The organism is Niallia sp. CD-39, from assembly GCF_059874745.1.
Map to the genome: position 1 here is coordinate 158,277 of NZ_JCBCPS010000005.1, position 57,671 is coordinate 215,947.

Genomic DNA, 57,671 nt, shown 5'->3' on the forward strand with positions numbered 1-57,671 from the left:
TGGGTTTCGTGATCTTAAACTTGACGATTTTGATCTCAAATATGGTTTCGTGATCTTAAACTTGGCGATTGTGATCTTAAATCCGAGTTCGTGATCTTAAACTTGGCGATTGTGATCTTAAATCCGAGTTCGTGATCTTAAACTTGGCGATTGTGATCTCGAATATGATTTCGTGATCTTAAACTAGGCGGTTGTGATCTCAAACTGGGTTTCGTGATCTTATACTAGGCGATTGTGATCTCAAATATGGTTTCGTGATCTTAAACTTGGGGATTGTGATCTCAAATCAGGTTTCGTGATCTTAAACTTGGCGATTGTGATCTCAAATTGGGTTTCGTGATCTTAAACTTGACGATTGTGATCTCAAATATGGTTTCGTGATCTTAAACTTGGCGATTGTGATCTCAAATATGGTTTCGTGATCTTAAACTTGGCGATTGTGATCTCAAATCGGGTTTCGTGATCTTAAACTTGGCGATTGTGATCTCAAATCTGTTTTCGTGATCTCAAACTAGGCGATTGTGATCTCAAATCAGGTTTCGTGATCTTAAACTAGGCGATTGTGATCTCAAATCGGGTTTCGTGATCTTAAACTAGTCATTTGTGATCTCAAATCGGGTGTCGTGATCTTAAACTTGGCGATTGTGATCTTAAATCCGAGTTCGTGATCTTAAACTTGGCGATTGTGATCTCAAATTGGGTTTCGTGATCTTAAACTTGACGATTTTGATCTCAAATATGGTTTCGTGATCTTAAACTTGGCGATTGTGATCTCAAATCGGGTTTCGTGATCTTAAACTATTCATTTGTGATCTCAAATCTGATTTCGTGATCTCAAATCTGATTTCGTGATCTCAAACTTGGCGATTGTGATCTCAAATATGATTTCGTGATCTCAAATCGGGTTTCGTGATCTTAAACTTGGCGATTGTGATTTCAAATATGAGTTCGTGATCTCAAACTTGGCGATTGTGATCTCAAATCGGTTTTCGTGATCTTAAACTAGTCATTTGTGATCTCAAATCGGTTTTCGTGATCTTAAACTAGTCATTTGTGATCTCAAATCGGGTTTCGTGATCTTAAACTAGTCATTTGTGATCTCAAATCTGATTTCGTGATCTCAAACTAGGCGATTGTGATCTCAAATCTGATTTCGTGATCTCAAACTATGCGATTGTGATCTCAAATCAGGTTTCGTGATCTTAAACTAGTCATTTGTGATCTCAAATATGGTTTCGTGATCTTAAACTAGTCATTTGTGATCTCAAATATGGTTTCGTGATCTTAAACTAGTCATTTGTGATCTCAAATATGGTTTCGTGATCTTAAACTAGTCATTTGTGATCTCAAATATGGTTTCGTGATCTTAAACTAGTCATTTGTGATCTCAAATCGGTTTTCGTGATCTTAAACTAGTCATTTGTGATCTCAAATCTGATTTCGTGATCTCAAACTAGGCGATTGTGATTTCAAATATGATTGATGATTTTTAAAACGATTTTATGATCACAAATCGTGTTTTTTGATCTCATCCATTTTCTTATATAGCTCTTCTTCTAAATCGAATTGAAAATAATTCGCCAGCTTACATAAATAAGCAAGACAATCAGCGAGTTCCTTCCCAAGGTTTTCACGAACCTCTTCTTTAGCAAGTGCGAATGCAAGTTGTGAGTCCAGTCCTTCTCTCATATGCTCATCGGTACGTTTAAAGACTGTCCTAAACTCTTCAGCCAATCCGCTACCTCAGTCGTCAACAGCATATGTGTATACAAAAGAAATTCACGATGTCCTTTATAATCTTTTTTATCAAATTGATCAAAACCCATTTCCTTTACAAACTGCGCGTACTCTTTTTGTAAATCATTCAATTTATTAATCTCCTTTATCTTCTCTTTATCCTAATCTTTTAATAGATACCAATTTCAGATCTTCGAAAGTACAAGTATACACATCAGGCATACGCAATTGATTCCAAAATGAATGATCAATATCTGGATCAAAGTAATTTAATACGAGAGTCATAATATTACCATGTGTACCCAATACTAGGTGCTTCCCCATATTGATCTTAATCATTTTTATTAATGCTGTAACCCCTCTTTTTTGAGCAATGAGGTTGGATTCTCCGCCTTCAAAACTGAAGTTTTGATCACTCCATACTTTCATCATGGCAGTAGGAAAGTCATCAATAGGCTCAGTAGTTAAGGTTCTCTCCCTTAACCCTTCTACTAATAAAATTTCTTGCTTATGATAGCTCGCAACTCCTGCTACCGTTTGAATTGCTCTCTTATATGGACTAGAAGCAACAAGATCTATATGTATTTCTTTAAATAGCTCTGTAATACTCTCTGCATCTACAAATCCTTTTCGTGATAACGACCTCTCCCTTTCATCGATTGAATAGTCCGAATGAGCATGCCGCACGAAATAGATGATTGTTTCCATATAATGAACCTCCTTAATTAATCTCCAGCAAAACCATCTTACGTTGACTTATCTTTTACCACTGCTATAAAATCAGTTATCGTATTTCTGAACTTTCACTTACATTAAACAGGTTTTCAAAATTTCTAAGTTGTTCTCATAGAATAATCGATTTTTCTCTACTCCTCGACGCTTACACCAACCAATGCTATTAAAAGCATCTGTAAATTGATAAAAAGGTAAGATTTGATGCAAATCGGGAAGTTTTCTAATGCTACTATAGCCATGTTTGTAGGCCTTAAACCATTCATCATTCTTGCTAAGGAAGTCGCGATTTAGCTTTGTAAAATCAATTTCAGTCGAACCGAAGCGTACACTTTCAAAATCGATTACACCAACATCATTAGCACCATTCACAATGATATTCCCTGGGCGAAAATCCATATGAACAAAGCTTGGACCATCAGGAATTGGCAAGTTCTTTTTCATCACTTCAAATCTCTTGATTGCTCGTTCAAATATAGGAGGGTCTAATAGCTCTTTCGCATCTTCCGCAAAGCTATAAAAATGGGTTTCGATGAAAGTAGTCCAATTTGGATATTCATTATCTATATTCACTATTTTGTTAACTGAAGTAGCTTTTACCTCGTGCATCGAAGCATGAAAAACCCCTACTTCATAAGCAACCTCAGTTGAAGCAGCTTCTGATAATGTTCTTCCCTTTAACTCTGACAAAACAAATGCACTAGGCGCCTCTTCATCGCCTTCATACAATGAAATTAAATTTGGTGTTAAAACTTTTCCTTCCAGGATTTTATATGCCTCTAATTCACGAAGGAACTTTACTTTTGAGTACGGAATTTTCACATACACACTTTCTCTATTTGCCAACTTACACTTATAAACTGTTGAACTATGTGAATCGTCAACTTCCTGAATCGTTCGAACATTTAAATCGAGTTTCTCTAAGATCTTCTTTAGCATAAAGGCTAGTTCTCCTTCTCCATAACGTAAAACTCTGTTAGATTCGTCATAAATTCCTTTCGAATCACAAAGCCATTTTTTTCGTAGAGGCGAATTGCTCTCTCATTGAATTTCGCTACAGTCAATCGAAGTGGTAAACAATCCTTTTCCTTGATTGTATTAAGCATAAAAGAAAAGAATTCACTCCCCACTCCTTTTCCAGTGAGTTCAGGTTTCAATCCTAAGCCAATATCTATTCTAGTTTCATCATAAACCCCATTCCCCTCTCCTGCCGGAACTCTTGCAGCCGCTCCTATACAATAAAAACCTATCACATGTTCGTTCTCTACGACTGTAAAATACTCGTTCTCAAGTAATTCTCTTAATGTATCTTCATTCCACACTAGATTATAAAAATCATACGGAGGTGGATAACGCCACATAGCAATATGCTCTGCATCTGTTTCTATCATTTCTCTAACAACCCATTTCACTAAATTGCCCTCCTAATTAATCAGACTATTTAAATTATTATACCATTTACTCGTTTACAACAATTAAAGAGCACAATCATTTGTGCTCTTTAAAGATATATTGCTTCACCTTACCACTCCTTGATTTAAGGAAAGGGAATGATCGTCCAACCAAGTATGAAAAGTACAGTGAAAAAGAAAAGTGTAAAAATTCCAATAGCGATGCCTAGTAAGCCTAATGACCGACTTTGTTTTGAAAACAATGCCACAATTCCACTGATGAGAATAATCAGAATGATCATTGAATATTGATCTTCGAATGGTGTTTGCAGATTTGTTAATATACCAAAATTCAGTAAAAATAAAGTAAAAAGACCGATAATGACAGAGATAAAACCAAAGATTGTCAGTATTTTCTTAGTACGAATCATTTTGACCAGTTCCATAATTTTACCTCACCTACCTTTATCGTTCGAATCAAATCTAAACCTTGTAAAGCTTCAACGTCTTCCTTCGGACCAGTTACAACTACACCATATGTTTTTATCCCGTTTTCTTCAATAAATTGAATTCTTTCATCGAGCTCTAAATTCTTTGAACTTGATACAGCAGTAGCCAGTTCCTCATACTGCGCGATGTAAGTTAGAATATCCATGAACACTTTTTCATGCGGACCAGCATTTCTAAATGGTGACCAATACGTGTTGTCTGGCTGTACAGGATAACCAATCGGCGAAACAACCGTCCCACTTTTACTAAGGTTATGTGCTTCTACACCCGACTCAATCGCTGCCCATACAACATCAACATTTTGTAAAACTTCTTCAGCCTCTTCTACACTTATTACATCAGCAAAAGATAGATACGCTTCTACAACTGTCTCCGAAGGCAAACCATTGACTACCTTCCATTCACGATTTGTATCGATTTCATGACTGTTGTGAGGGTGAATGAGCCATGGATTTGTCTGTGTTGGATTACGAGGTGACACACGCTCGAGCGAAGATGTTGTTTCCTTTTCAGTTAAGTTACCTAAAGTATACTGAAGCTTATACGTATTCGCCTTATAATCCTCTTCACCAATTCGTTTATATTGTTCAAATGCTAATCTCATAGAGAATGGTGAAAATGACATATCAAACTCTAGCTCTTCTAATGATGTGTTCGGCTCTGTTACATACAAGGTTTGGCTCGTAACATCCATCAAAGTTGTCGACTTTGTTCCAAACGCATAATAAAAAAATGTAAAAATAAAGCTTACTGGAATGATGAGTAGTATCATCGTTAATATACTGAGATACAATCTCCATTTCGTAAATGAAACAAATTTCTTCCACGACTTCTCTCCTTGTTCTTGTTGCTTTAACTGTTCCATCTCTTCTTGTGAGTCTTGTAATAGCTTTTTATAATCATCCATCCTTTAATTCCCCCTTTTTAATGAGCACTTTCATTTTTTTTCTTCCTCTAGACAAATGACTTTTAAATGTATTGATCTTTAAATCTAAAATGCTTGCCGCTTGCTCATATGTATAATGTTCGATATCACATAAAATAATGGCGTGTTTTTCAAAAGGCAATAATTGATCTAACAAGCTCAGTAACAATTGATAACGTGACTTTTCAACTAAGATTGTCTCAGGGGTTTGCTCATCATGTTTGGATTCAATGGTTTCTCTTACTTCCGTTCGTTTGTCCTTACGAAGGAAATCAACATAAGTATAATAAGCTACCTTAAATAACCAGGGTTTAATCTCATTTATCTCTCCTGAAAGCAATGACACATGTGCTTTATAAAATGTCTCTTGTGCTAAATCTTCCGCAGTATTCGTATTTCGACACAGAGAATATAAATATCTATAGATGTCTTTTATATATCGGGAATAAACCTCATCAATCTCCATTTCACCCTCCTCCCCTCTAGGACCGTTGAAAGAATACTACTACTTTACGAAAGTTGCCTTTTTCTTTCACTTTATCCTCGAATAAAAAAAGAAAAAGTTGCAGATTTCTTAAAATAGTTGAAAGTTCTTTATTCATCTAATTAAAAAAGCCCCATTCAAATACGAATCGGACTGATTTTAGCATTATTTCTTTTTATACAATTTATTGATTAGGAGGGATCATGCCCGTCACTAATAATATAAAGAAGAAAAAGCCAATTAATAAAAAGAGAAAGGATGAGATCAATACTGGGCCTTTTCTAAGTATGAAATTTTCTTGTTTTAAAATGATTCCAGTTTGTGCACTAACTTGAGATGTACTCACGTTCGAAATAATGCCGCCACCACTAGAGAAAAACAAACTTCCTACGAAGAAAGCAATCCCTGTAAAAAACATGACTTCGATGAATCGAACAGAAAAATAAGCTGAAACAAAATAAGTAATTCCTGACTGTATCACAAAAGTGATTAGCAATATAATATAAAATTTTGCTCTCATGTTTCCCCCCCTATCTTTCTTCAATAATAACATTATATTGTTAATAAAAACAATATTTTACATTATTTCAATTTTTAATTATAATTAATGTGGGAAAATAATGTAGAAGATCGTTCATTTGGAGAGGACATTATTTATGTTAAAGAAATTATCAGTTTTCATTGCAGTTATTTTGCTTATTGGATGTACTCAAAATAACTCGCATTCTTTAGATATAAGAAAATTAGAGAAAGTCGACATGGCTGATGTAGATGCTTCGATGCAAAAGATGATACCAACTACTTATAAAGCACCTTCAGTAGAAGTTGCGATTGAAGCACTTCCTTTTGATTTGACTCTACCAGAAGAGATTCCTTTTGATACAGAAGGGTTTGAGCGACCAATCATCAATGATGTATCTCATGACGGAAAGAATTTATTAGTTGAATTTGTAATGAATGCTTCTACTCAAAAAGATATTGGATTAATGATTACAGTAATGAACGCTACGGAAGATGTTCCCACTATCGAGGAACAGCATGAAATGATCGAGCTAAACGAGCAAACGAAAGGCTACTATATAAACCATAATATCTCATTTAATTTGAATGACCTTTCATATTCGGTTTTATATTTAAACAATGATCTTTCACCAGAAGAGCATAAAGAGCAGATTATACAAATTACGAATCAAATGATAAAGTAATAAATTTTTGCACTAAATCAAAACGACAAGAGGAAGTAAACTTTCCTCTTGTCGTTTTTGTTATAAATACTTCCGATGAATGGACTTACCATCATATGTGAAGACCATTTGTTTGCCTTCGACTTCACTTTCAAGATGGACGCTTCTTCCCCATAGCTGATGAATGTAAGGAAGGACTTTTTCTAAATACTTCAAGTCTAATTCAATTCCTTCAAACCAATGTTTTAAATAGAGCTCTCCATTCTTTAAGTAATCACCGTCTATTACAGTTAAGTATGGGAATCCGCCATTTACTCGCATACTAACCAGCTGATCTCTTACATTCTCCCACTCTTTATCAACTACTTTATAATCCTTCCCTTGCTTCTGGAAAAGGTACATATCTTCTCTCATAACTAAATCCTTTGTTAAATAGTTGCGTAAAAAGGAAATATCCGATTCAATTTCTCGAACTTCAAACATCTTTTCTCGCCCAGCTCCAGGTTTATTTCCACGTTCAATCATTTCTTTAGTTGGATTATTGTATCGTTCTTCTATATCTTCGAATATTTTCAATCCAAGATAATATGGATTAATGCCTGTTCGAGACGGCTGTATAACACCCGCATTTAACTTTGCAAACTCAATCGCGTCTCCACTTGAAAGATCCATCTCGCGAATAATCCGCTGATGCCAAAACGAAGCCCAGCCTTCGTTCATAATTTTCGTTTCAAGCTGTGGCCAGAAGTATAGCATTTCTTCACGCATCATCGTGAGAATATCCCTTTGCCAATCAGTTAATTCGCGACTATAGCTTTCAATGAATAATAATAGGTCCTTCTCTGGCTTTGGAGGAAATTTCTTTTGTTTTTTATCTTTCGTATTCTTCTTTGTCGATTCGTCTAAGCTCCAAAGATCGTCGTATGGCGAAGTAGCCACGACATCTGAGCTTTCCTCATCATCGATGTCCCAGGCTAATTTAGGTCTCATTAAAGAAGGATCAATATGCTCCTCAATTGCGAGCACTGCATCTAAAAACACTTCAACATCCTTTTTCCCATATTCGATTTCGTATTGGCGGATTCGTTCTGCTGTTGCCGCCATGCTCTCTACCATGTCACGTTTTGTATTTTGAAAGCGTACGTTATTTTTGAAAAAATCACAATGTGCTAAAACATGGGCAACAATTAATTTGTTCTGAATGAGAGAATTTGAATCGAGCAAAAATGCATAACAAGGGTCTGAATTGATGACAAGCTCATATATTTTCGAAAGTCCAAGGTCATAATGCAACTTCATTTTATGAAACTGTTTACCAAAGCTCCAATGCGAAAACCTCGTTGGCATGCCGTATGCGCCAAATGTATAGATGATATCAGCGGGGCAGATTTCATAACGCATTGGATAAAAGTCTAGACCAAAGCCTTTTGCTATCTCAGTAATTTCTTCAATGGCATATTCCAATGCCTTTTCTCCTTCTCGCATCTAGTGCCGCCTCCTTTTACTCCTTACCATACTCTATGAGGCGATTGAAAAAATGATGATGAGAAGGTGAAGTCATCTCTCATAAAAAAAAATAAGCCTCTTGAGGCTTATTTCAGACTGTTGACAAACGCATGCATACGTCGTTGTTTGCCATCAAATTCCCCTCATGAACCGAATGTTCTATTCGGGTCTTCACTTGATTGCACACCTAGTCTGACAAGCGTTTTCAAGACAGTCTGGGGGTTCACTTATTCTAAAAAATGCAGAAAAAGTCAGAAATCGACTTTGTCTACATTTTTTTATTTGGACTTTTTCATACTAAGAGCAACCCCAGACTGTTAATTATTCTGTTGCTCTACTGTTAGATTCAAGAACTTGTCATCGACTGCATGATGTGTTATTTTCACAAGCACTTGGACTTCCTTCCCATTTTCCTTAACGACGAAGATAAAGGTATCCATCACTTCTTCTTCTGAAATCTTTCGTCTACCAGCGTACTTATAATCGGTTACATCATCATCTGGATAATCCTCTTTGACTACAACTGTTGCAATACGGCCAAACTTCTCATAGTTAGGTTCCGCTGTCAACCCAATAGGTATTTTAACTTGAGTGATTAGTGTAAACGCAAACATTAAAAGCAATAATTTTCTCATATTCTCCTCCGAAAAATAATTTTCCTTATTATGCTCAATTCAACATATTTGTATTCATGAACGTTTACTCAATTCTGTCAATAACATCGGACCTACTAATTTGTTCTTCTCCCATTCAGTCTTAAAGGTTGAGATTGGAGGGTTAGTCTCGTCAGTAAGCGGGCATATCTCAATTGTAAAAGCAGGCTTTTTGTATGTGACGATAAACCAATCTGTTAGTCCTCCACCTACCGCTTCTTTTACGGGAGCCCTCAATGGATATCCTGTGACATTCGCCAGCTTTTCTGCTAACCTGCGATCTCTTTCAAGGTTTTCGCCGTTATGGTATTCCCAATAAATTTCTTGTCCTGAGGAATGATAAGCAACGACTGATAAAGGCTTAATTTTCTTAATAAATTGAACCAATGATCTTGATTCAATTGCTTGTAATGGCTTTGTGCCTTTATAAAATTGATAAGATGGAGCTTTTGGTGAAGGCAGAGCGTTCCATCCAGCAGGATACTGTCGGTTTAAGTCAATGCCTGCTGCATTAGATTTCCATCTCGAAAACTGTGTAGAACCTTCATTCAATTGCTGGTAATTTTCCAAATGTTGTTCCTTCATTTGTTGAATCATTACTCCGTCAGGGTTTAGCATTGGAACAAACCAAATTGCATAATGATCAAACAGCTTCGAGGAATACGATCCAATTGCAGCTCCACTTTTATAGGCGTATGCATATTCCTCAAGCATTTTCATGACTAACGACGATGTTAACCATTCTCTTCCATGATGACTTCCCACGATCAAAATGGTTTTATCCCCACTTCCTAATTTGAATGCATATAATTCTTTACCTAAGTGAGATTTTCCAATTGTAAATACTTGAACTTCCTCTTGATATTGCTGTTGAATAGCATGTAAATCTTCTAGTAATTGAAAGTAATCGTATTCTTCATATGGATGAACAAGATCTGCCTTCACTTCATATGTTGCTAAAAAAGAAAAGAATACAAAAAACAATGAAATTTTCTTCATGAGTCATCACCATTCTTAACTGTCCCTTTTCATCATCTTTTTATACAGGTAAAAGATGAAAGCGTTGATATCATTCGTCCTCCAACATTTTCACAGAAAAAAAAGAAACAAACTCCACAAACTAATTTCAACTCCTGAAAGAGGAGGAAACAAAGTGAACAAAGTTGATTATGATCGTGCATTGTATTACACTCACCGTTCTGAGTGGGATAACCTGCTCATTTTAATGGTTCGTACAAAAGATCACTTCTTATCAAAGAAAATCGAGCATTTCCTGCATGCTTATAACTTTGAAAATGATTATAAAGTGGTCGAGCAAGAACTTTATTCGTTGTTACGCTACGTTGATTATGCCAATGAGATATCAGCAGAAAAAGCACTTGATGAAAAGGTTTATATGTAAAAAACAAGAGAATTCCACCAAAAAACACGAGCGTAACCGCTCGTGTTTTTCCATTATACAAAGGATTTTATATTGTTCATAAACGATTGTTGCAATGACGTTAACTTTGAAGTTGAATTTTCTCTTGTAGTTCCCTTCACACTAAAATAAAACTTTATTTTAGGTTCCGTTCCAGAAGGACGAACACATACCCATGAGCCATCAGCTAAAATATACTTTAGAACATTCGATTGTGGAAGGAGAATTGTTTCTTTGTCACCGTTTGAAAACATGCGTGTACTTGTTGCGTAGTCTTCTTCAATCATTACATCAATTTCTGCAATCGACTGAATTCGTTCAGTTCTTAAATGAAGTAAGATCGATTGAATCTTTTCTTCACCAGACTTACCTTTTAATGTTATTGACGATAACCCTTCTTGATAGTAGCCATATGCTTCAAATAATTCGTCTAATACATGCAGGAGTGTTTTGTTCTGCTTTTTATAATAGGCCGCTGCTTCTACAGCGATGATCGCAGCTTGAATCGCATCCTTGTCTCTTGCAAAATCTCCAATTAAATAGCCGTAGCTTTCCTCATATCCGAACAAAAAGGAGGAACTGCCTGCAATTTCGCTTTCCTTAATCCTTTCTGCTATAAATTTAAATCCTGTTAATACATTTTCCGTTTTAACCCCATAATGCTCTGCAACCTTCAAGCCTAAATCAGAAGTTACGATCGTTTTATAGGCTAATCCATTTTTAGGAAGCATGTTTTTCTTCTGTTTCTGAGAAAAAAGATATTCCATTAATAAAGCCCCAGTTTGATTCCCTGTTAACAGTACGTATTCTCCATCACCATTTAATACAGCTAACCCAATCCGATCAGCGTCTGGATCTGTCGCTATTAAAATGTCTGCATTAACTTCTTTTCCTTTTTGAATCGCAAGCTCAAATGCAGATTCTTCCTCTGGATTTGGACTTTGTATAGTTGAAAATTGCGGATCCGGCATCACCTGTTCTTTTACGACATATACATGCTCATATTTCAACGCTGATAACGCATGACGAACTGGTTCATTAGCCGCCCCATGTAAAGGTGTAAACACAACCTTCAAATCTGATCTTTCACCGAGAGCTATATTCTCACTAATAGTCAACAACTGTTTTTGGTAAGCAGAGTCTACCTTCTCACCAATCATGACAATTAGGCCATGGCTTTTTAACACTTCTTCATCTTCAACATGGATATCTAATTCATTTTCAACTGCTTGAACGTAATGTATTAACTCATCTGCTTCTTTAGGAGGCATCTGTGCACCATCAGGACCATATACCTTAAATCCATTATATTCAGGCGGATTATGACTAGCTGTGATGACAATCCCAGCGTAAGCATGTAAATATCTCACTGAGAAGGATAGCTGTGGAGTCGGTCGAAGCTCCTCATACACATATGTTAATATCCCATGTGTCGCTAACGTCTTTGCTGATTCCATCGCAAAGGTCTGCGAATGATGTCTGGAGTCATATGCGATGACCACGCCCCTTGACATCGCTTCCTTTCCTTCTTCCTTTATGTATTCTGCTAATCCAAATGCAGCCTTTCTAATCGTATAAATATTCATTCTATTGGATCCAATTCCCATCACTCCACGCATCCCACCTGTTCCAAATTCAAGGTCTTTATAAAATGCATCTTCTAGTAATGCTTCATCGTCTTTTATTTTTACAACTTCATTTTGATAATCCTCAAGGTTGAATGAAAATCCTAACCATTTTTCGGCACGTTCTCTCCAATTGTTCAATTTTGTCCACTCCCTTAGCTTTTCATTATTTTATTCTTTCTTAGGTGGAGGATGTCCTTGTCAAAACCTCTTATTTTATCGATTTCTCAATAAAATTTGAATAATAAATGAGGAAATTGTGAAGTTTTATACAAATTCACTTTCTTCATTTACATCTCTTTAAACGAGCAGTATAATCGTAACGATATATAGGTGAGGTGAACGGATTGAATGAGTGAAAAAAACAGTAGAAATCTTGAGACAAAATTGTTTTATGCGTGGTGCGTATCAATTATAGCTCTATTCGGCAGCCTTTACTTCTCAGAGATTAAAGGATATATTCCATGTGATTTATGCTGGTATCAACGAATCTTTATGTACCCATTAGCCATCCTTTTAGGATTAGCAGTTATAAAAAAAGATGTACAAATCAGCTTTTATGCAATGATCCTATCCGCGATTGGTGGAAGCATTTCTCTTTATCATTATAGCATTCAAAAAATTGACATTTTACAAGAAAATGCCTACTCTTGCGGAGTTATTCCTTGCACGAGTGACTACATTAATTGGCTCGGATTTATTACCATCCCATTTTTAGCACTTGTTGCATTTTTAATGATATTCATTTTAAGCTTTATCATTTGGAAAACACTAAGAAGGGAATTTAAACAATGAAAAAAATCCTTATTTTTTTAGCTATCATCATCGCATTATTCGTCGCTCTTGCCGTATTAAACAACCAGCAGAAGAAAGCTCCTGAAGATAATGTTTATGGAAAAACAACACTGGAGCCAGAGACCATAAAACAATTAGATGATCCAAATTATCAGAACATTATCCTGCCAGATACATTGGAAGAACGCCTTGAAGCTGGTGATGCAACAACCGTTTATTTCTTTAGCCCGTTATGTGAATATTGCAATCAAGCAACACCGATTCTTTCTCCGTTAGCAAAAGAAATGGATGTTGACCTTCTTCAGTATAACCTGCTAGAGTTTAACGCTGGCTTTAATCAATATCGAATTACAGAAACACCAACGATCATTCATTTTGAAAATGGACAAGAAGTGGAAAGACTGACAGGACTACGCTCAAAAGAGCACTATGCAGAATGGTTTAAAACAAATATACAATAAAGAAAAAGGGATCTTGAGTTGATATCAAGATCCTCTTTTCTTTATAAATGCGTAGGATTCCTTACCTTAAGTTATACATCTACATAACATATTTAGTAAATGTGGAATAAATTTCACTATCTCTTTTATGTGTCAATGCAATCGTCTGTTCAGAAAACTGATCATATAGGAATGGGAACAGTAAATCCATTTTTTCTAACGTAAAAACATTCTTCGTAAAGATGTCTCGATATTTTTCTGAACGCTCTTCCGTATCTAATATGGCAATAATCGTTTGTAAGCTTGCTATCACTTCATATGCTTCTCTTAACGTGCCGAAATATTCAAAATGATCTGGTGATATATGCAATATTTTTAAGTTTTTAAAAGATGCAATTTCCTTTTCCGAAAAATATCTTGGAAAGATGTCATGATAAATCTGCTCGATTAAGGCGACAATTTCTTCTTCTTGCTGCCTTGTAGAAGCATAAACAATTCTCATTTTAAAAACCACCCTCTATGTAAATACACATTCTTATTCCATTTATATTAAAATTAGAAAGCAATAAGCATCTCATACAAAAATGTGAGATTTTTCATAAATCATTTTTACCCACTAAGGATAACATAGGAAAGATGCAATGATTCATGGTAATTATACCCACGCATTTCCCTCTATTTTACACCAAATATAACTAGCGTAATGTATTTATGACAAAAAAGTTGAAATAAACACATTCGATTTTCCTATTCACCTTCTCTAGATTTAAAGTAAAATAGGCATATGTTATATATTAAGGAGCAGATGATGATAAAAACTAAAAGAATTGGTGATTGGTATGAATTCACTATCACAGCAGATTTGGCAAATAACACACTCGAGACTTTATTAAAAAACCATTTTCATTTTCCGAAAAAACCTTTGCATAAACTAAGAATGGACAAAGGTGTCAAAGTGAATGGTGAAGATCCTAACTGGTTAACACCCCTTCAAGAAGGAGATCGTATTATGATTCATTTATTCCAATCAGATACGTTAACTATTGAACCATCCTTTGAAGAGGTCGACATTTTATTTGAAGATGAACATCTGATTGTTTGGAATAAGCCTGAAGGCATGCTTACACATCCAAACGATGATACAACCACTAATACGCTATTAAACGTTGCAGTTGGACATATGATTTTATCTGGAGAGAATAGAGAAATTAGACATATACATCGGCTTGATCAGGATACTTCAGGGGTCATTCTTTTTTCTAAACATGCGATAGCTGGTGCCATCTTAGATCAAATGTTAGAAAAAAGAGAAATTAAACGGACTTACACTGCTGTTGTTCATGGATTAATGAATCAAAAGAGTGGCATAATCGATGAACCAATCGGTCGCGATCGTCACCATGCAACTAGGCGCAGAGTGTCAGAAAATGGACAAAAAGCAATCACACGTTTTCAAAGGCTTGGATTAAACCAACGGAAGAAACTGAGCTTGGTTCAGTGCCAACTTGATACTGGACGTACACACCAGATTAGAGTCCATTTGAGTCATTTAGGTAATCCAATTGCTGGAGATCCTTTATATGGAATCATTGATTCGTTTCCTAGGCTTGCCTTGCATGCAGCCAAGTTAGAATTCGTCCATCCGTTTACATTTGAAAAGATCGTAATCGAATCCCCTCTTCCAGATGAAATGAATATTTAAATTAAATAAGCGTAGACAAAGTCAATCTTCAACTTTGTCTACGCTTTATTCATTCTAGTAAGAAGTCCTCTTTCTTATCTCCTATAAAGTACAGCTCGTGTAAAGGGCGCGTCATTGCTACATAAAGTAAGGTTATATCTATTAGTGATTGAAGCTCATATTTTTCTTCTAATGAAAAAAGAATGACCACATCAAACTCCAACCCTTTTGCAAGGTACGATGGAACAATCACTACTTTATTCTTCGGTAAATCCTCCTGCTCCTCTAGTAAATGAACTTCTTCTTTATTCTTAAAACAGGAGACAAGCTTTTGACAGTCACTCCTCGTTTTTCCTATTAATGCTATTGTTTCTCTACCCTCCTCACGAATCGACTGAATTACTTTTTCAATTTGGTGAGCAATGTTTTTCCCTCTTCTAATAAAGGTTGGGTTCTTTCCATGGCGAACGACTGGGATTACTTTTGGAAAAGATTGCGGATATTTATGCAATAGTATGTTTGCCTGCTCCATTATTTCGACAGTCGTCCGATAACTCTTCTGAAGCTCTGCATAAGCAGCTCTAGGGAAGATTCGCTCTTTGATTAGTTCCCAAGAAGGAATCGAGCGATATGAATGAATTCCTTGCGCAAGGTCTCCTACTAATGTAAACATATCTGTATCAGCAGCATTTTTTAGCGCTAACAGCTCCATAAAGGAATAATCTTGTGCCTCATCAATCACAATATTTTTCATTCTAAGCTCTTTATCAATCCCATAAATGTGAACCTTCAAGTAAAGCAACAAAGCTAAATCTTCTCTTTCATACTTCTTTTTCTTGATTCGTTCATTCGTATAACGACAGATTAACTCAGCTTCTTCTTTTGTCAGTTCACCATTAGCCAGTTCCTGAAAAAATGACGGTTCAAATAATTCCTCATAATACTGAAATATGTTTTTTCGTGGAAATTGACCCATGTAAGTGCGTACAGCAGTTTTAATCGATAAATCTAAATCCTTCAACTTTTTCTCTTTCATATCCAACGCTTTGGACACGTACTTTCTTCTTAATTCAGGATCACCTCTATGATAAAGTGCTCGATCTAGTTTTGCCTCATAAAAATCTTCCACTCGTTTCCGAATCGTGGATTTCTTTTGTTTCACGGTATTTTGAAGGACATTTTTCAACTTTTCAACTCTACGGTAGAGAGGCAAATATTGATAGTCTGTTTGGAATAAATTCCAAAATTTCTTTTTTGAAAACAATCTGAATCGATCAACAAAAAAATCCTCTGTAGGTCGAAAGGATTGCGAAATATGATGTATATAATTTGTTAAAATCTTATGAATAACCGGGGAACTTTTCAAATAAGTTACGCGTTTTAACTCAGCTAATTCATCCTTTGATTCAATAAATGCAATCAGTTTATCGTCTGGAAGAATATTCAACTTCTTCCCTAAACATTGTTCAGCATACAATTGAAAGGTTGTTTGTTTTACTTTTTCTACACCAAGATCCGGAAGAGCGTCAGATATATAGTTAATAAAAAGCTTACTTGGAGCAATAATCATCAATTGATTTGGCTCGAAATGCTCTTTAAATTGATAAATGAAATAGCTAATGCGATGCAATGCTATCGTGGTTTTTCCACTCCCTGCTCCACCTTGAACAATGATTGGACGATTTAAGTCCGCTCGAATGATTCTGTTTTGTTCTTCTTGAATCGTAGTAATGATTTCGCTTAAACGATTGCTTGAACTTTTAGCCAGTGATTCTTGAAGCAATTCATCTGTCGTTGTTAAATCAATATCCCTTATCTCCTGTAGCTGCCCCTCTTCAATCATTAATTGTCGTTTTAATAATAGATTTCCGAAAAACTCTTCTTGATGAGCAACATAATGGACCTCACCAAGTCGACCTTCGTAATACAGATTTGCAATGGGTGAACGCCAATCGACAATGATTTGCTCCTGGGTTTCCCTTGAATAGAGAGATGTCTTTCCTAAATAAATCTTTTCAGTTTCTTTCTGATCATACCTTTGAAAATCCAATCTAGCAAAATAAGGTTGTTTTTTTGCATTTTTCAAACTCGATAATTCTTCTTTAGACATTTCAAAAAAACGCGCATTCGTTAATAATGAAACATAGCTCAAGCTCGACTCAAGCCAGTCTACATCACCGAAAGCTTCTTTCATGTTCTCTTGGAAATGTTCTCTGTTTGTTTCTGCCGTTTTTATGACGACATCCATATACCTTTGTGTAAAATCTAGTCGTTGGGTTTCTTGTGAAAAATCGGAGTTTTGATTAGTTGCCATTGTCTTACCTCCTATATCAATTCAGCCGCAAAGAAGGAAAACGGTAACAATGTCGCGTGAGAAGAATTTTATATTATCAGAAAGATATGGAATAATCAATCTATACTAGTCTTCTTAATTCAATATTTCTAAATAAACGTTTGTGATTCTACCTAAAAATGCAGTATAGTTAATATCTAATAAAACAACGTTCTATTAAGGATGTGAAAAATTGCGTATTAATAAATTTGTAAGTGAATCTGGCAAGGCTTCTAGACGTGGTGCTGATAAATTAATTACTGATGGTAGAGTTACGATCAACGGAAAACGCGCTACAATCGGTAGTCAAGTTGAACCTGGAGATCTTGTTCTAGTAGATGGAAACCCCATTCATGTTGCAAGAAATAATGTCTATATTGCGTTAAATAAACCTGTTGGTATTACAAGTACAACAGAAAAAGGTGTAAGAGGAAATATTGTTGATTTGGTGAACCACCCACTAAGAGTTTTTAATATTGGGCGATTAGATAAAGAGTCAGAGGGATTAATTCTTCTAACGAATGATGGCGACATTGTAAACGAAATTCTTCGTGCAGAAAACCATCATGAAAAGGAATACATCGTTTCAGTCGATCGACCAGTCACTCCTGAATTTTTAAAGAAGATGTCAGAGGGAGTGAAAATTTTAGGTACAGTAACACTTCCTTGTAAAGTCGTACAATTATCAAAGTTTGACTTTCAAATCATTTTAACTCAAGGGCTTAACCGCCAAATTCGACGCATGTGTGCTGAATTAGGGTACGAAGTATATAGATTGCAAAGAACACGAATTATGAATATTCATTTAGGATCACTACCTCCAGGACAGTGGCGAGATTTATCCAAAAAAGAACGAAACCAATTATTTAGAGAATTAAACTATGAACCTAAAGAATGGTACTAAAAACATAATTAATAATTATTTCTCTTTAAAAACAGCCAGAGAGCCTCTTACAAAATTAAGAGGCTCTCTGGCATATCATATAATCAATTAAGGTAGTTCAGGTGTATCAACCTTTGGAAGTTCTCCACTCATACTCTCTAAGAAAGCTACGAGTTGGCTAATTTCTTTATCAGTTAAATTTAATTCTTTTAGAAGAGGGCTTTTATTCGGATGACTTCCGCCACCGTCATTATAGTATACAATGACATCTTCAAGTGTTTTGAGGCTTCCATCATGCATAAACGGTGCTGTATAGGCAACGCCCCTTAGTCCTGGTGTTCTAAATGCACCTTTATCCTGTTCATTTTGAGTGACTTCAAATCTTCCAAGATCCCCTTCCATTCCTAAGTTATGATAAGAGAAGTCGGACATCATTGGCCCTGCATGACATGTTATGCAAGCTGCTTTTCCTACATAAAGTTTCATACCTTCTTTTGCATCAACTGAAATTGCATCTTCTTCGCCTTTTAAGTAACGATCAAAGGCTGTATCATTTATAACAATGGTTCTTTCGAATGTTGCTAATGCCTTTGCAATCGTATTTGCATTTATTTCTTCATTAAATACATCATTAAACATTTTCACGTAAGTTGGTACTCCATTTAACTCAATGACTAACTCGTCTAAATCTTGATTCATTTCAACCTCTGATTGAATCGGTCCAAGCGCCTGATCCTCTAAACTGTTTGAACGTCCATCCCAAAATAACTCTGGGTAATAAGCTGAGTTGATGACTGTTGGACTGTTTCGTGGTCCTTGAAACCCTTCAAAGCCTACGAATGTAGACATTCCGTCACCAAATCCAGCTCCTGGAGCATGGCATGACATACAGCTTTGTTTATTGTCACCAGACAATCTTGGATCAAAGTATAACATCTTTCCCAACTCTACTTTTTCATCCGTCATTGGATTATCTTCCGGTACAGGTACATCGCCTAGCGGTTCAAACATTGCTTTTGCTGCCTCTAACTCTTCATCTACTACTGGTGTTTCTTCTTCTGGTTCATTTGCATCTTTTGTAGTATCTTCATTACTACTACAAGCAGCCATTAAAAAAGCAGCAAATAAAATCATAAGGATAAACTTCATTTTCTTCATATGAACCCCTCCATTAAGAAATCTTGTGATCTGTATCACTAACCTCACTTTGATTATATATCGATAATTATTATTATTAAGAAATCATTTTCGAAAAGATTGTGACATTTTTCACATAATAATTTATGTATGATTTTTACTTATTTAAACGTAAAAATGCGCAAAATCACCTTTCACATTTATCCTTAAAGAGTTAGAATAGAAAAGTTGGTTTTACTAAAGGGCGATTTTCTAATAAACCACAACCACTTAGACATACTATAAAAAAGATTGCCACAAAGAAAATCGTTCAGAATTATATAAGTACGGAGGGCATCATGTTCAAACTGTCAGAAAATCAAACAACTGTGAAAACTGAAGTAATCGCAGGGATTACAACATTCTTAACAATGGTTTATATTGTCGTAGTAAACCCAGTCATATTAGCCGATGCTGGAGTTCCTTTTGAGCAAGTCTTTTTAGCAACAATCATCGCATCAGTCGTCGGAACATTGTGGATGGCTTTATTTGCAAATTATCCGATTGCTATTGCTCCAGGAATGGGATTAAATGCATATTTCGCTTATTCGGTCGTAGGTTCTCATGGAAATATTGATTATACCGTTGCTTTTGCAGCAGTGTTTATCGCTGGTATTATTTTTGTAATTCTTTCATTAACATCATTCCGTAAAAAGCTAATAGAGGCAATTCCGGAAAATTTAAAACATGGTATTACTGCAGGAATTGGATTATTTATTGCTTTCATTGGATTGCGTTTAACAGGTCTTGTGACAAGTCACCCAAGTAATTTAGTAACATTAGGAGATCTTCATTCTCCACAAGTGCTTTTAGCTATTTTTGGATTAGCCGTAACTCTCATTTTAATGGCATTAAAATTAAATGGCGCGTTATTTTATGGAATGATTCTCACTGGAATTATTGCATTTGCCACTGGACATTTAGAGTTTAAGCAAGGTTTTGTAGCAATGCCTTCACTACCAGATGGGCTTATGATTACAAATCCTTTAACAGCACTAAGTAGCGTAATTGAGCACAGCCTTTATGCCGTTGTTTTCTCATTTCTATTAGTTACGATCTTTGATACAACTGGAACAATGATTGGGGTTGCTCAGCAGGCTGGTCTTATGAAAGGAAATAAAATGCCCCGTGCACGTCAGGCACTACTAAGTGACTCGATTGCCACAACAGCAGGTTCAATTTTTGGTACAAGTCCAACAACCGCTTACATCGAATCGACCTCAGGTGTCGCAGCAGGTGGACGGACAGGCTTAACTACGTTAACCGTTGGAATTCTCTTCATCTTGGCTGCCTTTTTTGGACCACTTGTGAGTGCAGTTTCAAATATTTCAGCGATCACTGCTCCAGCTCTAATTATTGTAGGTAGCTTAATGATGGGTTCAATTGCTCAAATCAAATGGGGAGAAATTGATGAGGCATTCCCTGCTTTCTTAATTATCTTAACTATGCCTTTAACTTCAAGCATCGCCACTGGTATTGCGCTAGGATTCATCTCTTATCCATTATTAAAAATCGCGACAGGAAAATGGAGACAAGTTCACCCATTACTTTATATTTTCGCGGTATTGTTTATCTATCAGCTCGTGTTTTTACCACACTAAATAATTGATTCAATTGCTTTTTTGAAGGAAATGAATAGTCCTTCTAAAGCAGTCTAAGGGTTTCTCTTATTATCAAAAAGTACTACGATAAAAATGTAGACAAAGTCAGGAATCGACTTTGTCTACATTTTTATCTATGGAATATTTAATAAGTAGAGAAACCCCTCAGATTGTCTTGAAAACGCTTGTCAGACTAGGCGTGAAGTCGAATGAAGACCCGAATAGAACACATGGTTCATGAGGGGACGAATGAGACAAACAACGACGTATGCGAGCGTTTGTCAACAGTCTGCAAGCGTAAGGTGAACCCTTACGCTTTTTTACTATTTCCACTTAATTGAATCGTTTTTTCAAAGCATTGATTCATGCCATCTAATATGGCTCCTCGTAGCTGACTTTTCTCAAGCTGTGTGACTGCTGCAATTGTTGCCCCTCCTGGTGTACAAACTTGATCCTTCAATTCTCCTGGATGCATTCCGGTTTCAAGGACCATCTTACCTGCCCCTAATACGGCTTGAGATGCCATTCGATATGCTTGTTCTCTTGAAAAGCCTAATTGCACACCGCCATCAGCAAGCGCCTCTATTACCATGTAAATATAGGCAGGTGAAGATCCACTTAATGCTGGTACTGCATCCATTAACTCTTCTTGAATCATTTCAACTGTTCCAAAAGTTAAAAACAAATTTGTAACCACTTGAACGTCTTCATCTGTAACAGACTCATTCACACTTATTGCACTCATTCCCGCCCTAACAAAGGAAGGTGTATTTGGCATAGAACGAACAACTTTTATTGGAAAACCAAATGTATCTTCAATGTAAGCCAAATCGACTCCAGCTGCCATTGTGATGATGATCGTATCTTTCTTGACGATATCTTTTATTTCATTAATTATGTCCTTATGTACATTCGGCTTAATCGCTAAAAATAATAAATCAGACTTACGAGCCACTTCGGTATTGCTTATTGAAGTCTGAATATTAAACATACTTTGAACTTTTGATAAAGTTTTTTCTGTTTTCGCACTTACGATGATCTCCGTTTCATCCCAAGCTTTTGCTGTAATCAGTCCTCCAATAATTGCTTGAGCCATTTTTCCACAACCAATAAATCCAAGTGTCTTTCTCAAAAACTCCACATCCTTTTACTCTTCTGTTGTCATTATACGCCACGCTTCATGTCAATTCAAAAACATGCGACAAAAACGGTCACTTCAAAGTGGGGATTCTGAAAATTGTCGAACAAAAAAATGAGCTTTTTACTAGACTTTTTGCTATCTAACGTTTATTTTACTGTAAACGGGTAATATTTATTTTATATAATTGTAAGTATACTAACGAATGGATGGTGATCCGATGGGGAACAGTAATCAAACAAATTCTGAGAAAAAGCATGTAAATATTGGGGCAAATGTATCATTAAATGGTTTAGTTACTGCAGTCTATGACAATATGGTGCATGTACAAATCGGGGCAAAAATTGTAACTGTCCAAATGAAGGATTTATTAAATGTAAAATTACTTCAAAATCAACAAGCAAACACACCATCCCAATAATAGTTGCAAGTATATTGATAAGAAAAATTAAAGGAAATGAATCTTATCATTTCCTAAATTTGCAAGATAAAGATATGCGTTAACGTAAGAAACCCACAGTGAATGTGGGTTTTTTACGTTTGTTTGATTATGCTTGAATCAATCCATCTTGCTTCATTTGTATATAAGAGCTCATATCCATTTATCTCATTCATTCCAGAAATTTCAAGCACATAATGGGTATCGGTTAATTGTTTTACAATCTTTACATCCTTCGGTATTCGAGTGACATTCACAATTAATAATCTTCTTTTTTCAAGATGAAATCCATCCTCTTCACCGGCAAAAAAATGTTCATTATTTCTTTCGTGAATATGAACAATATCTTCGATAATTGCGCTTGCAGTTGGGAACATTCCAGCACCCGGTCCTTGAAGACTAATGGAACCCACAATATCTGCTTCAATATGAATGGCATTTTGAACATCCTCAATATGAAATAACGGATGATCTTCCCCAACTAACACTGGCTTTACTGTACAATGAACTCCCGCTTTAGTTCTTTTTAAAGATGCAACATGTTTGAAGCGTAACCCTAATTGTGCAAAAGCATGAATTTCCTCTTGTTGAAGATGATCAATCCCTTTCCTATCAACTTCGCTCCAATTCGGCTGTTCGCCGAAGACGACTTGGCTTAGAATCACTGCTTTATAAAAAGCATCAAACCCCTCAATATCATTCGCTGGATCACTTTCAGCATAACCATATTCTTGTGCAAGTTTTAAGGCTTCTGAAAAGGATTGGTTCTCCTCTCTCATTTTTGACAAAATAAAATTAGATGTCCCATTTAAGATTCCTTCTATTTTATGAACCTTATTTGCATTGAGCAATCGCTTCAACGTTTGAATAATTGGAATACCCCCAGCAACTGTTGCCTCGAATCCAGCCGTTACCTCATGTTGTATCGCTAACTTTTGCAACTCCACTCCATGATGAGCAAACATCTCTTTATTGGCCGTGATGACATGGCAGCCACGCTCAATTGCTGTTTGTAAATATTGATAGGCGGGCAAAACACCCACAATTGCATCAATTAGTACATCCAGCTTTGGCAGCCTCCAAAACACTTCAATATCATCAGTTAAAAGTACATCAGAGTGCGGCAATGTATGCTTATCTAAGTGCTTGACTAATACTGCGACAATTTTCACCTCTTTGCCAAGCAATTGCTTTAATCGTTGTTGATGTTTATTTATCGAGCTATATACCCCTTTTCCAACGGTACCATAACCTAATAAACCTATATGCAGCGTACTCAAAGCTCCTTCACCCCTCATCTCTTTAACTTCGCTAGCTCTCTCGCCTTTAACTCCCTGCGCAAAATTTTTCCACTGATTTTTGTTTTCGGAAGCTCATGAACAACTTCTAATTCCCTTGGGTAGGCATGGGCAGCAAGATTCTTGCGAACAAATTGACGAATTTCATCTAATAATTCATCTGATTCCTTATAGCCGCCCCTTAATACAATAAATGCCTTCACAATTTCACCTCTTAGGTCATCAGGCTTACCAATGACTCCCGCTTCTGCTACGGCTCGATGTTCTATTAGCTTGCTTTCCACTTCGAACGGGCCAATTCTTTCCCCTGATGAATTAATCATATCGTCGCTTCTTCCTTGGAAGAACACATACCCATCATTATCTTGGATCGCTAAATCTCCTGATACATACCACCCTGCAAATGGAAAGTAACTATCGTATTTTTCTTTATTTCGTAAAACTTCTTTCATCAATCCTGGCCAAGGAGCTTTAATAGCCAAATGACCGATGGATCCTCTAGGAACTTCTTTACCTTCATCATTTAAAATTGCTATCTTTATGCCAAGGAATGGTTTTCCCATAGAACCGGGTTTAATCGGTTGAGATGGAAAATTAACAATCAATTGTGCACCTGTTTCAGTCATCCACCACGTATCATGAATTCGATTATTAAGTGCTTCAACTCCCCAATAAATCACTTCAGGATTCAATGGTTCTCCAACACTTAATAAGTGACGGAGTGACCGCAAATCATAATGGGGCAGCAATTCATTCCCTTTTGACATAAGCATACGATAAGCTGTAGGCGCACTATACCAGACAGTTACTTTCGCTTTTTCGATCGTTTTATACCATGAGGCAGCATCAAACCGGCCACCGTGAATAACAATTGTAGCTCGATTTAATAGGGGAGCAAATATTCCATAGACAGTTCCTGTCACCCAGCCAGGATGCGCTGTACACCAGTACACATCTTCATCATGTAAATCAAGCACGAACTTGCCTGTTTCATATTGATGAATCATCGCTCGGTGAGAATGGATAATTCCTTTAGGCTTTCCAGTGGATCCACTTGTATAATGAATATTCAATCCATCATCCAGCTCCACCCATTCGATAATCTTTTCTTTTCCACTTAGCTGTTTGATTTCTTCATAAATAAAAACATCGTCATCGTGAATTGATGAGGACGATGTCGTGTAGAAGACTTTTTCTAGGTGAGGAAGATCAGCTCGCGGAACACGTTCACCTAATATATGGTCTGTAATTAAGAACCTTCCTTTACAATAAGCGAGACGGTCCTTAATTGCTTCCTCCATAAATGCCTCAAACAGCGGCCCAGCAATTGCACCTAATTTAATGGCAGCTATCATAGCAATGTAGCAATCATAGTGTTTCGGTAAGAAGATGAATACAAAATCCCCTTTTTTCACCCCGTGATTCCTTAACACCGCAGCCCATTGATCCGTTTTTTCCTTTAATTCTTTATACGTAATCTTTTTCTCAACTTCGTCAAGGATATAATGTAGTGCTGGTTTATTTCCAAAACCGTCGGCTACATGACGGTCAACACATTCATATGCCATATTTACTTGCCCAGTTTTCCTCCAGCTAAAATGTTGACCTGCTTCATTCCAGTTATAATGCTTGTATTGTGCATTATAATCAGATAAATGATAATTAGCCCCTGTTGCTTCAATGACTTCGTGTTTTGTTACAGCCAATATTATTTCCTCCTCATCTTCGTTGCACTTGTTTCGTTAAATCGAGTAGTTCAAGAATTTGCTCCTTCAATTCTCCTAATCTTGCATCCCCTCTTGCACGAGGCTTTTCTTTATCGACCGATATTTTTGCTTTAATTTCTCCAGGCTGACCTGTCATAATGACAATTCGATCACATAAATAAAGGGCTTCATCAATATCATGAGTAACGAGTAGAATCGTCGTATTGTATTTTTGAGAGATTGCAAGCAGCAACTCCTGCAATTGCATTTTCGTAAACGCATCTAATGCACTAAACGGTTCATCCAATAATAAAATTTCAGGTTCAGTAATTAATGCTCTAGCGATCGCGACCCGCTGTGCCATTCCTCCTGATAAGTCTTTAGGAAAATGGCGTTCAAATCCTGTTAAGCCGACCGCTTCCAAATATTCAGCTACTTTTTTTCCTTTGTTCACATCATTTTTCAATCCAAACGACACATTATCACTCACATTTAACCATGGAAATAGACGCGGCTCCTGAAAGATCATCCCAATTTTTTCATGAACGGTTTGAACTTGCTCTTCATCAATCTTTACAACACCGCTGTAGTTGGAATCTAAGCCTGATAATACTCGTAATAATGTACTTTTCCCGCACCCACTCGTTCCTAATATCCCTATTACTTCACCTTGATCAATCGATAGATTAATGTGTTGAAAGCCTGTTTCACCGTTTGAAAAAAGTCTAGTAACACGCTCAATTGAAAGCATCTTAACCACCTCGTTTATCTAGTGTGTCTTGCCAGTGTAAGGCTCGTGCTTCTATCGACTTTAGAATAGCGTCAGTACCCTTCCCTAATACTGCAAATAAAATAATGCTAGAAATGATTAAGTCTGGTGAATAGATGTTCTGCCCGTATACGAGCAAATAACCAATTCCTGTACTAGCCCCCATAAGTTCTGCTGCTACTACAAACATCCATCCTAAACCTAAGCCACTTCTCAACCCTACTAAGAATGACGGCATGCTTGCAGGCAAAATGATTTTTCGAATTAAATCAAAAGATGAAAAATGATATATCTTCCCTACTTCAATCCACTTACGATCAACACCTTGAATGCCAGAAACAATATTTAAATAAACAGGGAAGAACACACCTACTGCAATTAGAACAATTTTCGATGGCTCACCAATCCCCATCCATAAAATAAATAATGGTACCCATGCTAATGATGGAATGGAACGAAACGCTTGGATCAATGGATCAAACAAGCTTTCTGCTTTTTTTAAATAACCGACGACTGAACCAATAATTACAGCAGCCACAGTGCCAATAAGAAAGCCAATAAATAATCGATACAATGTAATTCCGACGTGCGCCCAAAGACTACCATCTGCAACCATGGATGCGATTCGTGAAAATACAATCGATGGAGCTGGCAACAAATGCGGGGCAAAATAGCCGGCTCTGCTTAATACTTCCCATACGAGAAGAAGAAGAAGTGGGACGACTGCTCCTAACGCTGCCATCTTTACTTTCTGATTGATTTTTACTCTTCTTGTTTCCTTTTCTTTATAGGCTTGCGTTACAGCAGTCGCTTTCAAACTCATTAATTGACCCTCCTACTTAATCACTTCATTTGCATACTGTGGTTGAATTAATTCATTCACTAACTTTTCTACATCCTTAGAAGTTTGAATAATATCCCCTTTTTGAAGGACAATACCAGCAGCATTTAATGCTTCTTTTTGTACATCACCAGGGATTGGATTTGAGAAATCATTTCTTTCAAGTTGTTTTTTAGCTACATTTAACGTAATTTGTGCTTCTTCGGCTAAGATTTCTGCCGTTTCTTCGGGGTTTTCAAGCACCCATTTTCTCGCCTTTTCATAAACTTCAATCACTTTTTCAACATATTCAGGATAGTCTTTAGCAAATGCACTACGAACATTGAGCGTTCCATACGTATTAAAATCTGCATTTCTATAAACAAATTTTGAATTTGTTTCAATTTCAACTCGCGCCATATGTGGGTCAAGACCAGCCCAAGCATCAACTTGATTTGTTGTTAAAGCACTTGCTCCATCAGAGTGCTGTAAATTCACTACCTCAACTTCTGAATGAGCAATCCCCGCCTCATCTAACGCTCTAAGTAAGAAGATGTACGGATCTGTTCCAACTGTTGCTGCCACTTTCTTCCCTTTTAAATCAGCCACCGTTTCAATAGTTGAATCCCCTGTTGTCAATAGTGCTGTCCATTCAGGCTTTGAATAAATGTAGACAGATTCGATTGGTGATCCATTTGCCTTCGCGATTAATGCTGCGGCTCCAGCAGTTGAACCAAAATCGACACTCGAACTGTTGAGAAATTCTAATGCTTTATTGCTTCCTTGGCTTAGAACGAATTCAACATCGATTCCTTCTTCTTCAAAAACCTCTTCTGCCCAACCAAATTTCTTTAGTACAACACTTGTTGGAGAATAATAAGCATAGTCTAGAACAATTTTGCTAGGCTTTTCACTGCCACCAGCACTGCTTGAGCACCCCATTAATAGCAAACTCAAAATCAATGGTATGAAAAAGGATCTTTTATTCTTCATTTCGCAATCTCCTTATTTTATATTTCACATGCAAAGGTTGTAATTGTTCCTCTAAGCCGCTGTGCCTCTTTATACGTACAGCGATTTTGCACAACTTCTAGCCCACCATCTTTCGCTACCTCAACGGCCTTTGGTGAAATAACACCCTCTTGTAACCAAAATACCTTTGGATGAATTTGCAATGCTTCTTTCGCTACGTCTATTGCTGCATCTGGACTTCTAAAAACTTGAACTATATCAATACCAAATGGAATCGATGGCAAATCTGGATAAGCTTTTTCACCTAGCACTTCTGTTTCACGCGGGTTTACTGGCACAATCTTGTATCCTAAGCGCTGCATTTTTCGAGCTAGGCGGTAACTTGGTCGGGCTGGGTTTCCACTAAGTCCAACAACCGCAATGGCTTTTTGGCGTTGTACTTCTTTCCCTTCCACTTCTTCTTTTACTGTTGAGGAATTTAATGCCCAGCGAATTACACCTTCATCATTTATCGCTGTTTCACCTTTCTTTTTACCTAGTGAAGAAATCCCCGTGGCGTTAAAAAACGCTTGATCAAGATCATTTGTTAAATCTCTAACGGATTCAATTCCTACGGATAATCGAATTAAATCCTCTGTCACGCCAGATTTTAGTAAATCTTCTTTTGTTAATTGCTGGTGTGTAGTCGATGCTGGATGGATAATGAGAGACTTTGCGTCACCCACATTGGCAACATGTGACCAGAGCGCAATTTCGTCGATCACTTTTTTACCAACTTCACGCCCTCCCTTAATACCAAAATTAACAATTGAGCCGTACCCACCGTTTAAATACTTTTGTGCTAATTTATGAGCAGGATGTTCTGCTAAACCTGGGTAGGATACCCATGCAACAGAATCATGATCTTGTAAAAACTCTGCTATTTTCTCAGCATTTTCATTATGTTTTTCTATACGTAAATGAAGAGTTTCAAGTCCTTGCAATAGCAGGAATGCACTATGCGGACTTAGACTTGAACCGAAATCTCTAAGTAGTTGTACACGTAGCTTCGTGCTAAATGCTAATGTACCGAACTCATTTGCATACACAATCCCGTTATAACTTTCATCCTTTTGTGTGAATCCAGGAAATTTCTCGCTATTCCAATTAAATCTTCCTCCATCAACAACGAGCCCTCCAATTGTCGTTCCATGCCCACCAATCCATTTTGTTGCAGAATGAATGACAATGTCTGCTCCCCATTGGATTGGTTTACAAAGTGAGGGGGATGCAAATGTGTTATCAATAATAAGGGGAAGACCATTGCTATGGGCGATTTCAGCAACTGCTTCAATGTCTAGCACATGAAGGCTTGGGTTGCCGATGATTTCTCCATACACGGCTTTTGTTTTTGATGTAATAGCACTTCGAAAATTCTCAGGGTCGGTTGCATCAACGAATTTTACATTAATTCCATATTTAGGTAGAGTCACTGCGAATAAGTTATAAGTGCCTCCATATAAATTAGCTGCTGCGACAATTTCATCTCCTGCTTGAGCAATATTCATAATGCTCAAGGCGATGGCAGCCATACCTGAAGAAGTTGCAACCGCTGCGACCCCATCCTCTAACAATGCAATTCTTTTTTCTAACACATCCACAGTCGGGTTCCCGATTCGTGAATAGATATTGCCTGTTTCATCAAGAGAGAAGAGGCTTTGTGCATGCTCTGTGTTATGAAACACATACGAGCTTGTTTGGTAGATTGGTACTGCACGAGATCCGGTCGTTGGATCTGGAGATTGTCCTCCATGTAATAATATTGTCTCATCTTCATATGCATTGTAATTTGACGTCATTGATAAAGCCCCCTAAATTTATGTTTTTACTTGGATATAAACAATCACTACTACGTATAAAGAGATATACTTTCTAACATATAAAACCCCTCTTCAATAAGAAGAGGGGTTCCTCGTCTTATCTTCCAGATGCTAAGCATCTGCAGGATTTAGCACCTTTTCAAGCTTTCGCTTGAAGGTTGCCGGACTTCTTAGGGCCTGATCCCTCCGTCACTCTCGATAAGTTTTTATTCAATTAATGCTTTAAAAGGCTAATTAGTTAATTGGATTATAAAACAACATATTTACGATGTCAATATAAAAAAACTGAATATTAATTATTTTCAAATTACTTTATAATCAAGATTATACATACTAAAAACCTTCTGATGATCAGAAGGTTGATGTAAGAGCATATTCTCAAGCCTTCTTATCTACGGAATTTCTTCCTCTGAACTTGGCACCGTGCATTGATTGCCGGTTGCCGAGGCTTCACTGGGTCAGTCCCTCCACCTCTCTTGATAAGAACATATTCATGATATTGTTACACTCATATTATGGATAAATTTCTTAATTGTCAATCTTTTTTCACTCTTCTTCAATTAAATGAAGAAAATGGAAAAGGATTCTCGCTGTTAATCCCCAAATTACTTTATCCTCAAAGTAGTAAAAATATTCCTCCATCCTTCTCGTTTGCCAATTGTATTCCTTTCCACCGATTGCTTCATATGGAAAGCCTTCTTCTGGCTCTATTCGAAATCCTACATGAAAGATATCCGGTTTTTGTTTTTTCAGCTGAGATAATGGAATTGTAAAAACTTCCTCAACTTCGTCTGGATTGGGTTTGATTTCTTGAATACTGTTGATTTTTCCGACAAAAGGATAGATGATCGTTCCAAATGGGGAGATCATATAATCCAACGGGGCTATGCTCTCAATGGAACTCGCTTTTATCCCCAGCTCCTCTGTTGTTTCTCGAATTGCCGTCATTTGCTGATTGTCATCTTCAAGGTCAACCTTTCCGCCTGGAAAGCATATTTCCCCTGGTTGACGGCGCATTTTTAATGATCTAACTTCAAATAAAACATGATATTCATTATTTAATTCAACTATTGGCAATAACACCGCAAACTTTACAAAGCTCTCACTTCCTAAAATCATTGGAGTTCGCTTCTTCAATCTGCTAAGAATATTATCAATTTCCATTTCCTCACCACCGAACAAAGATGTGCTTACCTTTTATTGTACTTCAATTTCATTCAGTAATGAAATTTACGGTTTTCGCTAAACTTTATTTTTGAAGACGGTCAATAACCCCCATTGCACTAACCCTCATATCCATCTTTAAAATTTCTGCTGCATCTACTGAAACATGAATATCTTTTTCCTTTAGATGAGTATAAACAGCGTTATATAAGTTGCCAAATAAGATATTTGCTTGTTCCATGAACGTTTTGTCTTTATGAACACTTACTACATTTTTTCCTTCCTCCACAAAAATCGGTAGCCAATATTTAAGTTGCCGTATAACCTCTGATGGGTTTTCGCTCATTCCATAATGCCCAAAATAAATTCGGTCAGGATGTAAGCTTAAAATCTTATCTGCGGAAAGCTTCATTTCATCTTCATGAAACTGGTTTGGTGAAGTCGAAGGCAAATAAAGCTCGTAGCCTTCATCTAAAATTTGCGGATATCGTACTCCGATCGTATCTCCGGTAAATATACCATTGCTTAGAGAATCGTGGATTGAAAAATGATGTCTCGCATGTCCTGGCGTGTCATAGAATGTAAGCGTACGTTCTTCACTTATTCTTAAGCTTGTTCCATCTTCCATTGCGACAATTCTTTCTTCATCTATTGGCAGAATTGGGTCAAACAAACGATCAAAATCTTTCCCATAAACACCTTTAGCACTTGCTATTAACTTATTTGGATTGGCAAGATGTCTTTTTCCTTTTGGATGAACATACACAGTTGCATTCGGACAGCTTTGCAAAAACAAGCCTGCACCACCCGAATGGTCTAAATGAATATGTGTCACAATCACATGCTTCACATCATCAAGTGATATTTCTAGCTCATTCAAACCATTAATGAGGTGAGGAACGGATGGACTTGCACTCGTTTCTATCACTACAACCTCATCTTCCTCATTCTTCAATATATAAGAACCTGTTCTTCTCTGTTGGTTAAGGTCCATTAAATCAATTAAATATACACCTATTCCTAAATTCTCTACCATTTTATCACTCCTATATGAAATCCCTTTCATTGTACTTTCGAGACAAAACGAGAGATATCCTGTTACAATTTGTAAAATTTATCTTCAACATTCCTCATGAAAAGTCAATTTATTGTAAAAGCTATCACTATAACAGCTCGTATAGAAAGGAATTTGTTATGTTTACTCAACTTTTTTTATGGTCCTTACTAATTCTACCCTATGGGCTTTTTTATTTTCTCGATCAAGAAAGAGTGAAGCGTTTCTTACCTGGTGGATTATTTTGTGCATTAATTCTTACAATCATCTTTCAATTGTATGAGCGTTACGGACTGCTTGAGGTGGTCGAAACTGTATTCCCACTTACGAATACTACACCATTTATTTATGGAATCTATATTGTACTACCGACCATTTTTCTTTATTTTACCTTTGGTAATTTTGTTCTTTATTTAGTTTTAAACGTGGTGAGTGATTTTGTTTTTGCCTTCGGCATTTTAAATATTTATGAATACTTAGGCATTTACAAAATAGAAAGCAACATACATATTGTCATATATCTTGTTTCTGTAACACTAGCTATACTCATTTATTTGTTTCAAAAATGGCAGTACCAAGAACCAAAGCATTAAGTAAGAAGAAAGACTAGTCGCCTCATCTCTCTTCCTCCCTAATTTTTGCTATTCCTTTTTAAAGCGACTACCACCTTTTTTCATTTTCAATGCATTCATTTTTCGCTTGATTCGGTCTTTAGCTTGTTTGTTGTATGCTTCATCAAACTCTATCGATTCAATGCGATTCGCCTCGATTTCAACTTTTACCCAATCCCCTTCTTTAACGTCAGGTGGAAGCTGTGAGACAGGGATTATAGATTCAACTTCTAATTCGCCAACGAGCAATACTGCAAGTTTTCCATCTTCAAATCGATCAACATATGCCTTTTCGATCATGATCGTCCCCTCCTTTATTGAAAACAAATGATGTTCTGCATTTTTATTTCGTTCATTCGTGCTTCGCCAATACCATCTATTCTTTCTAATTCCAAGTAAGAAGCAAAGGGGCGTTCCTTGATTACTTGCTTCACACGCTCTTCTCCAATATGTTGAATTTGCAGCAGTTCTTCTTCCGAAGCAACATTAATCCGTATATCCCCGTCTTTACAGCTAATGTTTGGCTCAGCCTGCGGTTTTTCTTTAACCATGATGGAGGTGTTGTCTATACGAATATTCTTGCCATCTGTATAAAGAAGAACCGTTCCATTCTGAGCTGTTTCATAGATATCCACATTAAGAGCTTTCAATCTTGCAATGACTTCATCATGTGGGTGACGATACATATTATCTTGACCCGCAGATATGATCGCAACCTCAGGATTCACCCTATGTAAAAACGTCTCACTATTTGATGTATTCGAGCCATGGTGACCAACATGGAAAACATCTGCACTTACATCAAAAGCCTGAATCATTTGCTCTTCTGCTTGAATTTCAGCATCTCCAGTAAATAAAAGCTCGACATCACCGTATGTAAATTTCACACTAATTGAATTATCATTCACGTTTCCATCTAAAGAGGTTGGATGCAAAACTTCCCCCCTTAACGATCCTATTTCAACTTTCTCTCCAGCTCTAGGTTCTTCATATGTGACATCTGAAGCAAGAATAGAATCAATGACTTTCTCAAACGTTCTAGAGGACATTTCCTCTCCATTCAACCAAATTTCACCAACAGGAAATTGCCCTAGTACTTGATCAATTTGGCCAATATGATCCGCATGTGGATGTGTACCAATTATTAAGTCGATGTTTTCTAAAGATATTTCTTCTAAGTAGGTCACGACTTCGTCTCCACCTTGATTTCCTGCATCAATTAGTACCGTAAAGTCTTCCCCTTGAAGCAAGGTAGCATCTCCTTGACCAACATCGATAAAATGAACAATCATCTCGCCACTTACTTCAACCTTACTCGCTTGGTGATTGCCGCAACCGATCAACCATACCATTGATAACACCATTAAACCTATTACTGCATGAATTTTTCTTGGATGTTTCATCTTTTTCTCCTAACATTCTAGCTTTACCATTATTATAGGGGATATAGGACATGAAGAAAACCGCCCAATACTGGACGGCTCAGTTGTTATTTAGTCACATTTAATTTTTGAAATTGCTTTTCAAGATTTTCAAACCCTTTAGAAATGGAGTGAATATCTTCATGTTGTGAAGATACTAAGTTTAATACATCATGAAGGCTATTTTTGCTTTGATCGGTGATTGTTGAGCTGATTTCTGCTTTTGCCTCCATCTCCTCCATCATTCCTTGTACAAGCATTATAAACTCTTGGAGCATATTTGTTTTCTCAGAAAAACTTTGCATATAAACATCAACGTTTTTAAAAATGGCTTTTACTTCTTCCATTCCATGACGGTTCTTCTCAATCGCAGTTTGTGACATGGAAATCGTATTTGAAGCATCCTCAATTTTTTCACGAATGGCCATAAGTAAATCGGAGATTGAGTGGGATGATTCTTGTGATGATTCCGCCAACTTACGAACCTCATCTGCAACAACAGCAAACCCTTTCCCGTGTTCCCCAGCTCTCGCTGCTTCAATCGTTGCATTCAATGCAAGCAAGTTCGTTTGGGCGGAAATGTTCGTAATTGTTTGAATTATTTTTTCGATATTCTCAGTTTCTTGATAAAGGTCATCCATTAGACGAATTGTACTATGAATGTTTACATTAAACTCCTCTAAGTCACCGTCCAAATGGGCAATTCGATTACCTGTCTCATCTGTTGCTTCCACTGTCGACACGACATAGCCATTCATCTCAGTGACTGATGAAGTAATTTCTTGAATTTGTCCAGCTACACTTGTCATCTCTTTAGACAAGGATGCGGAATGTTCCATTTGGGTATCAAATGAATTTACAATCGATCGAATCGATTCAATAATCTCTGTTGATTGTTCATTTGTTTGTTCTGTTGTATTGTTTAATTGCTCTTGATATGCTTTAACAGATAGCAAGGAGTCTTGGATGTTTTGTAGCATTTGTTGCATCGATTCTTTTGATTCAATCGCTTCTTTCTTCTGATCCTCTAATTCATGTTGAACTTTATTATTAAATATTGAATGCATAAAGCAAGATACGGAAACGAAGCAGAACATGATGATATAGTAAAACAAATCTTCGATATTGGTTGAGTGGAAGATTTCCTGACCTAAAGTAAGAAAGTAGAAGATCAGAATACCTAAAGTAATCGTAATCGATAAAGTATTGATGATTTTATCCTGGTAAATTCCCATTATAGCCACAAAGAAAAATAAGCTCATGATATTAATCATATGTGGGTCTGCTAAAATCACAAAAAACATCGATACACCAATAATGATTAAATTAAAGTACTTTATCCACGGCGCCATCCTATCTCGATATTTTGGTTTATTTGATATGTATGTGATTGGAGCAACTATTCCGTAAAGTGTCGCTAACACACCAATAACTAATAAAAAATAGTCTTGATCTACAATCAAGTTTAAAATCTGTACAACCGTCACCGTCGCAGCAAAAACAAGCACGACCCAGTTATTTCGTCTTCTTAATAATTCTGTATCCATCAGACATGTGCACCTTCCCTTTTTTCAGCAACCGTTTCAAACCAACTGTATTTATTAGTATGTAAATGATTGTATATTTCTACGAGATCATATAAAACCGGGATGACATCATCCCCTTTATACCATCTTCTCTCATCAATTTTTTTCCCAACCAAGTTGTATCGAGCAATAAACATCTCATATACATCTGGGTCAATGAGGCCAACAACATGCGTGTAACCATTCTCCTTTCCGTATTGAATCATGTAAGACACAATTTCTGTTCCTAACTTCCCTCTAAAAGCTGGGAGCACTGAAAAACTATCAATCTCTACCACTTTCATTTCCTCTGTAATAACTGGCTCGAATAAATCCTTAATCATTTGTTCGCTTTCATCACCATATGGTGTGAATTCAACGGTTCCCCCTGCAGTATCCTCAACAAAAAAAAGAAATAATTCTGATGATTTTTTACCATATTCCATTTCATAGCCTTCTAGCTTCCAGGATACACCTTTGATTTTGTCAAATTCTTTTCTTTGTTTAGGTGACATGACTTTTTTGTACATTTGATCTCTCCTATTCAATTGAAGAATGATTCATCCATTTATGCAAAAAGAAAAGGCATCAAATTAAGGATGCCTTTTGCTACAAATGATACAGTTGTATAACTAGTCGATTTATAGAAGACAAGGAAAATTATTCTATTCCTTAGTCTTATCGACTGATCAACCAATATTTTAAATAAGAAGAAAAAAATTCACTAAATATCCACAATTTTTGAATTTTTCCACCTTCTCTTCTACTTTTTCACTTCTTTAGCTATGATTTAGCTATTTAATCTATAGATTAATCAAGGTATACTGCAATAGTATACTATACCAAAAGAACTATAAGACAGGAGAAAAGTATGATGAATCACAAAGAAAGAAATGACCTAACATCTTTTATTGCCTTAGCTACATTGATTGGGTTTTATTTTATTAAAGATCCAATTATTACTTTGTTCCCTTTTTTTGAAAATGGACTATTATTCTTCATTGTATTCCTATGTGCCTCTCTTTTGATAAAAATGATCTTGATAAATCTCATACCTATAAAAAGTAAGAAGGCTGCTAAGAAAAAAAAGAAAGTCGTTAGAAAAAATGCCTCTAAAAATAATACAAATAATACTCAGATTAGAGACTTAAGTACACTTTTAAAAGTTCCCTTCAGTAAAATGAACGGTCATGAGTTTGAATACATTGTGGCAGAATTTTTCAAATCTAAATATAAAGATGCAGAACAAACGAAGGTGGCGAAGGACGGTGGTGTTGACATTACCTTTACAGATGAAGATGGTTTTAAAGTAGCTGTTCAAGTTAAACACAAAATGGAATCAGGAAAATCAATTACCGAAAGTCAACTTCGAGAGTTAGTCGGATCACAACGAAATCATAAATGCCATCGAGCATTGTTTGTTACTTCTACTAGCTATACACCTGATGCAATGAGATTTGCTGATTCTCATCGTATGAAGACTTATAGTGAAGTTTGGATGAATGGCACTCTACAAAAATGGAGAAACAGTCAACTAAAGAAAATTAGTTGAAGAGATTATTGTAGAATTTTAAATCAACGAAAGCAGAAGGAAAAGCTTGAATATGAAAGAGATATAGCTGGAAATTGGCATGTAGGCGAAAGAATATTCGAGGATTTTTACAACAATTTTAATATTACCTCTACACGAATAAAAGCACCTACCCTTATGATTGGGGAGGTGCTGACTTTCTTTACCCGACCATTTCTTCTTCTTTTTTGAAGAATGATTTCATCGCATGGAAGACGTCGGATTTTTGTTTTAAAATGTAATGTTTGAATTGGTCATGCTTGATGTTTTTATAAGCAGACATTAACGTCGAGTGACGGTTGTATTGATTCACTTCACCATAACCAAACATATTTGATAATTTCATTAGCTCTTCAACAAGCTTGACACAACGTGCATTATCAGAGGTTAGGTTATCTCCATCCGAAAAGTGAAATGGGTAAATATTAAATTGATCTGGATTGTATTTCGTATCAATTAACTCAATTGCCTTTTTATAGGCTGAAGAACAGATCGTTCCACCACTTTCACCTCTAGAAAAGAAATCTTCCTCTGACACAACTTTTGCTTCTGTATGATGTGCAATAAATTCAATATCTACTTTTTCATATTTAGTCCGTAAAAAACGGGTCATCCAAAAGAAAAAGCTTCTTGCCATATATTTCTCCCAAATTCCCATTGAGCCGCTAGTGTCCATCATTGCTAACACGACTGCTTTAGAGTCCGGCTTGATAATTTCATTCCATGTTTTAAACTTTAAGTCTTCCTTATAAATTGGATGGAACGCTGCTTTTCCTGTCATCGCATTTCGTTTAAATGCAGTCATCATCGTGCGCTTCTTATCAATATTGCCCATTAAGCCTGTTTTCCTTATGTCATTAAATTCAATATCCTCAACAACTTGTTCCTTCATTTGCTTCTTCTTCAGGTTTGGCAATTCTAATTCTTTAAAAAGTGCGTCTTCAATTTCCATTAAGGAAACCTCTGCTTCAAAATAGTCCTCACCCGCTTGATCACCAGCACCCTGACCTTTCCCCTGGCCTTTCTCACGTGATCCATCACGAGCGACAACATCCCCAACCTTACTTTCACCATCGCCTTGCCCTACATGTTTGTTTTTATCGTAATTGTAACGAATTTTATATTCATCTAGTGACCGAATTGGTATCTTAACAACATCCCTACCATTTGACATGATGATGTTTTCTTCCGTAATTAAATCAGGTAAGTTGTTACGGATCGCCTCTTGTACACGATCTTGATGACGTTGCTGGTCATCATGCCCTTTCCGATGGAGGGACCAATCTTCTTGTGAAACCACAAATTGATGATTATTCTCGTCGCTCAAAATAAATGCCCTCCTTTTTTAACTATATATGCACACATTTAGCTCCCGTGACATACAATACTTTGAGTGTCAAAACTCCGCATTCAATAGATCCGTGCTTTTAAGGTGTAAAAAAACCTATCATTTCTTTGTTTATAAAAGGAAATGCAAACGTGAAAAAATGTTTATTACTCTATCATATGCTCATCTGCTCAATAATTTACAAATAATTTCGAAAACAAAGGCTAGAATCTTAATTTAGACAAGCCTATTTTTGTAAGATACTGCTAAACATTTAGAAATGATTAATACCCGATTAAGTGTTTGATCTCCTCAAAAGAAAGCTCGGATCTCTTCTAAGACTAGACTATTCATCAATCCATGATAACTTCTTTAATTACTTTAAATGTAAAAACCCTCTGCACTTTAGCAGAGGGTTACTCTTCATCACGATGTTGTTGTTTAGGATCACTTTCTTTATTCTCTTCTTTTAATTCATCTTCAGTCTGCATTTCTTCCATTTCTTTTCCTAACTTCTTCATTTCTTCAAAATTATCTGCCATTGAACTATTTTCGGGCTTTGTTTTTTCTTTTGTCATTTTTATCACCTCTACTTCTACGTTTCCCTATTTCTTACATCAAGAAACCTCTCCTCAAAAGAAAGACCCTTTCTATTGATCATTCGAAAAAGCCCAAGTATACATTTATTTGTACACTTGGGACTCTTTTTATCGATTCAGCAAGCTTCCGACATATCGTAAAAGCTCATTTGCAGAAGTAGAGTTATAACCATGCTCATCAATTAACCGTGCAACGACTTCGTTAACTTTCTTCAACTGCTGCTCATCTGGTGTTTTCGAAGACGTCGTAATCTTGACGACATCTTTTAAATCTGCAAATAGTTTCTTTTGTATCGCTTCACGTAGACGATCATGAGAATTGTAATCAAATCGTTTTCCTTTACGTGCATAAGCTGAAATTCGAATTAAAATCTCTTCACGGAATGCCTTCTTCGCATTTTCAGAAATACCAATCTGTTCTTCAATTGAACGCATAAGCTTTTCATCGGGATTAATTTCTTCCCCTGTTAACGGATCACGTAGCTTCGCTTTGTTGCAATAGGCCTCGACATTGTCTAGGTAATTTTCCATTAACGTCTTTGCTGACTCTTCATAAGAATAAACAAATGCTTTTTGTACTTCTTTCTTCGCAATATCATCATATTCTTTTCTGGCTAAAGATATAAAGTTCAAATACCTCTCCTTTACCTCCGCAGTAATAGAAGGGTGCTGGTCTAAGCCCTCTTTTAATGAACGCAATACATCCAAAGCATTAATAGAAGTAATTTCTTTTCGAATGATGGTAGAAGAAATTCGATTAATGACATATCGAGGATCGATCCCACTCATGCCTTCATCTGCATGTTCCTTCTTTAATTCATCTAAATCAGCTTGATTAAATCCTTCTACACTTTTTCCGTCGTATAGGCGCATCTTCTTTACTAAATCTATGTCGCCTTTCTTCGGATCCTTCAATCTTGTCAAAATCGTAAACATCGCTGCTACCTTCAATGTATGTGGAGCAATATGAACTTCTGAAACATCACTTTCACGAATCATTTTGTCGTAAATTTTCTCTTCTTCAGTTACCTTAAGGTTATATGGAATTGGCATAACGATTATTCTAGAATGCAGTGCTTCATTTTTCTTATTAGATATAAAGGAACGATACTCAGTTTCGTTCGTATGCGCAACGATGAGCTCATCAGCACTTATTAACGCAAATCGTCCTGCTTTAAAATTCCCCTCCTGAGTCAATGAAAGCAAATGCCAAAGAAACTTCTCATCACATTTCAGCATTTCTTGAAATTCCATCATTCCACGGTTTGCCTTGTTTAATTCACCATCAAAGCGATATGCACGTGGATCAGATTCAGATCCATATTCCGCGATAGTTGAAAAGTCGATGCTTCCTGTTAAATCCGCAATATCTTGGGATTTCGGATCAGATGGACTGAATGTACCTATTCCTACCCTTCGATCTTCGGAAAATAAAATTCTTTCCACAACCACATCTTCAATCCTACCGCCATACTCTTCCTCTAATCGCATCATGTTTAATGGTGACAAATTCCCTTCGATCCGAATGCCGTATTCATCATAAAAATCTTTACGTAAATGATGTGGAATTAAATGGAGAGGATCTTCGTGCATTGGACAGCCTTTGATTGCATAGACAGCGCCATTATCACTATGAGAATAAGCCTCAAGACCTCTCTTTAACATTGTCACTAAGGTCGATTTTCCACCGCTAACAGGGCCCATTAACAACAAGATCCTCTTTCTTACATCCAGTCTTTTTGCAGCAGGGTGAAAATACTCTTCTACTAATTTTTCTAAAGATTCCTCTAATCCAAACAATTGATTACTAAAAAATTGATATTTCTTTTGCCCTTTTACATCCTCAATTCCAGCATCTTTAATCATATTATAAACCCGTGAATGTGCGGACTGGGCAACCCATGGCTTCTCTTTAATAATCTCAAGATACTCAGCAAATGTTCCTTCCCATTTCAGCTTTTCTTCTTCATGGCGATACAACTCAATTTTTCTTAGAATATCCATATGGACCTCCCCTGTCGCATTATCAGAGACGATTAATATACTGTATGCGCCAGATGAAATGAACATGCGTAATCCATTTGTTTGAGATTTCTTTTTTATATTACAGAATTAAATCCCAACAATGTTTCAAATTATCCATACTTTTCATACACAATTTTTTGAATATGGGATATAATAAATGCATATGCCTTGATAATTAGGAGGGTACATACATGAAGCTAATTTTAATTCTTGGCGTTATGATTTCATTCCTTTCAGTAATCTTTACTGCTGGGTATAACGACAAGCCAGGCGTGAATAAATAAAAGACTGCATATCGCAGTCTTTTATTTTTTGTTAAAGCCTTGTTTTTCCACAAAGTCTTTCATATACAGTCTTGATTGCCTTGAAAGCATGTTAGCCATTTGGCTCGTCCACGTGTCTTCTCTTTTTCCATTCGTGCGCAGTTTATAATAGCTAGAGATTACTTCGTTATACTGATCTAAATCTTTGTCCATTGCAGATGCGTCTTGATTATACTCATTCTCATGATAAATATGTTCAAAGTGCAACCTTGGCTTAGTAGCGGTTTCTGCTGCAGGAACCCCAACTGCTACACCAAATAGAGGAATCACTCGATCGGGAATGTTTAATAACTCGCAAACTTCTGACAATTGATTACGTAGTCCTCCAATATAACAAATGCCAAGTCCCATAGATTCTGCTGCAATGACCGCATTCTGTGCCGCCAAAGCTGCGTCTATTACTGCAACCATGAACTTCTCTGTGCTTTCAAGAGTTGGAATAACGTTTGCTTCTTCTTTGTTACCAATCACTTCATGACGGTGTAAGTCAGCACAAAAAATGAAAAAGTGACCATTTTTCGCTACATATTCTTGATTCCCTGACAATTCTACTAGTTTTTCCTTTTTAACCCGGTCCGTTACCCCAATTATTGAGTACGCCTGAATAAAACTAGAGGTAGATGCCATTTGCGCCGAAGTAACAATTTCCTTTACTTGTTCTTTCGAAAGAGGCTCGTCCACAAAAGACCTTACAGATCGATGATTTTTTAATAATTGAATCACTTCATTCATGTTAATGCTCCTCTCTATTATGTAAGTAATTAAAACAGGGAAATCTAATGGAAACTATACCAAAGGATTTCCCTCATTTTATTTTACTTCAAATCAAGGTAGTTTTGCTGTCTTAATGCTTCATATACTAAAATGGCAGCAGTATTTGAAAGATTTAATGACCGCATATGCTCATTCATTGGGATCCTTAATGCACGATCCTTATTGTTTTCAATTACACCCTGAGGAAGACCAGTCGTTTCTCTTCCAAAAATAAAGTAATAATCTTGATTCAAATTCGAGTAATCAAAGTGCGAATGTGGTTTAGTTCCATACTTCGTTAAATAAAAGAACTCTCCACCTGCGTTTTTTTCATAAAAGTCATCTAATGAATCATAATAAACGATATTTACAAATTCCCAATAATCCAATCCTGCACGCTTTAACATTTTATCATCAGTTGAGAAGCCCAACGGACGAATCAAATGGAGAGTTGTTCCTGTTGCTGCACAAGTACGTGCAATATTCCCAGTGTTTGATGGGATTTCTGGTTGGTATAATACGACATGGACTGCCAAGTTCTTCACCTCTAATTTATTATCACTCTGTATTATACCAAAGAGTAAAGAAACGAAAAAGGTTCTGACAATGTAGGGAAGCTTTTAATAACAGGAGAACCAGATTTGGCAAGCATCGGAGTGAAGAACAAAAAGAAAACTTGGTTCATGTATGGATACTAACGACCTATGTGAGCGTTTTTCAACAACCTGAATAATGGCCCTTTCTCATTCCTCTACAATTGAAAAAAATTTATACTTTATATTTGGCGTATAAGCTGTTGAATCCTCATATGCCCAGTAACGCTTTCGACTATTGGATGTATTTGCATTTACAAGAGGCATTGCGTTCGCATCCCAACCCGTTACAATTGTTGTATGGTCATACCTACCATCCCCTTGAAAGTCATAACAAATAATATCTCCTAAACGTAGTTCTTCCGGTTTCATTACTTCCTTCGCTTGTAACCCAATAGTAGAGTTCGCTAAATACAAGCGCATGGAGTGGGCTACTGTCCAGCTATAGCTCCAGTTGCTTCCGCCCATCCACCAACCTTTTCCACGATTCGGAGTCCCTCTCATTGGAGCGCCACCAGCACGTAAGCACTGAGAAATATAATTTGTGCAATTATCATTAAAATTTTTAAACGCAGGATTATGGCTGTCCCACCATTTCTCAGCGTACTGAACAGCTTTTAACCGGTCATATTTGTACTTGTACCTCTCCGGCTCAACATCCTCATCAATAATGAATGGTTCAGTAACTTCTTCAGAGACATCTCGGATGATTTTCTTGTCTTCAACGATTACCCCTTTATATACCTCCGCCTCCCGTGTTTCCACTTCTTCTTCTATATAAAATCGATCTTTTTGCTTAATAAAGTATTGTAGGTGTGCTGTATATTGAATCAACTCTTTTTGTGGATCCAAATTTTTAATGAGTACTATTTTCCCTGTTGCCTTTGCATTTATTATTTCTGCATCCCTTTTCGAAAAGCTTTCGACTTTTCTCTTTATCTCTGGACAAAACTCCTCAACATTACGACTTGATGCTACACATTGTTGGACCCGCTTCGATAATCTCTCTTGTAGTTGGCTTCTCACATAGCATCTCTCCTTTCATACTAACTATATGAAAGCAATCGATGCTTCATCATAAGATTTGCACAAAAAAGGCGAACATTTACTGTTCCACCTTTGTCAGTTTTAACCCTTTTTCAATCTCTTCCTTTACGTCTTCATCCTTTTCAATTACCAAAGCTTCCTTCAATAATGAATAGGAATCATTCGCATTGATTTTCCCGATTGCCCATGCAGCGGTTCCCCTCATTACTGGACGCGGGTCTTTCTTCATCACTTCAGAAAGCAAGTCAATGGCACTTTCATCTTTAAAGAATGCCAAGGCTAGTATTGCGTTACGTTGTATTGGTTTCTTACCTCGCCATGAACCCGACAAATGCCCAAACTGCTCTTTAAATTCACGGTTTGATAATGACAAAATTGGTTTTAATAACGGCTTCACGGTTTCTGGATCAGGCTCCATCTCCTCATGTAGATGAAAGTCGATTCCCTTATTTTCTGGACATACTGTTTGGCATGTATCGCATCCATAAATACGGTTTCCTATCTCTTCACGAAATTCATCAGGAATAAATCCTTTTGTTTGCGTTAAGAAAGCTACACATCTTTGCGCATTTAATTGCCCTCCTTGTACAAGCGCTCCAGTCGGACAAGCATCGATGCATTTCGTACATGTTCCACAACGATCCTCCATCGGTTCACTTGGTACGAAGGGGATATTTGTAATCATTTCTCCTAAATACACATATGAGCCAAACTCAGGTGTAATGATTGCACAATTTTTTCCACTCCAACCAATGCCCGCTCGCTCTGCAACAGCACGATCGGATAATTCACCTGTATCGACCATTGATTTTAAGCGGACATCAGGTACATGCTGTATTAAAAATTCCTCTAGCTTTTGTAACCGATCTTTCAATATATGATGGTAGTCTATCCCCCAAGAAGCACGACAAAAGATGCCGCGCCTTGCTTTTTTCTTTCCTACAACTCGTTCTTTCATTTTCGATGGGTACGCCAATGCAATGGAAATGATTGACCTTGGCTCTTCCATTAATAATCCTGGATTTACACGTTTTTCAATATCAGGTTCTTCAAAACCTGATTGAAATCCAAGCTCTTGCTGTTGGATCAACCGATTCTTTAATCCATCAAATGTTGAAGCTGTTGTAAAGCCAATCTTGTCAATTCCAATCTCTTTACTATAAGCAATGAGTTCTTCTTGTAACTCTTTCAATTTCATCTCGTGTCGCCTCCCTTCAGCTAGACTCTTTTATTTAAATTCACACTGGTAACTATGATAAACTATTTATACACAAATTTGGAGGTGGAATCGTTGGAAATTCATATTTCAACCGAAATCCCAGAGCTGATATCAGGTTTTAAAATCGGTGTTATTCACTATCAAGACATTATAGTCGGAGAATCACCACAAATGGTAAAAGGTCGACTTCAACTTTTTCAAGAATCTAAATTCCTTGAGTTAGAGAACAAAGCCATTACCGATGTAGATGGAATTAAAGAATGGCGTCAAATTTTTAAAACTACTGGCAAGGATCCGAACCGCTACCGCCACTCCGCAGAAGCGCTCTATAGAAGAATAATGAAGCAAAATTACATAAATCCTGTGAACAGTGCAATAGATTTGAACAACTTCTTTTCCATACAGTATGCCGTTCCAATCGGAATTTATAATAGCGACTTATTAGCTGGCTCAGTTGAAATTCGTATTGGAAGAGATGGAGAAGAATACATCGGTTTAAACGGAAGAAGTAACTCGTTAAAAGGTCTTATTCTCTCTGCAGACAAAGTCGGTCCGTTCGGTACGCCATTTGTTGATTCAGAACGAACGGCTGTTGATGAGAAAGTCAAAAACGCCTTACAAATCATATACTTACGACCATCTATTGATTCTGTAGAAGCTGAGAAGCTGACAAAATCATTAATGGACATGTTCCTTCAAATTCATGGTGGCTCTGGTGAATTTAAAGTGTTAGGTTAGACTGTGACTTCATGCACAGTCTTTTTCCTTATAAACCGAAAGAATTTCTGATACTATAAAAAAACGCAACATTTCGTTCTCATTGAAACGAAACACTGCGTTGGTTATGTATTGGAGCGGGTGAAGGGAATCGAACCCTCATCATCAGCTTGGAAGGCTGAGGTTTTACCACTAAACTACACCCGCATATATAATTGTATGTTCATAATCCATTTTTCGCTTAACGTTCGGTCATGCCTCTTTCTCTTCTAGCCTATTCATAGAAGTGAATGCGGCGAGGCAACTCGCTGCCTTTTCACTGGTGCATCGCTCGTGGCTGAGGTTTTACCACTAAACTACACCCGCATATATAAATTTAATTATTTTTTTCGACTAAGTCGAATTTTGTCGTTTGCTACAACAATAACTATATTACTCTTTTATGAATGCGCTGTCAACATGAATATCAAAAAAAATAATAGAAAATGTGTATAACAGATTACTCAATAATCTGCTACACACATTGGCTATTTTTATTGTTATATGAACCATCGGTCAAGTTTATGCTTAATTATTTTGCTCTTGATTTAACTTTCTGTTCATATGAAATATGAAAACAGATTCATTTTTATTGAGCTGTATATCCACCATCAACGATTAGGCTTTGCCCGCTCATAAATGTTGAATCATCAGATGCCATAAACAGTACTGCTTTTGCCATTTCTTCTGGTTGACCTAATCTCTTCATAGGCGTTGCTGCTGAAAGTGCTGCTTTGCTTTCTTCTGGTATGATTGGTGTGTCAATAAAACCTGGGCATAATGCATTGACACGAATATTTTTATCTGCGTATTCAAGCGCTAATGAGCGAGTTAAGTTTACTACGCCACCTTTTGCTGCATTATATGCTGCTGATCCTGGTGAACCAACCCATCCGTACATGGAAGCTGTATTTACGATCGTGCCTCCACCTGTTTTTAACATTTCACGAATCGCTTCTCTAGCAACAAGGAACACTCCATCTAAATCAACGTTCACTGTATTTCTCCACTCAGAATAGTCTAATTCATGAGTAGGATGAACACGACCGATTCCAGCATTGTTAAAGACAACATCCACTTTTCCAAATGCTGCAACTGCTTTCTTATATACATTTATTACTTCTTCTTCAACAGTAATATTTGCCTTTACGAATAATGCTTCAGCATTTTGTGCTTTCAATTCTTGTTCAAAAGCTGCGCCTTTTTCTTCGTTTAAATCTACAAGTACAACTTTTGCCCCTTCTTCAACAAATAAACGCGCTGTAGCTGCCCCGATACCAGATACACCACCAGTAATAATTGCTACTTTATCTTGTAATTTTCCCATTTCCTTGTTCCTCCTTTATAATAGAAATAGCACATTTATAGTGTCTCTATTATTTAAAAGCAAACTCATAATTGTGCTATTTTGTTCACATTTATAGTGTATATGATTGCTTATTTCAGAAAAATCATTAAAAATAGTTCTATCGTCTATTTAATAGACACTGCGTATCAAAATGTCTATTTAAAGGAAGGTTTTTATGAAGGATGATCTACATTCTACGCGAAGGCAAATACGTACTAGAAATCATTTAAAATCTGCATTGATTGAATTGATTAAAGAAAAAGGCTTTCACTCAACTACAGTAAAAGATATTATTCTACAAGCTGATTATAATCGCAGCACTTTCTATGTCCACTATCAGGACAAGTATGACCTTGCTGAAGATTTAATGTCAACCATGCTAAGTGGTCTTGAGAATTCCGTTGGCAAACCTTATTCACAAGGACAAAAAGTGTTAACGGAGAATTTAGGTGTGTGGTCTTTTAGTATCATTACATATATTTATAACAACCGTGAATTTTTTGAGCTCATTAAATACACTGATACTTTACCGGGGATTCACACTCGGTTTCCTCAGGCAATCATCAATATTTATGAACAACAATTTATCTTTGAAACAATTAATCATATACCAGTGAACATGAATTATTTTAAACGTTATACTGCATATGGATTTTATGGGCTTGTCCTTAATTGGATTATGAACGAATTTAAAGAACCGCAAGATTCATTCATTCAAGAAGTGATTGATTTAACAAAAACGCATATTCATTCATTTAAATATATTGGGAAATAAAATTGAAACTTGCTTTCTTTTTAACCGTATTAGTAAGTATTAAAAATGAGAATGGATGGATGATATGAAAGACTGGTGGGAGAAAAAGAAAAGTAAAACAAGGAAACGGCAGAAGGAAGGAAAAGGATATACTTTCACTGATTTTATGTTTGACGTCTTATTCTGGCTTCCCGAGATAATTTTATTGCCACTTAGAATCATCTTCTGGATGGTTAGAGGATTGGGTAGAAGCATTGGAGACCTTTTTTAATGGGCTCTTCTTTTTTTGTGAGTGCACAATGAACTGTGTAAGTAGGGACTCCGCGGTTGCATACTCACACAGTTCTATTTGATCCATTAATAAATATAAAACGTAAGGTCGGAAAAATGAAAAGAAAATTTACTAACTAAATGGAAGAACAGCATTAGCTATGATTTTACACGTGCATTAAATAACATTTTTGATCCTTTGTTTGGTCACTGATAAAAGGTCAATACGTTTCACCTTTCATATTATGAATGGAATAACAAGGGATAGTAGCAATTGTATGGAAAGAAGATTGTGATTACATCGCAGAAAATAGTGGAACGTGCATTTCTCCTAATTGGTATGTTTCACAATTGTATCCGAAGTTTACACACTCTTTTCTTTTCTCTGTAAGAGCACTGCAGCAATGACAATGACTCCCTTGAAGGCTTCCCTTAAAAAAGGTGGCACTCCAAATAGATTGAGAAGGTTGTTCATAACGGCAATGATGAGCATTCCATATACAGTTCCGAGGATAAATCCTCTTCCCCCCATCATGCTTGTTCCACCCACGACTGCCGCGGCAATCGCGTCCATTTCCATACCACGACCAGCATTGGAAAAATCCATCGACCCAATTCGGGAAACTTGAATGATCGCAGCAATTGAGACTAGCAATCCCATTAGCGCATATACACGTAGCTTAACTCGGTCAACATTGATACCAGAAAGCTTTGCAGCACGTTCGTTTGAGCCTACGGCAATTATTTGTCTACCAAATGTCGTTCTTTTTGAAACATAATAAAGAACAATCGCTATTATTGTCCAATAGACAATTGGCATGATCATAAAGTTCCCAATTTTTAAGCTAGCAATCTGGAGGAATTCAACTGGCACTTTAGGATTGTTGCCCTGCATAAAATGTTGCGTCACACTTCTAAAAATCATCATTGCCCCTAACGTAGCAATAAATGGTGGAACTCTACCTTTCGTTATGGTTGTGCCGATTAGCGTTCCTAATAAATAGCCAAAGACTAAAACGATTAAAATTGTGATGATAAATGCTGGCAGACCTGTTATACCCATAGCTGATAATAAACCATTCGTACCTGTATCCAAGAGCATCATCGCAAGTGCCCCTGTCATGACAAGCGTGGAGCCCACTGCTAAATCAATTCCACCGGTCATAATAACAAAAGTCATTCCTAATGCAACAATCGCTGTTGCTGCATTATTTCGCAGAATGTTGATCCAGTTATTCGTCCATGCCTGAAACCAGCTGCCAAATGAATCGTAATCAAAACCTAATACAAGTGTTTGCAGAATCACCATGATAAGGAGTGCAATAAAAATACTGAACAGTGGGTCATTCGACCATTTGTATTTAAACCATGAGGCAAAGTTACGACTTTTCTTATTTGACGAATGCTCTAAATTAAGTTCATTCACTGGGTTCCCCTCCTTTTTCAAGCAATGCTTGACCACCTGTTGCTAAACGCATGATTTCATGTTCATTCATTGTACTTTCCAAAACTTCTCCTTGAATCTCACCATGATACATAACGTACGCCCTGTCACATATGCGCATGATTTCATTCGCTTCACTTGCAAGTACTACGATCGCCATTCCCTCTTCCGCAAGCTTTAAGATGATATCGTATATATCCTCTTTTGCTCCTACATCGACTCCTTGAGTAGGATTGTCCAAAATCAGTAACTTTGGTTTTGTCGCCAACCACTTAGCTAATACAACCTTTTGCTGATTTCCTCCTGAAAGACTGGTTATGCTATCTGTGAACGCACCCATTTTAATGCGTAAAGAATCACGTTGTTCTGCAAAACCTGTATGTTGCTTTTCTCTATCAATGGACCCGAACCTTGAATAGAGTGGCCATGACACAATCGAAGCATTCTCGATGATATCCATATCTTTTATGATCGCATTTTCCTTCCGATTTCTTGGAACATAGGCAATTCCTTTATTGATCGCGTCCAATGTGTTTTTAATTTTTGTTTTATTCCCTTTTATATAAATGCTTCCTTCATCAATCTTCTTATCACCAAAAACTGCTTGAAATACTTCGCTTCGCCCATCTCCCAAAAGTCCAGTAAAACCAACAATCTCACCTTCTTTAATCGAAAAGGAAACGTCATTAAAAAAAGTAGAATTCATGAGACCCTCTACTCGAAGGATTTCAGCTCCAATCGCCTTCATGCGCGTTAGCTGTTCAGTCCGGACATTATAGCCTACCATATACCGAGCAAGGTCATCGATTGCCACATCCTTAACTTCTCCGTCTGCAACAAGATTTCCATCTCTAAGGACAACATAGCGATCACAAATTTGCTTCACTTCTTTTAACTTATGAGAGATAAAAATAATGCCTACCCCTTTATCACGAAGTGTGTGCATCATAGAAAACACACGATCAATTTCTTGATCTGTTAAAGAGGTGGTAGGCTCATCCATAATGAGATAGGATGCATTTGACATCATTGCTCTACAGATTTCAACGATTTGTTTATAAGATGCATCCAATCCGCCCACAAGCATTGTTGGGTCGAGATCTACATTCATTTGCTGAAATATTTTTTGCGTTTCTTTCTTCATTCTTTCTAGATCAAGAAATCCCCATCTCGTTTTAATTTCTCTTCCAAGAAACATGTTTTCATAGATGGGCAAATCATTGATTAAATTTAGTTCTTGATGAATAAAGGCCACACCTGCTTGTTGAGAATCTGATGGTGAATGAAATACAATGTTGTTCCCATCTATCAAGATTGATCCCGAATCCATTTGGTGCACACCACCAAGAATATTCATTAACGTCGACTTTCCCGCACCATTTTCTCCTAATAACGCACAAATTTCACCACCTTCAAGTGTAAAAGAAACATCCTTTAACACCTGATTTTCTCCAAAGTTCTTTATAATATGGTTCATTTCAATCATTGACGATCACATCACTTTCATTAGAAAAGAAAGGCTATAGCGAATGCCATAACCTTCCATTCTATTAAACTTAATATGGTGAATTTTCATCGATGAATTGCTCATAGTTCTCTCTGTCTACAATCGTCGTCGGGATAATCGTTTCCTTTTCCACTTCTTCTCCTTTTAATACTTTAAGTGCAACGTCCACAGCGTCCTTCACCATCGCAGGGCTATAAAGTGCAGACTGAATCCAAAGAGCTTCATTTTGAGGCATCATATTAAAATATTCCTGCATGCCTCCGCCACCTGTTACGACTTTAATATCTGTTCTACCAGATTCATTAATAGCTTGTAAGACGCCAATAGACGTTTCATCATCCATTGAATAGACAGCATCGATTTTATTTAAGCTCGTGAGAATATCTGCAAAATCCTTTAATCCAGCTTCTCTTGTAAATTGGGTTGCATATGTGTGCAGTTCAATATTAGGTGCCAGCTCTTCAATCGTCTCTACAAAGCCTTTCCCTCTTAATTCTGACACTGAACCAGATGAAGGTACTTCTAAAACAACGACATTCCCCTCTGTTCCTATTTTATCTACAATGTATTTAGCTCCTTGAATTCCCATATCTTCATTGTCTCCAGCAACGCGATATACATCATCAACATTGATGACTATATCAAAATTAACAACCTTGATTCCCTCTTCAATAGCCCGTTGTATCGGCACTTCCATTCCTTCCCATTGTGGGAATGCTACAATTGCTTCGGCGCCCCATGTCATTAAATCATCTAATTGTGAGGTCATTTCCTCCGCATTGCTACTCGTTTGAATTTGAAAATCGATTTCATTAGAAAGTTCCTTTGCCCGTGCTTCTGCGTGATACGCGACTGCTGCCACCCACCCATGTGTTACAGCTGGTGCCAAAATGCCAACCTTATATTTACCTTCTTCGTTCTCTCCATCTGGTGAATCTCCATTTTCATTTGTCTTATCAGCATTACAAGCACTTAATACTGGTATCAAACAGATGACCAACAATATGAAAACATACAATCCTTTTTTCATTACATTGCCCCCTTTTTTAAATAGAAAATAAGAAAACGCTTACATTTAATAGGATCTATAATCGAACGATCTGTTTCGTCTCCAATGATGTCTCGATTGCTTCTAGAACCTTTAATGTATATAAAACATCATGCAATGAAATCACTTGATTCTCTTCATTACGATCCATGCAGTTGAGAAAGTAGGAAAGTTCGAGATGAAATGGATTGTTTTTCTCAACCTTAATAGGAAATTGTTTTTGATGACTGTAGGAAATAAATTGGTTATTATGGTTACCTATATCCTCAATATTCTCACCTGCGGAAACTCTGTATTCTATTGTCCCTTTGCTTCCCTGCGCACGATAAGAAATTGTAAATGGATATCCAGTTGGCATTCGATGTGAAGCTTCAATAAAAGCTTTAGCCTTATTTTTAAACAACATCGTCGTCATAATATGATCCCATGCACCATAGCGATTTTTACATCCGACCGCATAGATTGATTCGATCTCGCCTAGATAAAAAATCGTAAAATCAACATCATGGATGTGAAGATCAAACAGCGCACCACCACTTTTTTCTTTGTGCATAAACCAATCACTCCATGTAGGTGCTTGACCTAAACGTTGGGCATGAACGACTTCAATCTCTCCTATGTGCTCTGATTGCTTTATTTCATTGTATTCCGGCCAAAACCGAAGCAAATGGCCTACAAATAGGGTTACTCCATAAGCTTGAACTGCATTTATTATTTTTTCTGCTGATGCTGAAGTTAAAGTTAACGGTTTTTCACAAATAATATCTTTTCCAGCTTCAGCTGCCTTTAAGATAAACTCTTCATGTAAATAGGTTGGTAGACAAATATCGATGACATCGATTTCTTCTCTTTGCAATAGCTCCTCATAATCGGAAACAGTAACGCCATCGAACAACCTATATGTTTCATCGTCTTCGATCTTACTTCGCGAATAAATCGCTGTAACTTTTGCATTTTCAATTGATTGATAAGCTCTCAAATGTTCTTTTCCAATATAACCGTATCCGACGAGGCCGATATTTTTCATATAAATCTCCTTATGCTAAGATGCTTGAAAGGTAGCGATACGATCTTTTAACAGCTTCATTCACCTCTTCAAGACTTGCCGGACCACTTGCTGTAAACTCGATCTCAACACTAATTGGTCCTTTATAATCTGCCTTTTGTAAAATCGCGAACAATCGGGGGAAATCAATATCTCCATCCCCAATGGCAGGAAAATTCCATTCGTTTTGAGCACCACTTTTATCTTTTAGATGAATAAACGCTATATCAGAGGCGCAAGCTTCTATGTCATCATACAGATTGGCATTTCCATAATAGATGACATTCCCTGTATCATAATTGATTTTGACACGACGATTCATTTTCTGGACTAACCCTCTCAATGATTGACCTGTTGCATAATTATTTCCATGTGTTTCTAGTGTTAACACCTTTCCTACGTCATCACATTTATGAACAATTGGCTCTAACTGCTCCACTAAAATTCGTTCATCGTCTATTACATCTTGATCATTGTGAGAATCTCCTGTAGCCGTTACAACATATATGCAATTAAAATAGTGCGCTAAATCTATACTTTTGAAAAGGTTCAAAATCCCTTCCTCTTTCATGACATTACTATGTGCACCAATACCTATACAGTTCATCTCATATTTTTGCAGCAAATCTCTCGCTTCTCTAAGCTGTTCAGCTGACATCTCAGGCAACACATGAGCTGTGTGATCCTTCACTGCGGATAATTCAATATTAGTAAACCCTGCTTCCCTTGCTCCATTCAACGCTTCCTCTAATGAAAAGCCATGATACGTATTTGAATTAATTGCTAGTTGTTCAAGCATTATTACCTCCCTCCCTATCTAGTATCCTCTCAATCACTTTTAGCGAAGCAATCGCTTGCTCTCCTGTCACTGGAGGCTCTTTATCATTTAGAATGCAATCAATAAAGGCATCAATAACTCCAGATGTTGATTGCTGATTGTTTGTTTGGATCGAATCAACATCATACGTTATGACGGTTCCATCTCTCTTTTCGACCACTAAAGGCGCATCTAACTGTGCATAGATTTTAATCACTCCATATTGACAATAAATGATCGTCGAATTGTCTTCAGCTCCATAATAGGTCCATGAAAATGAGGCAGTCCCAAGCGTCCCCTTTTTCGTTTTCATTGCGCAAACAACGTTATCGCACACTTCGATTGGTTTTCCACATTCATCGACCTTGTCAAGTGCTCCATGAAAGGAGTATACATCTTCGATTTCATCCTCAAGAAGATAGTGAATCAAGTCGATTTTATGAATTCCAAGGTCTCCTGCAACACCTGACCAAGAACGATCTCTTTTAAAAAACCATGTACTATTTGACTTATTAACTCCCCAATTTTCGGGGCCTTGATGGCCAAATGTCGTTTTAAAAGTTAGCACTTTGCCTAGCTCTTGTTTTTCAATAAGCTCTCTTGCCTTCTGATGTGCTTTTGTAAAACGTTGGTTATGATCAATCATTAACTTTTTACCTGATTTCTTTTCGGCTGCTAACATTTCTTCAGCGTGACGTACACTCTTTGCCAATGGTTTTTCACATAAAACATGTTTTCCACTTAATAATGCTCTAGTCGTATGAATATGATGAACCTCATTAGAGGAACAATCACTAATTGCTACGATAGTTGGATCATTCATTACTTCATCAATTGTTTCTACAACCGTTCCACCGAAGGTTGTTGCTAACTCTTTTGCCCTATCAATATTGCGATCATAAAAGACGATTTGTTCAACATGTGGATTGGCTTTGTATTCTGGTGCATGCCGATATTTTGTGATGGAACCACAACCAATAATGCCTACTTTTATACTCAATCACATTCCCCCTCTCATTAACCCATTGTTGACTCTCTTATAATTAAATCATGATCTAGCAATACGCTTTCTATTTGCTCACCTTTAATCTTCATCATGAGCATATTTGCGGCTGTGCACCCCATTTTGTACATCGGCTGAGCGACTGTTGTGAGCGTTGGATTCGTCATACTTGAAAAACTAATATTATCAAAGCCCACTACTAGTAGATCACGTGGTACATGTAATCCACATGATGAAATTCCCTTCATTGCACCAATCGCTAATGTATCAGAAACAGCAAAAACAGCTGTTGGCTTTTCGTCCTGTTGTAGTAAAACTCTCATCGCTTGAACGCCACTCTGAAAGGCTAAATCCCTCGTATGATAAATCCATTCTTTTTTTATTGGGAGATTAAATTCTTTTAGTGCTTTCTCATAACCATTTCGTCGCTGTCTAGCATATAGAAACGTTTCGTCTGAATTAATAAAAGCAATTTTGTCAGTGCCCAACTTAATTAAATGTTTCACTGCTTGATAGGCGGCTGCTTCATGATCAATCGTTATATAAGGAATGCTTCCCCCTTCCTCGTATTCACTACATAGAATCACTGAATGTTGTTGAGCTAATTCACTTAATTTTTTCATATTAACTGTAGGATCCATTGAAATCATCCCATCAGCTAGTTTATTCTTCATCATATTAAAATAAATATTTTCACGTTGAGGGTTAGAGTCGGTTTCACATAGGAGAAGATTGTAGTTGTTTGCAATGGCTGTGTCTTGAATGCCGTTGATAATTTCGTTATAAAAAGGGTTTGAAATGCTTGGGAGAAGAACTAATAGTAGACGGCTTTCAGAATTTCTTAAATTTCTCCCCAACATGCTCGGTTCATAGTTTAGTTCTTTAATTGCATTTTCAACCTTTACTCTCGTTTTTGTACTTACAGATGAAACGTTATTCAGTACCCTTGAAACTGTTGCAACAGAAACACCTGCTTTTTGAGCTACTTGCTGGATATTTGCCATTATGGTTCCCTCTTTCAAATTGTATGTCTGTTTTTTGTAATCGATTACAAAATTGTTTTTTAAGAATTTATTAGATTACTAATCCATATAGTAGAATAAAGCAATTCATAACCAATTTTTAGGATTTTCATCATAAAAATGTTCATGTAATGGATTACAAAGGAGGATGTTAGAATGAAATTGGGTGTTTTTACTGTTTTATTCTCAAGAAAAAAGCTTGAAGACATGCTTGATCACGTTGTTTCAATGGGAATTGAGGCTGTAGAGCTCGGTACTGGTGGATATCCTGGGGATGATCATTGCAAGATAGTTGAATTACTTCATGATTCAAAAAAACAATCAGAATTTCTAAATACATTTAAGGCAAGAGGTATCATAATTAGTGCGCTAAGTTGTCACAGCAATCCTCTACATCCTCAGAGTTCGATCGCACAGGAAGCAGATGATCTTCTTATAAAAACGATTCAATTAGCAAGTAAACTGGGCATCTCTGTCGTCAATACTTTTTCCGGTTGCCCTGGAGACCATGATGGAGCAAAATATCCGAATTGGCCAGTCGCAGTGTGGCCCAATGATTATCAAGAGATCTTAAGATGGCAATGGGAAGAAAAAATCATTCCCTATTGGAAGGAAAAAGCAGCATTTGCCCAGCAGCTCAATGTGAAAATTGGGCTTGAATTGCACGGCGGTTTCTCCATCCATACACCCGCAACACTTCTGCGATTAAGAGATGCATGTGGTCCTGCCATTGGCGCTAACCTTGATCCAAGTCATATGTGGTGGCAAGGCATTGATCCTATTGAGGCGATTAAATTACTTGGAAAAGAGAATGCCATTCATCACTTCCATGCGAAGGATACGATCATTGATAAAACCAATACGAATCGAAACGGCTTAACTGACATGACCCCATACAGCGACATGAAAAACCGTTCATGGTATTTCCGAACTGTTGGGTATGGCCACGATTCAAAAGTTTGGGCAGATATTATCAGCACCCTCCGTCTCTATGGATATGATGATGTCATCAGCATTGAACATGAAGATGGATTAATGTCTATAGACGAAGGATTTGAAAAAGCTGTTCAAACGTTAAAACCAATCATGGTGAGACAATCAACAGAAGAAATGTGGTGGGTGTAGGATTCATATCAAAATTCTATGCCTTCCGGTGATCAAAAAAAGGATCCCCTGTATGAGGATCCGAGATTGTAGACAAAGTCGATTTCTGACTTTGTCTACATTTTTTTAGAGAACTTATTAACAATAGATGAAACTCACAGACTGTCTTGAAAACGCTTGTCAGACTAGGCGTGCAGTAGAGTGAA

Annotated in this window: 57 protein-coding genes, 1 tRNA gene and 2 riboswitches; of the genes, 13 read left to right on the top strand and 45 right to left on the bottom strand. The window is 36.8% G+C overall.

The window, feature by feature from the left end:
* Positions 1 to 1,506 precede the first annotated feature (1,506 nt).
* The 9 genes from AC6F34_RS12900 to AC6F34_RS12940 all read right to left on the bottom strand — a co-directional run bounded on the left by AC6F34_RS12900 (position 1,507) and on the right by AC6F34_RS12940 (position 6,299).
* Positions 1,507 to 1,734 carry a nucleoside triphosphate pyrophosphohydrolase family protein gene (locus tag AC6F34_RS12900; RefSeq protein WP_500772751.1) on the bottom strand — a complete coding sequence of 76 codons (228 nt, stop codon included), beginning with the start codon at positions 1,732 to 1,734 and terminating at the stop codon, positions 1,507 to 1,509.
* On the bottom strand, positions 1,686 to 1,868 hold the full coding sequence (locus AC6F34_RS12905; protein ID WP_500772753.1) for a hypothetical protein: 183 nt from the start codon (positions 1,866 to 1,868) through the stop codon (positions 1,686 to 1,688). The genes AC6F34_RS12900 and AC6F34_RS12905 overlap by 49 nt, the downstream gene beginning before the upstream one ends.
* Positions 1,869 to 1,893: 25 nt before the next feature.
* A complete protein-coding gene (locus AC6F34_RS12910; RefSeq protein WP_500772755.1) occupies positions 1,894 to 2,445 on the bottom strand; it encodes a histidine phosphatase family protein in 552 nt (183 codons plus the stop codon).
* 99 nt (positions 2,446 to 2,544) lie between these two features.
* Positions 2,545 to 3,408, bottom strand: a complete 864-nt coding sequence (locus AC6F34_RS12915; protein WP_500772757.1) for an aminoglycoside phosphotransferase family protein — start codon at positions 3,406 to 3,408, stop codon at positions 2,545 to 2,547.
* A gap of 5 nt (positions 3,409 to 3,413) precedes the next feature.
* Complete coding sequence (locus AC6F34_RS12920) at positions 3,414 to 3,881, bottom strand: GNAT family N-acetyltransferase (RefSeq protein ID WP_500772759.1); 468 nt, start codon at positions 3,879 to 3,881, stop codon at positions 3,414 to 3,416.
* A 125-nt stretch (positions 3,882 to 4,006) separates the two neighbouring features.
* A complete protein-coding gene (locus tag AC6F34_RS12925; RefSeq protein ID WP_500772761.1) occupies positions 4,007 to 4,306 on the bottom strand; it encodes a hypothetical protein in 300 nt (99 codons plus the stop codon).
* The gene (locus AC6F34_RS12930; RefSeq protein WP_500772763.1) at positions 4,288 to 5,277 is read right to left on the bottom strand and encodes an anti-sigma factor; all 990 of its coding nucleotides are present in this window, start codon (positions 5,275 to 5,277) and stop codon (positions 4,288 to 4,290) included. Before AC6F34_RS12930 ends, AC6F34_RS12925 begins: the two co-directional genes overlap by 19 nt.
* The gene (locus AC6F34_RS12935; RefSeq protein ID WP_500772765.1) at positions 5,270 to 5,761 is read right to left on the bottom strand and encodes a sigma-70 family RNA polymerase sigma factor; all 492 of its coding nucleotides are present in this window, start codon (positions 5,759 to 5,761) and stop codon (positions 5,270 to 5,272) included. Before AC6F34_RS12935 ends, AC6F34_RS12930 begins: the two co-directional genes overlap by 8 nt.
* Before the next feature lie 202 nt (positions 5,762 to 5,963).
* Complete coding sequence (locus tag AC6F34_RS12940; RefSeq protein WP_500772767.1) at positions 5,964 to 6,299, bottom strand: hypothetical protein; 336 nt, start codon at positions 6,297 to 6,299, stop codon at positions 5,964 to 5,966.
* A gap of 136 nt (positions 6,300 to 6,435) precedes the next feature.
* On the opposite strand from AC6F34_RS12940, the gene AC6F34_RS12945 reads away from it, so the two are divergent.
* A complete protein-coding gene (locus tag AC6F34_RS12945) occupies positions 6,436 to 6,984 on the top strand; it encodes a hypothetical protein (RefSeq protein ID WP_500772769.1) in 549 nt (182 codons plus the stop codon).
* A gap of 60 nt (positions 6,985 to 7,044) precedes the next feature.
* Here the strand turns inward: AC6F34_RS12945 and AC6F34_RS12950 are convergent, their stop codons facing one another.
* From AC6F34_RS12950 to AC6F34_RS12960, 3 genes are all read right to left on the bottom strand, one after another.
* Positions 7,045 to 8,448, bottom strand: a complete 1,404-nt coding sequence (locus tag AC6F34_RS12950) for a SpoVR family protein (RefSeq protein ID WP_500772770.1) — start codon at positions 8,446 to 8,448, stop codon at positions 7,045 to 7,047.
* A 338-nt stretch (positions 8,449 to 8,786) separates the two neighbouring features.
* On the bottom strand, positions 8,787 to 9,104 hold the full coding sequence (locus AC6F34_RS12955; protein WP_500772772.1) for a DUF3889 domain-containing protein: 318 nt from the start codon (positions 9,102 to 9,104) through the stop codon (positions 8,787 to 8,789).
* A 54-nt stretch (positions 9,105 to 9,158) separates the two neighbouring features.
* Entirely contained in the window at positions 9,159 to 10,121 is a 963-nt protein-coding gene (locus AC6F34_RS12960; RefSeq protein ID WP_500772774.1) for a M14 family metallopeptidase, read from the bottom strand.
* Between the two features lie 154 nt (positions 10,122 to 10,275).
* On the opposite strand from AC6F34_RS12960, the gene AC6F34_RS12965 reads away from it, so the two are divergent.
* Positions 10,276 to 10,524, top strand: a complete 249-nt coding sequence (locus AC6F34_RS12965; RefSeq protein ID WP_500772776.1) for a YhdB family protein — start codon at positions 10,276 to 10,278, stop codon at positions 10,522 to 10,524.
* Between the two features lie 53 nt (positions 10,525 to 10,577).
* Here AC6F34_RS12965 and AC6F34_RS12970 read toward each other — a convergent pair whose 3' ends face one another.
* Positions 10,578 to 12,308 carry a phospho-sugar mutase gene (locus tag AC6F34_RS12970; protein WP_500772778.1) on the bottom strand — a complete coding sequence of 577 codons (1,731 nt, stop codon included), beginning with the start codon at positions 12,306 to 12,308 and terminating at the stop codon, positions 10,578 to 10,580.
* A gap of 210 nt (positions 12,309 to 12,518) precedes the next feature.
* Here AC6F34_RS12970 and AC6F34_RS12975 point away from each other — a divergent pair, with 210 nt between their 5' ends.
* Positions 12,519 to 12,962: a disulfide oxidoreductase gene (locus AC6F34_RS12975; RefSeq protein ID WP_500772779.1), complete on the top strand. Its 444-nt coding sequence runs from the start codon at positions 12,519 to 12,521 to the stop codon at positions 12,960 to 12,962.
* The gene (locus tag AC6F34_RS12980; RefSeq protein ID WP_500772781.1) at positions 12,959 to 13,423 is read left to right on the top strand and encodes a thioredoxin family protein; all 465 of its coding nucleotides are present in this window, start codon (positions 12,959 to 12,961) and stop codon (positions 13,421 to 13,423) included. The genes AC6F34_RS12975 and AC6F34_RS12980 overlap by 4 nt, the downstream gene beginning before the upstream one ends.
* A 79-nt stretch (positions 13,424 to 13,502) precedes the next feature.
* Here AC6F34_RS12980 and AC6F34_RS12985 read toward each other — a convergent pair whose 3' ends face one another.
* Positions 13,503 to 13,904 (bottom strand): DUF5365 family protein, encoded by a 402-nt coding sequence (locus AC6F34_RS12985; protein WP_500772783.1) that lies wholly within the window; start codon positions 13,902 to 13,904, stop codon positions 13,503 to 13,505.
* A 306-nt stretch (positions 13,905 to 14,210) separates the two neighbouring features.
* Between AC6F34_RS12985 and AC6F34_RS12990 the strand changes: the two genes are divergently transcribed.
* Complete coding sequence (locus tag AC6F34_RS12990) at positions 14,211 to 15,104, top strand: RluA family pseudouridine synthase (RefSeq protein WP_500772785.1); 894 nt, start codon at positions 14,211 to 14,213, stop codon at positions 15,102 to 15,104.
* A gap of 49 nt (positions 15,105 to 15,153) precedes the next feature.
* Here the strand turns inward: AC6F34_RS12990 and helD are convergent, their stop codons facing one another.
* On the bottom strand, positions 15,154 to 17,397 hold the full coding sequence (gene helD, locus AC6F34_RS12995) for an RNA polymerase recycling motor HelD (RefSeq protein ID WP_500772787.1): 2,244 nt from the start codon (positions 17,395 to 17,397) through the stop codon (positions 15,154 to 15,156).
* Positions 17,398 to 17,608: 211 nt separating this feature from the next.
* Here helD and rluF point away from each other — a divergent pair, with 211 nt between their 5' ends.
* On the top strand, positions 17,609 to 18,319 hold the full coding sequence (gene rluF, locus AC6F34_RS13000) for a 23S rRNA pseudouridine(2604) synthase RluF (RefSeq protein ID WP_500772789.1): 711 nt from the start codon (positions 17,609 to 17,611) through the stop codon (positions 18,317 to 18,319).
* An 87-nt stretch (positions 18,320 to 18,406) separates the two neighbouring features.
* Here the strand turns inward: rluF and AC6F34_RS13005 are convergent, their stop codons facing one another.
* A complete protein-coding gene (locus AC6F34_RS13005; RefSeq protein WP_500772791.1) occupies positions 18,407 to 19,456 on the bottom strand; it encodes a cytochrome-c peroxidase in 1,050 nt (349 codons plus the stop codon).
* 317 nt (positions 19,457 to 19,773) lie between these two features.
* Here AC6F34_RS13005 and AC6F34_RS13010 point away from each other — a divergent pair, with 317 nt between their 5' ends.
* Positions 19,774 to 21,075: an NCS2 family permease gene (locus AC6F34_RS13010; RefSeq protein ID WP_500772793.1), complete on the top strand. Its 1,302-nt coding sequence runs from the start codon at positions 19,774 to 19,776 to the stop codon at positions 21,073 to 21,075.
* 310 nt (positions 21,076 to 21,385) lie between these two features.
* On the opposite strand, the gene proC is transcribed toward AC6F34_RS13010, so the two are convergent.
* Complete coding sequence (gene proC, locus AC6F34_RS13015) at positions 21,386 to 22,207, bottom strand: pyrroline-5-carboxylate reductase (RefSeq protein ID WP_500772795.1); 822 nt, start codon at positions 22,205 to 22,207, stop codon at positions 21,386 to 21,388.
* Between the two features lie 226 nt (positions 22,208 to 22,433).
* Between proC and AC6F34_RS13020 the strand changes: the two genes are divergently transcribed.
* A complete protein-coding gene (locus AC6F34_RS13020; protein ID WP_500772797.1) occupies positions 22,434 to 22,634 on the top strand; it encodes a hypothetical protein in 201 nt (66 codons plus the stop codon).
* Positions 22,635 to 22,747: 113 nt separating this feature from the next.
* Here the strand turns inward: AC6F34_RS13020 and AC6F34_RS13025 are convergent, their stop codons facing one another.
* The 8 genes from AC6F34_RS13025 to AC6F34_RS13060 form a co-directional block, all read right to left on the bottom strand.
* Positions 22,748 to 23,932: a homoserine dehydrogenase gene (locus tag AC6F34_RS13025; RefSeq protein WP_500772799.1), complete on the bottom strand. Its 1,185-nt coding sequence runs from the start codon at positions 23,930 to 23,932 to the stop codon at positions 22,748 to 22,750.
* 14 nt (positions 23,933 to 23,946) lie between these two features.
* Entirely contained in the window at positions 23,947 to 25,656 is a 1,710-nt protein-coding gene (acsA, locus tag AC6F34_RS13030; protein WP_500772801.1) for an acetate--CoA ligase, read from the bottom strand.
* Positions 25,657 to 25,669: 13 nt separating this feature from the next.
* On the bottom strand, positions 25,670 to 26,407 hold the full coding sequence (locus tag AC6F34_RS13035; RefSeq protein ID WP_500772803.1) for an ABC transporter ATP-binding protein: 738 nt from the start codon (positions 26,405 to 26,407) through the stop codon (positions 25,670 to 25,672).
* A 1-nt stretch (position 26,408) separates the two neighbouring features.
* Positions 26,409 to 27,248 carry an ABC transporter permease gene (locus AC6F34_RS13040; RefSeq protein ID WP_500772805.1) on the bottom strand — a complete coding sequence of 280 codons (840 nt, stop codon included), beginning with the start codon at positions 27,246 to 27,248 and terminating at the stop codon, positions 26,409 to 26,411.
* Between the two features lie 12 nt (positions 27,249 to 27,260).
* Positions 27,261 to 28,238: an aliphatic sulfonate ABC transporter substrate-binding protein gene (locus AC6F34_RS13045; RefSeq protein ID WP_500772807.1), complete on the bottom strand. Its 978-nt coding sequence runs from the start codon at positions 28,236 to 28,238 to the stop codon at positions 27,261 to 27,263.
* A gap of 17 nt (positions 28,239 to 28,255) precedes the next feature.
* Positions 28,256 to 30,055, bottom strand: coding sequence for a PLP-dependent aspartate aminotransferase family protein (locus AC6F34_RS13050; RefSeq protein ID WP_500772809.1), 1,800 nt, complete (start codon positions 30,053 to 30,055; stop codon positions 28,256 to 28,258).
* Between the two features lie 115 nt (positions 30,056 to 30,170).
* Positions 30,171 to 30,281: riboswitch (SAM riboswitch) on the bottom strand.
* Between the two features lie 180 nt (positions 30,282 to 30,461).
* Positions 30,462 to 30,562, bottom strand: a riboswitch (SAM riboswitch).
* A 60-nt stretch (positions 30,563 to 30,622) separates the two neighbouring features.
* The gene (locus AC6F34_RS13055) at positions 30,623 to 31,240 is read right to left on the bottom strand and encodes an NUDIX hydrolase (RefSeq protein ID WP_500772811.1); all 618 of its coding nucleotides are present in this window, start codon (positions 31,238 to 31,240) and stop codon (positions 30,623 to 30,625) included.
* 85 nt (positions 31,241 to 31,325) lie between these two features.
* On the bottom strand, positions 31,326 to 32,276 hold the full coding sequence (locus AC6F34_RS13060) for an MBL fold metallo-hydrolase (protein WP_500772813.1): 951 nt from the start codon (positions 32,274 to 32,276) through the stop codon (positions 31,326 to 31,328).
* A gap of 158 nt (positions 32,277 to 32,434) precedes the next feature.
* On the opposite strand from AC6F34_RS13060, the gene AC6F34_RS13065 reads away from it, so the two are divergent.
* The gene (locus AC6F34_RS13065; protein ID WP_500772815.1) at positions 32,435 to 32,887 is read left to right on the top strand and encodes a hypothetical protein; all 453 of its coding nucleotides are present in this window, start codon (positions 32,435 to 32,437) and stop codon (positions 32,885 to 32,887) included.
* A gap of 48 nt (positions 32,888 to 32,935) precedes the next feature.
* Here the strand turns inward: AC6F34_RS13065 and AC6F34_RS13070 are convergent, their stop codons facing one another.
* The 4 genes from AC6F34_RS13070 to AC6F34_RS13085 all read right to left on the bottom strand — a co-directional run bounded on the left by AC6F34_RS13070 (position 32,936) and on the right by AC6F34_RS13085 (position 36,421).
* Positions 32,936 to 33,205, bottom strand: a complete 270-nt coding sequence (locus AC6F34_RS13070) for a DUF3006 domain-containing protein (RefSeq protein ID WP_500772817.1) — start codon at positions 33,203 to 33,205, stop codon at positions 32,936 to 32,938.
* Between the two features lie 14 nt (positions 33,206 to 33,219).
* Positions 33,220 to 34,308 (bottom strand): MBL fold metallo-hydrolase, encoded by a 1,089-nt coding sequence (locus AC6F34_RS13075; protein ID WP_500772819.1) that lies wholly within the window; start codon positions 34,306 to 34,308, stop codon positions 33,220 to 33,222.
* 86 nt (positions 34,309 to 34,394) lie between these two features.
* Positions 34,395 to 35,873: a methyl-accepting chemotaxis protein gene (locus AC6F34_RS13080; RefSeq protein WP_500772821.1), complete on the bottom strand. Its 1,479-nt coding sequence runs from the start codon at positions 35,871 to 35,873 to the stop codon at positions 34,395 to 34,397.
* A complete protein-coding gene (locus tag AC6F34_RS13085; RefSeq protein ID WP_500772823.1) occupies positions 35,873 to 36,421 on the bottom strand; it encodes a GNAT family N-acetyltransferase in 549 nt (182 codons plus the stop codon). Before AC6F34_RS13085 ends, AC6F34_RS13080 begins: the two co-directional genes overlap by 1 nt.
* A 344-nt stretch (positions 36,422 to 36,765) precedes the next feature.
* Between AC6F34_RS13085 and AC6F34_RS13090 the strand changes: the two genes are divergently transcribed.
* A complete protein-coding gene (locus AC6F34_RS13090; RefSeq protein ID WP_500772825.1) occupies positions 36,766 to 37,443 on the top strand; it encodes a restriction endonuclease in 678 nt (225 codons plus the stop codon).
* A gap of 181 nt (positions 37,444 to 37,624) precedes the next feature.
* Here AC6F34_RS13090 and yhbH read toward each other — a convergent pair whose 3' ends face one another.
* The 7 genes from yhbH to queG all read right to left on the bottom strand — a co-directional run bounded on the left by yhbH (position 37,625) and on the right by queG (position 45,326).
* Positions 37,625 to 38,788, bottom strand: coding sequence for a sporulation protein YhbH (gene yhbH / locus AC6F34_RS13095; RefSeq protein WP_500772827.1), 1,164 nt, complete (start codon positions 38,786 to 38,788; stop codon positions 37,625 to 37,627).
* A 416-nt stretch (positions 38,789 to 39,204) separates the two neighbouring features.
* The gene (locus AC6F34_RS13100) at positions 39,205 to 39,366 is read right to left on the bottom strand and encodes a hypothetical protein (protein ID WP_500772829.1); all 162 of its coding nucleotides are present in this window, start codon (positions 39,364 to 39,366) and stop codon (positions 39,205 to 39,207) included.
* Between the two features lie 129 nt (positions 39,367 to 39,495).
* Positions 39,496 to 41,391 carry a PrkA family serine protein kinase gene (locus AC6F34_RS13105; RefSeq protein WP_500772830.1) on the bottom strand — a complete coding sequence of 632 codons (1,896 nt, stop codon included), beginning with the start codon at positions 41,389 to 41,391 and terminating at the stop codon, positions 39,496 to 39,498.
* 326 nt (positions 41,392 to 41,717) lie between these two features.
* On the bottom strand, positions 41,718 to 42,467 hold the full coding sequence (gene nfsA / locus AC6F34_RS13110) for an oxygen-insensitive NADPH nitroreductase (RefSeq protein WP_500772832.1): 750 nt from the start codon (positions 42,465 to 42,467) through the stop codon (positions 41,718 to 41,720).
* A gap of 83 nt (positions 42,468 to 42,550) precedes the next feature.
* The gene (trmL, locus tag AC6F34_RS13115) at positions 42,551 to 43,024 is read right to left on the bottom strand and encodes a tRNA (uridine(34)/cytosine(34)/5-carboxymethylaminomethyluridine(34)-2'-O)-methyltransferase TrmL (protein WP_500772834.1); all 474 of its coding nucleotides are present in this window, start codon (positions 43,022 to 43,024) and stop codon (positions 42,551 to 42,553) included.
* A 207-nt stretch (positions 43,025 to 43,231) separates the two neighbouring features.
* Positions 43,232 to 44,107 (bottom strand): amidase domain-containing protein, encoded by an 876-nt coding sequence (locus AC6F34_RS13120; RefSeq protein WP_500772836.1) that lies wholly within the window; start codon positions 44,105 to 44,107, stop codon positions 43,232 to 43,234.
* Between the two features lie 79 nt (positions 44,108 to 44,186).
* Entirely contained in the window at positions 44,187 to 45,326 is a 1,140-nt protein-coding gene (gene queG, locus AC6F34_RS13125; protein ID WP_500772838.1) for a tRNA epoxyqueuosine(34) reductase QueG, read from the bottom strand.
* A 93-nt stretch (positions 45,327 to 45,419) separates the two neighbouring features.
* Here queG and AC6F34_RS13130 point away from each other — a divergent pair, with 93 nt between their 5' ends.
* Complete coding sequence (locus tag AC6F34_RS13130; RefSeq protein WP_500772839.1) at positions 45,420 to 46,085, top strand: B3/B4 domain-containing protein; 666 nt, start codon at positions 45,420 to 45,422, stop codon at positions 46,083 to 46,085.
* Between the two features lie 112 nt (positions 46,086 to 46,197).
* Here the strand turns inward: AC6F34_RS13130 and AC6F34_RS13135 are convergent.
* Both AC6F34_RS13135 and AC6F34_RS13140 read right to left on the bottom strand, forming a co-directional pair.
* Positions 46,198 to 46,271: transfer RNA gene (locus AC6F34_RS13135), tRNA-Gly, on the bottom strand.
* 421 nt (positions 46,272 to 46,692) lie between these two features.
* Complete coding sequence (locus AC6F34_RS13140; protein WP_500772841.1) at positions 46,693 to 47,430, bottom strand: SDR family NAD(P)-dependent oxidoreductase; 738 nt, start codon at positions 47,428 to 47,430, stop codon at positions 46,693 to 46,695.
* Between the two features lie 196 nt (positions 47,431 to 47,626).
* Here AC6F34_RS13140 and AC6F34_RS13145 point away from each other — a divergent pair, with 196 nt between their 5' ends.
* On the top strand, positions 47,627 to 48,226 hold the full coding sequence (locus AC6F34_RS13145; RefSeq protein WP_500772843.1) for a TetR/AcrR family transcriptional regulator: 600 nt from the start codon (positions 47,627 to 47,629) through the stop codon (positions 48,224 to 48,226).
* 613 nt (positions 48,227 to 48,839) lie between these two features.
* Here AC6F34_RS13145 and AC6F34_RS13150 read toward each other — a convergent pair.
* The 7 genes from AC6F34_RS13150 to AC6F34_RS13180 all read right to left on the bottom strand — a co-directional run bounded on the left by AC6F34_RS13150 (position 48,840) and on the right by AC6F34_RS13180 (position 56,343).
* Positions 48,840 to 49,901 (bottom strand): ABC transporter permease, encoded by a 1,062-nt coding sequence (locus AC6F34_RS13150; RefSeq protein ID WP_500772845.1) that lies wholly within the window; start codon positions 49,899 to 49,901, stop codon positions 48,840 to 48,842.
* A complete protein-coding gene (locus AC6F34_RS13155; RefSeq protein WP_500772847.1) occupies positions 49,894 to 51,405 on the bottom strand; it encodes a sugar ABC transporter ATP-binding protein in 1,512 nt (503 codons plus the stop codon). Before AC6F34_RS13155 ends, AC6F34_RS13150 begins: the two co-directional genes overlap by 8 nt.
* A gap of 70 nt (positions 51,406 to 51,475) precedes the next feature.
* Positions 51,476 to 52,456 carry an ABC transporter substrate-binding protein gene (locus AC6F34_RS13160; RefSeq protein WP_500772849.1) on the bottom strand — a complete coding sequence of 327 codons (981 nt, stop codon included), beginning with the start codon at positions 52,454 to 52,456 and terminating at the stop codon, positions 51,476 to 51,478.
* 55 nt (positions 52,457 to 52,511) lie between these two features.
* Complete coding sequence (locus AC6F34_RS13165) at positions 52,512 to 53,501, bottom strand: Gfo/Idh/MocA family protein (RefSeq protein ID WP_500772851.1); 990 nt, start codon at positions 53,499 to 53,501, stop codon at positions 52,512 to 52,514.
* A 10-nt stretch (positions 53,502 to 53,511) separates the two neighbouring features.
* On the bottom strand, positions 53,512 to 54,318 hold the full coding sequence (locus AC6F34_RS13170; RefSeq protein WP_500772853.1) for a sugar phosphate isomerase/epimerase family protein: 807 nt from the start codon (positions 54,316 to 54,318) through the stop codon (positions 53,512 to 53,514).
* A complete protein-coding gene (locus AC6F34_RS13175; RefSeq protein ID WP_500772855.1) occupies positions 54,311 to 55,336 on the bottom strand; it encodes a Gfo/Idh/MocA family protein in 1,026 nt (341 codons plus the stop codon). The genes AC6F34_RS13170 and AC6F34_RS13175 overlap by 8 nt, the downstream gene beginning before the upstream one ends.
* Positions 55,337 to 55,353: 17 nt before the next feature.
* Complete coding sequence (locus AC6F34_RS13180; protein ID WP_500772857.1) at positions 55,354 to 56,343, bottom strand: LacI family DNA-binding transcriptional regulator; 990 nt, start codon at positions 56,341 to 56,343, stop codon at positions 55,354 to 55,356.
* Positions 56,344 to 56,517: 174 nt separating this feature from the next.
* Here AC6F34_RS13180 and AC6F34_RS13185 point away from each other — a divergent pair, with 174 nt between their 5' ends.
* A complete protein-coding gene (locus tag AC6F34_RS13185) occupies positions 56,518 to 57,486 on the top strand; it encodes a sugar phosphate isomerase/epimerase family protein (protein ID WP_500772859.1) in 969 nt (322 codons plus the stop codon).
* The last annotated feature ends 185 nt before the right edge of the window (positions 57,487 to 57,671 follow it).

Coding starts and splice junctions, on each gene's coding strand:
- AC6F34_RS12910 (WP_500772755.1), bottom strand. CDS start 2,445: ATGGAAACAATCATCTATTTCGTGCGGCATGCTCATTCGGACTATTCA.
- AC6F34_RS12915 (WP_500772757.1), bottom strand. CDS start 3,408: ATGCTAAAGAAGATCTTAGAGAAACTCGATTTAAATGTTCGAACGATT.
- AC6F34_RS12925 (WP_500772761.1), bottom strand. CDS start 4,306: ATGGAACTGGTCAAAATGATTCGTACTAAGAAAATACTGACAATCTTT.
- AC6F34_RS12930 (WP_500772763.1), bottom strand. CDS start 5,277: ATGGATGATTATAAAAAGCTATTACAAGACTCACAAGAAGAGATGGAA.
- AC6F34_RS12935 (WP_500772765.1), bottom strand. CDS start 5,761: ATGGAGATTGATGAGGTTTATTCCCGATATATAAAAGACATCTATAGA.
- AC6F34_RS12940 (WP_500772767.1), bottom strand. CDS start 6,299: ATGAGAGCAAAATTTTATATTATATTGCTAATCACTTTTGTGATACAG.
- AC6F34_RS12945 (WP_500772769.1), top strand. CDS start 6,436: ATGTTAAAGAAATTATCAGTTTTCATTGCAGTTATTTTGCTTATTGGA.
- AC6F34_RS12950 (WP_500772770.1), bottom strand. CDS start 8,448: ATGCGAGAAGGAGAAAAGGCATTGGAATATGCCATTGAAGAAATTACT.
- AC6F34_RS12955 (WP_500772772.1), bottom strand. CDS start 9,104: ATGAGAAAATTATTGCTTTTAATGTTTGCGTTTACACTAATCACTCAA.
- AC6F34_RS12960 (WP_500772774.1), bottom strand. CDS start 10,121: ATGAAGAAAATTTCATTGTTTTTTGTATTCTTTTCTTTTTTAGCAACA.
- AC6F34_RS12975 (WP_500772779.1), top strand. CDS start 12,519: ATGAGTGAAAAAAACAGTAGAAATCTTGAGACAAAATTGTTTTATGCG.
- AC6F34_RS12980 (WP_500772781.1), top strand. CDS start 12,959: ATGAAAAAAATCCTTATTTTTTTAGCTATCATCATCGCATTATTCGTC.
- AC6F34_RS12985 (WP_500772783.1), bottom strand. CDS start 13,904: ATGAGAATTGTTTATGCTTCTACAAGGCAGCAAGAAGAAGAAATTGTC.
- AC6F34_RS12990 (WP_500772785.1), top strand. CDS start 14,211: ATGATAAAAACTAAAAGAATTGGTGATTGGTATGAATTCACTATCACA.
- helD (WP_500772787.1), bottom strand. CDS start 17,397: ATGGCAACTAATCAAAACTCCGATTTTTCACAAGAAACCCAACGACTA.
- AC6F34_RS13005 (WP_500772791.1), bottom strand. CDS start 19,456: ATGAAGAAAATGAAGTTTATCCTTATGATTTTATTTGCTGCTTTTTTA.
- AC6F34_RS13010 (WP_500772793.1), top strand. CDS start 19,774: ATGTTCAAACTGTCAGAAAATCAAACAACTGTGAAAACTGAAGTAATC.
- AC6F34_RS13020 (WP_500772797.1), top strand. CDS start 22,434: ATGGGGAACAGTAATCAAACAAATTCTGAGAAAAAGCATGTAAATATT.
- AC6F34_RS13035 (WP_500772803.1), bottom strand. CDS start 26,407: ATGCTTTCAATTGAGCGTGTTACTAGACTTTTTTCAAACGGTGAAACA.
- AC6F34_RS13040 (WP_500772805.1), bottom strand. CDS start 27,248: ATGAGTTTGAAAGCGACTGCTGTAACGCAAGCCTATAAAGAAAAGGAA.
- AC6F34_RS13045 (WP_500772807.1), bottom strand. CDS start 28,238: ATGAAGAATAAAAGATCCTTTTTCATACCATTGATTTTGAGTTTGCTA.
- AC6F34_RS13050 (WP_500772809.1), bottom strand. CDS start 30,055: ATGACGTCAAATTACAATGCATATGAAGATGAGACAATATTATTACAT.
- AC6F34_RS13055 (WP_500772811.1), bottom strand. CDS start 31,240: ATGGAAATTGATAATATTCTTAGCAGATTGAAGAAGCGAACTCCAATG.
- AC6F34_RS13060 (WP_500772813.1), bottom strand. CDS start 32,276: ATGGTAGAGAATTTAGGAATAGGTGTATATTTAATTGATTTAATGGAC.
- AC6F34_RS13065 (WP_500772815.1), top strand. CDS start 32,435: ATGTTTACTCAACTTTTTTTATGGTCCTTACTAATTCTACCCTATGGG.
- AC6F34_RS13070 (WP_500772817.1), bottom strand. CDS start 33,205: ATGATCGAAAAGGCATATGTTGATCGATTTGAAGATGGAAAACTTGCA.
- AC6F34_RS13075 (WP_500772819.1), bottom strand. CDS start 34,308: ATGAAACATCCAAGAAAAATTCATGCAGTAATAGGTTTAATGGTGTTA.
- AC6F34_RS13080 (WP_500772821.1), bottom strand. CDS start 35,873: ATGGATACAGAATTATTAAGAAGACGAAATAACTGGGTCGTGCTTGTT.
- AC6F34_RS13085 (WP_500772823.1), bottom strand. CDS start 36,421: ATGTACAAAAAAGTCATGTCACCTAAACAAAGAAAAGAATTTGACAAA.
- AC6F34_RS13090 (WP_500772825.1), top strand. CDS start 36,766: ATGAATCACAAAGAAAGAAATGACCTAACATCTTTTATTGCCTTAGCT.
- AC6F34_RS13100 (WP_500772829.1), bottom strand. CDS start 39,366: ATGACAAAAGAAAAAACAAAGCCCGAAAATAGTTCAATGGCAGATAAT.
- AC6F34_RS13105 (WP_500772830.1), bottom strand. CDS start 41,391: ATGGATATTCTAAGAAAAATTGAGTTGTATCGCCATGAAGAAGAAAAG.
- nfsA (WP_500772832.1), bottom strand. CDS start 42,467: ATGAATGAAGTGATTCAATTATTAAAAAATCATCGATCTGTAAGGTCT.
- queG (WP_500772838.1), bottom strand. CDS start 45,326: ATGAAATTGAAAGAGTTACAAGAAGAACTCATTGCTTATAGTAAAGAG.
- AC6F34_RS13140 (WP_500772841.1), bottom strand. CDS start 47,430: ATGGGAAAATTACAAGATAAAGTAGCAATTATTACTGGTGGTGTATCT.
- AC6F34_RS13145 (WP_500772843.1), top strand. CDS start 47,627: ATGAAGGATGATCTACATTCTACGCGAAGGCAAATACGTACTAGAAAT.
- AC6F34_RS13155 (WP_500772847.1), bottom strand. CDS start 51,405: ATGATTGAAATGAACCATATTATAAAGAACTTTGGAGAAAATCAGGTG.
- AC6F34_RS13160 (WP_500772849.1), bottom strand. CDS start 52,456: ATGAAAAAAGGATTGTATGTTTTCATATTGTTGGTCATCTGTTTGATA.
- AC6F34_RS13165 (WP_500772851.1), bottom strand. CDS start 53,501: ATGAAAAATATCGGCCTCGTCGGATACGGTTATATTGGAAAAGAACAT.
- AC6F34_RS13170 (WP_500772853.1), bottom strand. CDS start 54,318: ATGCTTGAACAACTAGCAATTAATTCAAATACGTATCATGGCTTTTCA.
- AC6F34_RS13180 (WP_500772857.1), bottom strand. CDS start 56,343: ATGGCAAATATCCAGCAAGTAGCTCAAAAAGCAGGTGTTTCTGTTGCA.
- AC6F34_RS13185 (WP_500772859.1), top strand. CDS start 56,518: ATGAAATTGGGTGTTTTTACTGTTTTATTCTCAAGAAAAAAGCTTGAA.